The sequence below is a fragment of the Streptomyces sp. GL_140 genome, from assembly GCF_057834465.1.
Genome location: NZ_CM174404.1, coordinates 7,879,987 through 7,935,789, shown reverse-complemented (window position 1 = coordinate 7,935,789; position 55,803 = coordinate 7,879,987). Strand labels below are relative to the sequence as shown.

Below are 55,803 nucleotides of genomic sequence, written 5' to 3'. Positions count from 1 at the left end.
GAGGGCGGACCGCGCCGAACGCGGCGGACGGCGGGTGGACGCCGAGGTCACCGGTGTCATCCGGTGAGCCGGCCGGCCTGACGGAGCGAGTCCGCCAGTTCGCGCACGGCGGGGTCCTCCGTGCGGTCCGCCAGCCGCCCCGCGTGACCGGCGAGCAGGTCCAGGGAGACTGCGCCCGGCACCCGCTCCCAGCCGCCGTCGCGCTCGCGCAGCGCCGAGGCGAAGTAGGCCGCCACCGCCGTGATCTGCAGGCGCGGCGACGCCTGCGTCCACAGGTCGCCCCGTAGCGCCGTCTCCTCGACCCGGCCGGACTCCTCGTGCGGGGCCCGGGTGTTCGGGTCGAGCCAGCGCACCGTCGCCGTCGCCACGTGCCCGGTCGCGCCGGGGCGCAGCCGTACCGCGTACAGGGCGGTCACCGTGTGGCCGGGGCCGACTTCGCCGCCGTCCACCGCGTCGTTGCGGAAGTCCTTGTCTGCGACCTTGCGGTTGTCGTAGCCGATCAGCCGGAAGTTCTCGACGGTCTGCGGGTCGAAGGCGACCTGCGCCTTGGCGTCCCGGGCCCGCAGGTCGACCTGTGCGGGGAGTTCGTCGCAGAAGACCTTGCGCGCGCCTTCGGTGTCGGAGACGTAGGCGGTGTGGCCGTCGCCCCGGTCGGCGAGCTTTTCCATGAAGGCGTCGTTGTACTCGCTGCCCACGCCCACGCCGAACAGGGTGATCCCGTGCTCGGTACGGGCGCCGGAGATCCGCTTGAGGATGGCCTCGGCGGTGGTGGCGCCGGTGTTGGCGAGCCCGTCGGAGAGCAGGACGACCCGGTTGGTGGCGCCGGGCCGAAGCGTCCTGACCGCCTCGTCGTATCCGCGGGTGATGCCCGCCTCGACGTTGGTGGAGTCGTCGGTGCGCAGCCCGTCGACGACCTCGTGGATCTGGTCGCGGTGGCCGGCGACGGGGGTCATCGCGAGCCGGGTTCGGGCCTTGCCACTGAAGGTGACGACGGCGACCGAGTCGTCGTCGCGCAGTTTGTCGGTCATCAGGTTCATGGAGGTGCGCACGAGGTCGAGACGGCCTCGCTCCGCCATGGAGCCGGAGACGTCCACGACGAAGGTCAGGGCGGCGGGCGCGCGGCGCTCCCCGCCCTGTCCCGCGGCGCGGGTGGCGAGCCCGACGCGGAGCAGGGACCAGTCCCCGTCGGTGGTCCGGGCGCCGTCCACGGTGACCGAGAAGCCGTCGCCGTCGGGCTCCGGGTAGTCCTGCCGGAAGCTGTTGACGAACTCTTCGGGGCGGATGGTCGCGGGGTCGGGCAGGTGGCCGTCGGCGAGGGTGCGGCGGGCGTACCCGTAGCTGGCGGTGTCCACGTCGAGCCCGAAGGTGGAGAGGTAGTCGGCGGGCGGACCGGTGGGGCGCCGTCCGTCGGACTCCCCCTCGGCGCTGCCGCCGGGGGAGGGAGCCACGGGCCCGGGTCTCGCGTCGGAGCCGTTCCAGCCGCGATCGGCGGACCCGTTGGCGGACCCGTTGAAGTGGCCGCTGGAGCTGCAGCCGGTCAGCAGCAGGCCGGTGGCGGCGAGCGCGGCGATCAGCCGGCCGTGCCTTCCTCTCCGGGCTGGGCGGGGAATGCGAGGAGTGCGGTCCTGATGAGGCGTCACAGCTGCTCCCTCGAAGCGTCGTAGGTGTTGAATTGGACGCTTGGGAAGGGCTGTTGGAGCTGTCGAAGCGATTCCGAACACGTATCGAAGCGACAACGGCAGACGGAATGTCAAGGTCTGGTATCGGCTGAAAGCCGACCGCGCCCGGGGGCGCACGCGCGCAGGTGCGGACATCCCACATGCGCCCCCGGGGCCCGCTTCACGCCCCGTCCCGCCTCTGCTTGGCTGTCAAAGGGCCCACCGGAACGGGAATCCGAAGCGCCCCTCGCACCTCCCAGCAGGAGGAAATGTGGAAGACAGCAGCACGTCCACCACCTTCATACCGGTCCTGGAGCAGATGTCCCTCGACGATGCGACCGCGCGCATGGTCGACCTGCCCGACGGGACGCGCGCGTGGCTCGTCAGCGACTACGACGAGGTGCGCGCGGTCCTGACGGACCCGCGGTTCTCCGCCGACGACCAGCTGCCCGGATACCCCCGGATGCTCCCGACCCCGCCGACGGCCGGAGCCATGTCGTTCCTGCGGATGGACGCCCCGCGGCACGGCGCGGTGCGGCAGGTCCTGACCCCGTCGTTCACCATGCGGCGCATCGAGCGGATGCGCCCGGGCGTACGGGAGGCGACCCGCCGGCTCATCGAGGGCATGCGGGAGGCCGGCCCGCCCGCCGACCTCGTCGCCCGGCTGGCGCTTCCCCTGCCGTCGCTGGTGATCTGCCGGCTCCTCGGGGTGCCCTACGAGGACCACGAGGTGTTCCAGGAGAACAGCCGGGCGATGCTCAGCATCGACAGCACCCCCGAGCAGGCCACGGCCGCGCTCACGGCGCTCGGTGACTACATCCGCACCTTGGCCCTCAAACGCAGGACGGACCCCGCGGACGACCTCCTCAGCACCGCCGTCCAGCAGCAGGAGGCTGCCGGGATGACGGACGAGGAGGTCGTCGCGATGGCCCGGCTGCTCCTGATCGCCGGGCACGAGACGACGGCGAACATGCTCGGGCTCAGCGTGCTGACGCTCTTCGAGCACCCCGACCAGCTCCGCGCGCTGCGCGAGGATCCCGCTCTCGTGAAGTCCGCGGTCGAGGAACTCCTGCGCTACCACTCGATCGTACGGACCGCCCTGGCCCGGGTCGCCGTCGCCGACGTACCGCTGCCCGGCGGGCAGACGGTCCGGGCGGGTGAGGGCGTCGTCCTGGGGGTCAAGCGCGCCAACCGGGACGGCCGCTTCCTCACCTCACCCGGCGACCTCGACATCCGCCGCGAGGTCCGGGGCCACGTGGCGTTCGGCTACGGGATGCACCAGTGCATCGGCCAGACGCTGGCCCGCCTCGAACTCCAGGTCGCGCTCACCGAACTGCTCCGCGCCTTCCCCGGCCTTCGGCCCGCGTGCCCGCCGCAGGAGATCCGCGTACGCCACAACGCCGTGGTCCTGGGACTCGAATCGCTGCCCGTCGCCTGGTGAGTCCGCGGTCCGCGCCGGGACGGAACGCGCGCTGCGCACCGGGTCTACCCCCGCAGGGCCTTGCGGAGCAGTTCGCCGAACTCGGTGGGGTGCGTGGTCAGTCCGGTGTGTCCACCGGGGAAGTGCAGGATTTCCGTGCCGAGTTGTCCGGCCAGGGACTCGGCCGCGCGGTAGGGCAGTTCGCCGCGCGAGTCCTGGCCGCCAGCGAGCACGAGCCGGTCCGAAAGCGCCCGGAGCCGGTGGAGGTCCGGGGTGTGGGACATGAAGGCGGGCACGATGCGGCCGACGAAGTACGGCAGGCCTGCCATCGTCCGCTCGGCGCGCGCCGCGGCCCGGGGCGGAAGCCTCGGCCCGGGATGCGACTCGGGCTGGGGCTCGGGCTGCGACTCGGGCTGGGGTCCGCCGGTGTCGTCGGCCTTCTTCAGGCCGGCGGCGAACACGGCCAGGGCGGGCATCAGCCCCTGGGTGCGCAAGGTCTCCTGCACGTGCGCGAGGAACGCGCGGTGCAGGGCGGCGTCCGGGAGGACCTCCACCAGCGGCGGTTCGTGCGCCACGAGGCGTTCCACGCGTTCGGGACGGGTGGTGAGCAGGTGCACGGCGGCGATCGCGCCGGAGCTGGCGCCGAAGACCCGGGCCGGTTCGCCGGGCGACAGCAGGTCCAGCAGGCGCAGGGCGTCGTCGGCGTGCTCAGCCACCCGCTGCTCGGCCTCGGGGTCGTCCAGCGGGCTCCGGCCGAGGCCGCGCGGGTCGTAGGTCGCCACCGTGTACTCGTGGGCCAGGTCTTCGGCCACGCCCTCGAAGGCGGCCGCGCCGCCCGTCCCTCCGGGGATCAGCAGCAGGAGCGGACCCCGGCCCCGCACTTCGTAGTACAGGGTCGCCCCGTTCACGCGCAGGCTGCCGATGGTCGGGCTGGTCATGAGGAGACTCCTTCTCGGGACGGGGGCCAGTGCTCCAGGAGGGTGTGCAGGGCATCGAGGGCGCGGATCCAGGAGTCCTGGGGCGAGCGCTCGTGGGCGAACCCGCCGGCGGCCTCCAGGGCGACGAACCCGTGGAACGTGCTGCGCAGCAGCCGGACCGCGTCGGTCAGGTCGGGTTCGGCCAGTCCGTAGCCGCGCAGCATGCCGTAGGTCAGCTCGACCGCGCGCCGGGGCCCGGGCGCCCGTGCGGCCGGTTCGGGGTCGATGCGGATCGGGGCCTGCGTCGCCGCGTAGCGGCCGGGGTGCCGGTGCGCGTACTCCCGCCAGGCGTTGGCGAAGGCCAGGAGCGCGTCCTTGCCCGCCCGGCCGGCGGTGGCCTCCGCGATGAGGATGGTCTTCTCGTCCGCCGCCAGCAGCGCGATCCTGCCGCGCAGGTCCTCCAGGTTGCGCACGTGCGCGTAGAGGCTCGCGTCCTTCACGCCGAGCCGTCGCGCCACCTGCGACATGGTCACCCGGTCCAGGCCGACCTCGTCCGCCAGCTCGGCGCCCGCGATCGTCACCCGCTCCGCCGTCAGCCCTGCCCGCACCATGCGCCCCTCCACCTTTCCTAGGACTCCTAGTTTTAGCCTAGGAGCCCTAGCCAGGCAACTGCCCAAGGCTCAGGGCGATTCCTGGAGGTAGGCGGCGATCAGGGCCAGGTCGTTGGCGATGGACAGGATGCCGGCGGGGTTCGCGGTCGGTGTGGACGCCCCGTTGACCCCGGCGAAGAAGGTGTCGTAGCGGCCGCCGCCCTTGTCGAGGTAGCCCGCGATGGTGATGGCGCCGACGGCCAGCCGGTCGTTCAGGGAGTCCCCTCCGACGGCCGCGCCGGTCTTCGCGAACACCTTGCCGCGCGCCGGGCAGCTCCGGCAGTTGTCGGCCAGCAGCCCGTCGACCCCCAGGACGGGCAGGGCCTCCCGGAAGAGCCGCGCGTCCGGGGTGCTCTGCCAGTACGCCAGCATCTGCACCAGCGCCCGGGGCGTGGCCCGGTCGGCGGGGTTGCCGCCCCGGCCGTCCATGAGCTGCACCTGCTCGCGGTCGACGCCCACCCGGTCGAGGAAGGCGGCCAGCACCGGGAACCCGTCGGCGCACTGGTGGCTGCCGGTGGTGACGGCCATCAAGCAGATGCCGAGGTTGGCGCCCAGGTTGTGGCTGACCTTGAGGATCAGCTTGGCGTACTGCTCGTAGGGCGGTGAGGTGTACGCCGCCACCCGCGGGCGGCCCTCGTAGTCGCGCGGCAGCCGGTCGGCCCGGTTGGGTCCCGTCGCCGCGGCGGTGACCTCCACCCCGGCCCGGCCGAGCGCCTCGATGAGCGCGGTCCGGCCGAAGGCCGCCGGATCCGTGATCGGGGAGGTCCGCAGCAGCGGGGCGGCGTCCGCCGCGATGGTGCCGGACAGCTGGATCCGGGTGCCGCCCTCGGTGGCGGTCACCGTGACCGCGGCCGGTCTGCCGGCCGCGACGGTCGTCACGGTGGAGGTGACCCGGTACGGGGCGACCTTGGGCCGCCAGTCGACCCCGGCCTTCGCGCCCGGTCCGGCCCCGGGCCTGGTCAGCAGGTCGATGAGGTTGTCGTTGACGATCAGCGGTGTCGGGGTGGGGTCCAGGACCGGGTCGGGGGCGAAGAGCCGGCTGTCGACGAGCACGTCGCCCTCGACGCGGGTGATGCCCGAGTCGCGGACCTGCCGGGCCAGTTGGTCAATTCCGGCGAGCGGGTTCTGCGGGGTGAGCGTCGCCCCGGGGAAGTCGTTGGCGTAGGTGTGGTCGAGGTCGGTGTACGCGACCGTGCCGTCGGGCCGGGTCCGGCCGCCGAGGGTGAGGTCGCCCAGCGCGACGAGGTCGAGGTCTCCGGCCAGCGTGCTCCCGTCGCGCTCCCCGACCGCGTAGAGCGGGGTCACGAAGCGGTGGTCCGTGCCCAGGGTGCGCCACGTGCCGGAGACGGGGAACAGTTTGGCGGTGGATCCGGGTATGAAGAACTGCCCGGGGAACAGGCTGTGCTCGGTCCGCCCGCCGTCCGGTCCGTTCTGCAGGAGGCCCCACTGGGCATGGCGGTACTCCGGCTTGCCCATGATCTCCGTGATGCGCGGGTCGAGGCGGCCCGGCTCCCCCACCCCGGTCGGAAAGGGCGACGGGGAGGCCGAGGGCACCGGGGAGGGCGAGGGAGAGGACGAAGGCGACGGGGCCGCGCGGGCACCCGTACCCAGCGCGAGCGTCACCAGCAGCAGCGCGGCGCAGCCGGCGGCCGTTCGCCGCCACGGCGCCGCACCGCGGATCGGATTTCCCACAGCGCGCTCCGTTCGTCGCGGCTGTCGTCCCCCCGGACCCCGGGGCACCCGACCAGCGTGGCACGGCACGGTACGGCCCGCATGTCACCGGGTCCCGGCGCCGGGTCCCGCGGCCGATGGTGTACGAATTCCTTCGTGAACGAACAGATCCGTCCCTCCACCATCCGCGTCTTCATAGCGCTCGCCCCGCCCGACGACGCGAAGGAGGAGCTGGCCAGGGAGCTGCGGCCCGCCTACGAGACGTACCCGCACATGCGCTGGAACCGCATCGAGGACTGGCACATCACCCTGGCGTTCCTCGGCGAGCTCCCCGTCGCGGCGCCCGAGCTCCTGCGTCCGCCGCTCGCGCGCCTGGCGGCGGAGCGCCGGCCGCTGGAACTGGCCATGCGCGGCGGCGGGCACTTCGACGAACGGGTGCTGTGGACCGGGATCGACGGGGAGCTCGAAGGACTGCACCTCCTCGCCTCGGAGGTCCGCGACGTGGTCAGGTCCTGTGGCGTGCCCTTCGAGGAGCGGCCGCTGCGACCCCACCTCACCCTGGCGCGGTCCGGCCGCCGCGACCGGTCCAGCGTCACCGAAGCCGCCACCGGGCTCGCCGCGTTCACCGGACGCCGGTGGCCGGCCGCACGCCTGCACCTGGTCGGCAGCAACGTCGGCCGCGGCCCCGGGCCGATCCACTACCGCGACATCGAGGCATGGGACTTCGACGGAGGGAACGGGCTCCCGACGGGCACTAGTGTTCGTTCGTGAGCTTTCATCTCGTCATCGGATTCGGGCCCGCGGGCGCCGCAACGGCTCGGCTGCTGGCCGCGCAGGGCCATGCGGTACGGGTCGTCACCTCCTCGGGCCGGAGCCCGGAACCGGGGATCGAACACGTCGCGTTCGACGCGACGGACAGTGAGCGGCTGACCGGGGCCGCGCGGGGCGCGGCCGCGATCTACAGCTGCGCCGCGCCGCCCTACCCCCGCTGGGCGAGCGCCTGGCCGCCGCTCGCCGCGTCGCTCTGCGCCGCCGCGGAGGCGACCGGGGCCGTACTGGTCATGCTGGGCAACCTCTACGGCTACGGTCCCGTGGACGTCCCCATGACCGAGGACCTGCCGCTCGCGGCGACGGGTCCCAAGGGGCGGGTGCGCGCCGCCGTGTGGGAGCAGGCGCGGAAACTGCACGAGCAGGGCCGCATCCGGGCGGTCGAGGTGCGCGCCTCGGACTTCTTCGGACCCTCGGTGACCGACGGCGGCCACCTGGCGGCCCGGGTGATGCCGGGGCTGCTGCGCGGCAAGCCGGTCTCCGCGCTCGGCGACCCGGACGCCCCGCACAGCTGGACCTACGTTCCCGACGTGGCCGGCGCCCTGGTCGAGGTCGCCGCACAGGAGCGGGCCTGGGGCCGGCCCTGGCACGTCCCGACCGAACCGGCCCTGTCCGTAAAGGAGATGGCGGGTCTCCTTGCGGCCCGGGCGGGTTCGGGGCCGGTCACGGTGCGCCGGATCCCGCCGGCCGTGCTGGGCGTGGGTTCGCTGTTCTCCCCGATGATCCGCGAACTGAAGGAGATCCGGTATCAGTTCGACCGTCCCTTCGTCGTCGATTCGAGCGCCTACGAGGCCCGGTTCGCGCTGCGGGCCACCCCGGTCGGCGAACAGGTCGAGGCGACGGTGGACTGGTGGCGCGAACGGCAGGCCGCCGCCGGGCGGCCCCCGGTCCGGTGAACACCCCGTACCCCAGCCGCACCCGCACCCATACGTGACCCGTACGTGACCCGCCCGGCGCCGTCGGCGTTGTTGCCGGTATGGACGAGACCACCGAACTCCTCGACATCCTGCTCGACGGCGCCACCGAACAGCGACGGAAGCTGATCAGCGGGGACGAGGCCAGGGCCCTGATGGTTCTCCTGGGCTTCCTGGACGACGACGGCCAGCCCGAGGACGTGCGGCGCAACGCGGCCGAGATGCGGATGCGCCTCGCGTCCCGCCTGGCCTGAACCTCCGGCCCGGCCGGGGCGCCTTTCCGCGGTGTCGGCGCCACCCCGTACTCTCCCGCTGATCAGTAGGGCACACGGGGTGCACGACCAGGCGGGGGCAGTACATGACATACCGGCGCGCGGCGCTACCGGCCTTGGCCGGAGCGCTGCTCCTCACGGCGCTCCTGTGGTGGGCGGGGGCGAGTGCGGCCGCACTGCACCTGCCGGGCAGCAGCCGCGCCCTCGGCATCGACACCGCCTCCGAGCTCGAACACTGGCTCGCCCCCTGGTCGTACGATCCCCCCGGCGCGGACGGTACGGGCGACGCCAGCGGTTACGCGGCCGGGACCGGCGACTCGGCCCGCTACCTCTCGCTGTACCGGACCGCGGTCCAGATCCGGTTCGGTGCGGTCTTCGCCTTCTTCGTGCCCGGGGCGCTGCTCCTGGTCCGCAGGCTGCCGCCGCTGCGCGGCCGCATGTGGGCGTCACTGTCGGCCGTCTGGGCCTGGGGCCTGGTGACCGGGACGCTGGCGATGGCCGTCTCCGCGCCCTGGCTGATCGCCGGGCAGGGCCACGGGAGTTACCGCTTCCTCCCCCAGGTCGCGGGCGTGATCTCCTCCGGAGCCCAGGTCCTGGTGCCGGCCTCCCTGCTCGCGGCGGTGGTGACGGCGCTCCTGGCGCGGGTCACCGCCAAGGGCGCGGGCCCGCTGCCGCAGGCCGTCGTACCGGCGCGCGCGGCCCGGCTGGCCGCCACCGTCGGAACCGCGTCGATCGCCGTGTCGCTGGTGGCCCTGTCGTACCAGCCCGTCGCCGCCTCCATCCAGGAGGCCTCCACGGCCTCCGGGCTGCTCTCCGAACCCGGTGACCTCCTGCGGCTGTGGCTGCTGCTCGGCGGCTGGGCGGGTCCCGAGGGCGGGTCGATCGGCAGCTGGCTCCTGTACCGCGTCCCCGACGTGCTGATGCTCGTCGTGGTGTGGTGGGCCCTGCGCAGACTGCCGGGACTTCTGACCCGGGCCACTCTCCCGGCCGTGGCGGTGGGCGCGGTCTGCGCGACCGTCCTGGGTCTCCTGGCGAGGCAGTTGCTGCAGGTCCTGATGGAGGCGGCCGACTCGGGCGCGCGCTGGGGGGCGCCGCGCCTGTTCGCCGGCCTCGGCAGCGGCGTCCCGGCGGCCCTGACCTGGGGTCTGGTGGCGGGAGTCGCGGCTGCCGTGACCATGCGGGTGGTGACGGACCGCACGGCCCCGGCGGAAGGGGCCCGACCCGCGTGAGCCCCCGCGGGGTGGCGGGCCCGGCCCACTGGTACAAAGCGGTGGCTCTGGGCCCTGCCACGGAGTGGCTTCGTGTCCCGCCGGGCGTCTGCCCCTTGGCTGGTGATCACGGACCGACCGGGCCGAGGGCCATTACCCCTCGTCGCGGCCGGTACCCGTTCACCCTTCCCGGTACCTCGTGAAAGGCCTTTCCATGCGCGCCGTTTCCTCCGTGCTGACCGCCGTTGCCGCTCTCACCATCGTGCTGGGCGGTGCCTCGGCGGCCAGCGCCGATGTGAATGTGACCATCCCGGAGGGCAACTCCTACACCCTCGTCTTCGGCAACTGGACCCAGTTCGCCGCCGACGACATCTTCAACGCCGGCCTCAACAACACGGTCGGATCCAACAACTAGGGCTTCCCCTTCGGATCCCGTCGGGTCCGCGAGTGCCGGGCGATGCGCTGTTCGAGGCCCGCCCGGCACTGCGGCCGCTCCTCGGCGGTGATCGAGAAGACCGCGGCGTTCCAGAGCCTTCGCGTCACGTCGTGCGCATGTCCCCGCCCTGGATCCTCCCCCGGCCGCACGGCGGGGTGGCGGCGCCCTCCGTGCCCTCCGCGGCCTCGGCGCCACCGCGGGTCGTCGCGGCCGCCGCGGCCGCCGCGGTCAGCGCTTTCATCGCCGCGAGCCTTCGTACGCTGGAGCGCCGTTGTACGACGGACAGGCCCGCCACCGCCGCGCCGAGCGCGAGCCAGCCCGCCGGTCCGGCCGTCATCACCGCGCCCGTGAGCAGCAGCGGCCCGACGGACTTCTGCACGGACTGGGCCATGCCCGCCACTCCGAGGTAGGAGGCCCTCGCTTCCTCGGGCGCGAGGAGGACGGCCAGCTCCCAGGAGCTCACCGAACGCATCAGCTCCGCCACGGTGACCAGTACGGCCGCGGCCAGCAGGAGGGCCGAGGCAGTCCAGGAGCCGCCTCCCGTCGATGCGGCCATGAGCACGCAGCAGGCGAACACCGTGAGCCCGTAGACGAGGACCGCTCCCGTTGCCCGGCGCGGCCCTTCGACCCTGGCGGACACCCGGATCTGGAGCAGGACGACGAGCACGGTGTTGATCACGAGGAAGGCCGGGACCATGGCGTGCGGTGCATCGGTGTGCGCCACCAGCCACAGCGGCAGCCCGACGTCGAGGAGCGAGGAGTCCAGACTCATCGGAATGTCCAGCAGGACGAACCGGAGGTATCCGCGGTCCCGCCAGGGGCTCGGGGCGGGCGGGGCGGGCGGCCCGTCCCCGGCGGCGCCTTCACCGGTCCGCGCGGCCACGTACCCGTGGCCGCGCGGCTCGCTGGTGCGCCAGACCAGCGCCGCGGCCGCCAGGAACGACAGCGCGTTGCCCAGGATCAGCACCTGGTAGGCGCCCTCGGTCCCCACGGCGAGACCGATCGCGGCGATGCCCGCGCCGATCCCGTAGCCGGCGTTGGCCGAACTGCGCGACAGTGCCTGGTAGGCGGAGCGCCGCTCGCCCGCCACCCGGGTGGCGAAGAGCATCTCCAGCGTCTTGGCCGCCCTGTCGCCCAGGGAGGTGACGGCGACCACGAGCAGCAGCAACTGGAAGCTGGTGACGAGGAGCAGTGCGCAGAGGGTCACCAGCCGCAGCAGGTGGCAGGCGATCAGCAGCGAGCGGACCGGGAAGCGCCCCGCCAGGTGGCCCGCGAGCGGTGAGCCCGCAATTCCGGCCACTCCGGCCGCGCCCAGCAGCAGACCCAGCTGCCGGGCGTCGAGTCCGGTCACGAAGGTGAAGAACAGGACCGAGGCCGCGGCCCACACGCCGGTGCCGGTCCGGTCCAGCAGCTGGGCGAACAGCATGATCCGGGCGTCCCGGCCCCCCGGTGGCCGCCGCAACTGCGCCAGCAGTCCGGCTCCGTCCCGCCGGTCCTTCCGGATCTCCGTGCCCCGCCGCATTCCAGTCCCCCGCATGCTCGGCCAATGTATCTCGATGTCGAGATACATTGGCGAAGCCTGCCCGAGCTCAATTTTGACGTCAAGACAGTTCGGCTCCGCCGCACTCCTCTCGCGACGCGCGGCGCCCGACCGGCACCCCCCGGGCCACCAGGGGTGCTACAACTGGTTCGTGACCGGTCCTTGCAACCCGTACCGGGGACGTCGGTGCGGTCACTGAGCAGAAACCGCCCGCGAAGCGTCGCCCGCCAGGTATTCGTCCTTCAGGTGGCGGTCGTGGTGCTGCTCGCCGCTGCCGCCGTACTGGCCCTGGTGCTCCAGTCGCGCCGCGACATCGACCGTGAGGCCCGCACCCGGTCCGTGGCGGTCGCGGAGAGCTTCGCCCACTCACCCGGGCTGCGGGAGACGCTCCGCTCCCCCGATCCCTCCACCGTCCTGCAGCCCATCACCGAGGCGACGCGCAAGGCCGCCGGGGTGGACTTCATCGTGGTGATGGACACCAACGGGATCCGCTACACCCATCCGCTGCCCGACCGCATCGGCAAGAGGTTCGTCGGCACGATCGGCCCCTCCCTGGCCGGCCGGGTGTACACCGAGAGCGTGCACGGCCCCCTGGGCAACGAGATCCAGGCCGTGGTGCCGGTCTTCGGGACGGACGGCCGGGTCGTGGGGCTGGTGTCGGCCGGCCTCACCGTGAAGAACGTCACCGGCGTGTTCGACCGGCAGCTCCCCGTCATCCTCGGCGCCAGCGCCGCGGGCCTCGCGCTGGCCACCGCCGGCTCGGCGCTGATCAGCCGTCGCCTGCGCAGGCAGACCCGCGGGCTCGGCCCGCAGGAGATGACACGGATGTACGAGCACCACGACGCGGTGCTGCACTCCGTGCGCGAGGGCGTGCTGATCATCGACGGCGCCAGGCGGCTGCTGCTCGCGAACGACGAGGCGAAGCGGCTGCTCAGGCTGGGACCCGGAGCCGAGGGGTCCTACGTGCGGGATCTGCCCGGCCTCGACCGGCAACTGGCCGACCTCCTGGTCTCCGGCCGGGAGGCCACCGACGAGGTGCACGATGCCGGGGAGCGGCTGCTGGTGATCAACCAGCGGCCGACCCGGCCCGGCGGCGGGCCCGAGGGCTCGGCCGTCACCATCCGCGACTCCACCGACATGCGCGTCCTCAGCACCCGGGCCGACGCGGCCCGCAGGCGGCTGAAGCTGCTGTACGACGCCGGCGTCGGAGTCGGCACCACCCTCGACGTGGAGCGGACGGCCCAGGAGCTGGCCGATGTCGCCGTACCGCGCTTCGCGGACTTCGTGACCGTCGACCTGGCGGAGCCCGTGGTCCAGGGGGACGAGCCCACCCCGACGGCGGAGCTGCTCCGCACCGCGGTCAGCGGCATCCGGGACGACTCGCCCCTCTATCCGCGCGGCAAATTGATCGGCTTCCTGCCCTCCACGCCCCAGGCCCGCGGCCTCAGCAGCGGCCGGGCCGAGGTGGTCGCCGACCTGGCCGAGGCGCACGGCTGGATCGCACAGGACCCTCCCAGGGCGCAGGAGATCATCGACTACGGGATCCACTCGCTGATCACCGCCCCGCTCAAGGCCCGCGGCGTGGTGCTCGGCGTGGCCAACTTCTGGCGCTCGCGCAAGCCGGCCCCCTTCGACGAGGAGGACCTGTCCCTGGCGGAGGAGCTCGTGGCCCGGGCCGGAATCACCATCGACAACGCCCGCCGCTACACCCGCGAGCACACCCTGGCCGTGACGCTCCAGCACAGCCTGCTGCCGCGCGACCTGCCCGAGCAGAGCGCCGTGGAGGTGGCGCACTACTACCTGCCCGCGCATTCCGGGGTCGGCGGCGACTGGTTCGACGTGATCCCGCTCCCCGGCAGCCGGGTCGCGCTCGTCGTCGGCGACGTCGTCGGCCACGGTCTGCACGCCGCGGCCACCATGGGCCGGCTGCGCACCGCCGTGCTCAACTTCTCCTCCCTGGACCTGCCCCCCGACGAACTCCTCGCCCGGCTCGACGACCTCGTCCAGTACATCGACCAGAGCGGGGAGGGCGGCGAGAGCGAGGACGGCCTGCTCGGAGCCACCTGCCTCTACGCCGTCTACGACGCGGTGACCCAGCGCTGCACGATGGCCCGCGCGGGGCACGTGCCGCCGTTCCTGGTGCGGCCGGACGGCACGGTGGAGATGCCGGACCTGCCCCCGGGCCCGCCCCTGGGGCTGGGCGGGTTCCCCTTCGAGTCGGCGGAGCTGGACCTGAGCGAGGGCACCCAGCTCGTGCTCTACACCGACGGGCTGATCGAGGACCCCGCCCGCGACATCGACGAGGGGCTCGGCCTGCTCCGTGCGGCCCTCACCCACGCCGACCGGGGACCGCAGGAGACCTGCCGGGCGATCCTCGAGGAGCTGCTGCCGGAACGGCCCCGGGACGACGTGGCGGTCCTGGTCGCGCGCACCCGGGCGCTGGAGGCGGAGCGCATCGCCGAGTGGGAGGTGCCGTTCGAACCGAGCGCCGTCGGGGCCAGCCGGGCCCGGGCCGTGGAGCAGCTGGAGGCATGGGGGCTGTCCGAGCTCGCCTTCGGCACGGAGCTCGTGCTCAGCGAACTCGTCACCAACGCCATCCGGCACGGCGGGGCGCCGGTCCGCGTCCGCCTGCTCCACGACCGGGTGCTGACCTGCGAGGTCTTCGACAGCAGCAGCACCACACCGCACCTGCGGTACGCCGCCACCACCGACGAGGGGGGCCGCGGGCTCTTCCTGGTGGCGCAGATCAGCCGCAGGTGGGGGGTCCGCTACACCCCCGAGGGGAAGATCATCTGGTCCGAGCAGCAGCTGCCGGAGGCCGGGGAGCTCTGAGCGGGGTTCACGGGGCGCTCGGGCTCGGGTAGATCCGGGACTGTTTCACGCTGCCGTACGCGAAGCTCGATTCGATCGAGGCGATTCCGGGAATGGCGTGGATCCGGTCGCGCACGAGGGCCTCGTACGCCTGGAGGCTTTCGATGACGACGCGGAGCAGGTAGTCGCTGCTTCCGGCCATCAGGTAGCAGTCCTGGATGTGCTCGATGACCGCCACGTGGTCCTCGAAGACCCTGACAGCCTCGCCCGTGTGGCGTTCCAGCCGTATCCGTACGAAGACGGTGATCGGGAGCCCGAAGCCGACCTGGTCGACCATGGCCGTGTAACCACGGATGAGACCGGCTTCCTCCAGGCGTCGTACCCGGCGCAGACAGGGCGACGGGGACAGCCGGACCCGGTCGGCGAGGTCCTGGTTGGACAGCCGTCCATCGGCCTGCAACTCGCGAATGATGTGCAGATCGACTGCGTCCATGGTCACTCCTTGGCAGATTCTGCCCCAAAGCTATGTCTGGGTGGCAGAACTCGCAATCGACTGCCCCGAGGAAAGGCCTAGCGTTGCCCCATGGCCGGATCCGGCCCCCTGAGGCTGGAGGAACCTCCTTGGTCACGACGAACGCCGGGCCCGCCACGGCGCCCCCGCACACCGGTGCCGCGGGCCGCGGGCCGCTCTCCCCGCAGGCGCGGGGCATGGTGGCGCTGCTGGTGACCGTGGCCATCTGGGCGGCCTTCGCGCTCAGCGCGCGGGCCCTGAGCGCCTCCTCCCTCCTGCCCGCCGACGCCGCGCTGCTGCGCTTCGGCGTCCCGGTGGTGGTGCTGGCGCCCGCGCTGTGGCGGCGCCGCCGCCGCATCATGGCGGTGCGCCCGGCCACCGCGGCCAAGATCGTCTGCGGGGCGGGCGTGCCGTTCTTCCTCGCGGCGATGTACGGGGGCTCCCTGACCTCGGCCGCCTTCGTCGGCTCGATCGTCCCCGGGATGGTCCCGCTCTTCGTCTGCGCGCTCATGGTGGCCGGCGGTCGCGGCGCACCCCGCGGGACGCAGGCGGCCGGGCTCGCGCTGATCGCGGCCGGTGTGGTCGCCCTGGTCTGGCGCTACGTCGTTCCACTGAACACCCAGGTGCTGACCGGCGCCGGGATCCTCCTCGTCGCCAGCGGGCTGTGGGCCCTGTACACGGTCGGGCTCAAGGAGGTGGACCTCGATCCCGTCGGTTCGATAGGCCTGCTGTGCCTGCCCTCCTTCGCGATCATCGCCCTGCTGGTGGTGACCGGGGTGCTGCCCAGCGGCATGGCGTCCGCGGCGGGCGGCGACATCGCCCTGTTCCTGGTGGTGCAGGGGCTCGGGGTCGGTCTGTGCGCCGGCCTGCTGTACGCGTTCGCCATCCGCCGGCTCGGCGCGGAGCGCAGCTCGGTCTTCGGGAGCCTGAGTCCCGTCGCGGTCGTCCTGCTCGCCGTGCCGCTGCTGGACGAGTCGCCGACCCTGACCGTGCTCATCGGCGTACCCCTGATCACCGCGGGCGTCGTGCTCGCCAACCGGCGCCCCCGGCCCGGTTCCCTCCCCGTGCCCCTGCCCGCCACCGTCCCCGTCCCCGTCCCCAGCTCCCAGGCCGACTCCAAGGGTCCCGTAGATGCTTGAGCTCCTCCTCCCGCCGCCCGTCGACCCGCTCTGGGACCTGACCGAGGCCTTCCACGCCGACGTACGGCCCGAGCGCCTGAATCTGGTCATCGGGGTCTACCGCGACCACACCGGGGCCACCCCGGTCATGGGGGCCGTGCGCGAGGCCGAGATACGCCTGGCGGAGCGCTCCGAGTCCAAGGAGTACCGCGGGCTCTCCGGCAACGGCGCCTTCAACCGGGCGATGCTGTCGATGGTGTTCGGGTCCGGTGCGGCGGCGGCCGAGCGGGCCGTGGCGGTCCAGACCGTCGCGGGCAGCGGCGCGCTGCGGCTCCTGGCCGACCTGATCTGCCGGACCCGGCCGGGGACCACGGTGTGGATCAGCGATCCCGCCTACGTCAACCACCGGCCCATCCTGGAGGCCGCCGGGCTGAGGGTGCGCACGTACCGCTGGGTGGACGCGCAGGGGCGCTCCGATGCCGCGGGCATGCTGGAGGACCTGGAGGGCGCCCGCCGCGACGACGTCGTCCTGCTCCAGGGGTGCTGCCACAACCCCACCGGGGTCGATCCGGAGACGGACACCTGGGAGGCGCTGGCGGCGCTCGCGGTCCGCAGCGGCTGGGTTCCGTTCGTCGATCTCGCGTACCACGGTCTCGGCGACGGCCTGGAAGCCGACCTGGCGGCGACCCGGATGCTCGCGGACCGGGTTCCGGAGATGCTCCTCGCCATCAGCTGCTCGAAGAACTTCGGCCTCTACAGCGACCGCACCGGCTGCGCCGTCGTGCTCGGCTCGTCCCGCCAGTCGCTGCGGCACGCGGAGACGGCTCTGCAGAACGCCGCCCGGACGCTCTACTCGATGCCGCCGGAGCACGGCGCGGCGATCGTCACGACGGTCCTCGGGGACGAGGGGCTGCGGGCCACCTGGCTGGCCGAACTGGACGGGATGCGGCGCCGGATCACCGTCAACAGGACGGAACTGACCACCCGGCTGACCGCGCTGGGCTGGGGCGCACAGGCGGACGTGCTCGCGCGGCAGAAGGGGATGTTCTCGATGCTGCCGCTCGACGCGGACGAGATGATCCGGCTGCGCAGCCGGTTCGCCGTCTACGGGACGACCTCGGGGCGGGTGAACATCGCGGGCATCCCGGCGGACCGGATCCCCTGCCTCGCGCAGGGGATAGCCGGGGTGCTCGACGAGACCCGGGGCTAGGTCGGGCGGCGGGGGCCGGATCCAGGGCGGCGGGCGGGCGGCGCGGCCCGGTTCCAGAGCGGCGGGGGCCGGGAGGGGCGTGCCTACAATGAGGGAATGATCTTCATTGTGGTGAAATTCCCCGTCAAGCCCGAATACGTCGCCCAATGGCCCGAACTGGTGGCGGAGTTCACCCACGCCACCCGGGCCGAGCCCGGCAACCTGTGGTTCGAGTGGTCCCGGAGCCTGGAGGAACCGGACACCTACGTCCTGGTCGAGGCGTTCCAGGACGACGCCGCGGAAGCTCACGTCACCTCCGAGCACTTCCGCGCCGCTCTGGAGACCATCCGGCCCCTGGTCACCCGTACGCCCGAGATCGTCAGCACCACCATCGAGGGCGCCACCGGCTGGAGCCGGATGGGCGAACTGCAGATCGACTGACCGCCGCCCGTCGGCCCCTCCCCCGCAACCGGACGTAACGGCTGCCCCAAGAGCCCCTTGTCTCCGGCTCCGGGCGGCCAAAATCATGTGCGATGCGTGCCGACGCGACGACACGGCGCGCGCATGACGGGCCCCCGACGCCGCTGGCGGGGGGGCCCACATGGGGAGGAAGCATCACCATGAGCATGGACGCGACGACGATCAGACCCGCGGCCTTACACCGATTCGGGCTGCGCCGAATCGGCCTGCCCCGCCACGTCACGACCTGGGCGGCTGCCACGGTGCTCGCCGCGGGCACCCTGACCGCGGCGGCCGGTTCGGCGCAGGGCGCCGCGCCCGCGCACCCGACCGTCTACGTCGCCAACAACGACGCCGACAGCGTCACGGCGATCGACACCGTCACCGGTGCGACCCTCGCCACGATCCCCGTCGGCGACGGCCCCACCCAGGCCGCGACCACCCCGGACGGCTCCCGGGTGTACGTGTCGAACTCCGCCGCCGCCACCCTGACCGCGATCGACACCGCCACCAACACCGCGACGGCCACGTTCCCCTTCGGGCAGGCCCCCGCCCAGATCGCCTTCACCCCGGACGGCAAGCGCGGTTACGTGGCCGACAGGTCGGCCCAGTCGGTGAACGTCCTGAACCCCGACACCAACACCCTCACCACCAACATCCCCGTCGCCGGTGACCCGTCGTACGTGGTGGTGAACCCGGCCGGCACCCGCGTCTACGTGACCCGCACCGCGGACTCCCGCGTCGACGTGATCGACACCGCCACGAACACCGTCACCGCGAGCATTCCCGTGGCTGGCGATCCCCGACGACTCGCGTTCAACCCGGCCGGCACCCGCCTCTACGTCACCGGGAACTCCAGCAACACCGTCTCCGTGATCGACACCGCCGGCAATACCGTCGTCGGCACCCTCGACACCGGGGGTCTCTACCCGCAGGCCGTGGCCGTCTCCTCCAACGGCGCCCGCCTGTACGCCGTCAACGTGCTCTCCTCCACCGTCTCCGTCATCGACGCGGCCGCCGGCACGATCCTGGCGACCGTCCCCGTCGGATCCTCGCCCGTGGACATCGCCCTCGCTCCCGACGGCAAGCACCTGTACGTCGCCAACTACCGCGGCGACAGCCTGTCCGTGATCGACACCGCCACCAACACCCTCTCCGGGACGCTCGCCACCGGCTACGCACCCGTCGCCCTCACCATCACCCCCGTACTGGCCGCCGACCTCGCGGTCGCCCTCACGGCCACCCCCGTGCCCGGCCTGCTCAACGGGCACATCGACTACACGCTGACCATCACCAACAACGGGCCTTCGACGGCCGCCACGGGCACCGTCACCGCACGCCTGCCCGCCCCCATGAGCGCCACCAGCCCCAACTGCACCGCCGGTTCGGGCGCCGTCACCTGCACCGTGACGAACCTCGCCGCGGGCGCGAGCACCACCCGGCGCTTCACCGCACCCGTCGGGCTCCTCAGTCTCGGTACCGCCTACACCGTCACCGCCACCCGTACGGCCAGTAGTCCGGCCGACCCGAACGCGGCCAACGACAGCGGCAGCCGCACCTGCACCGCGCTCACCTCGCTCATCATCAACTGCACCTGACCGGTCGGTCCGCCCGCAGGACCGGCGGATCGCCGGCCTGCGGGTATCCGGGCAACCGGGGCCGCTAGTCCCTGAGTTCGAAGGAGATGTGCGGGGACAGCGCGCGGAGGAAGTCCGGCGCGTCGAAGAGCTCGCCCGCGGAGGCGACGCCGACCGTCGTGGTGCGTCCCGTGAGGATGCGGGAGACCGCTTCCACCACGAGGGGCGCCGTGACGGCGTAGATGTCCTGACCCCGGGCCACGGCTCGCCGTTCGGCGCCGCCGGAGCGCACGAGGACGTCGACGAGGAAGGTCTGCGCGGACCGGCCGCTGTCGTCGACCGGGGTCGGGGCCGGGGTGTCGGCGGCCGACAGGTCCGTGGCCGCCTCCGTCGTCATGTAGCTGCTCACCTCGCGGATGGGCAGGTGGCGGGGGATGGTGACCGCATCGGCCATCGTGAACTCCCCGACGACGGACCGGGTGCCCATCGGGTCGGGGAAGGTCCACTCCAGGGTGGGCGGCGCGTCGTCGCGGTACTCCAGCTGCCCGTTGGCGTACCGGACGCGCCGGCCGCCGCGGCGCTCGCGGGAGACCTTGCCCGCGAGGCGCGTGCCCTCCGTGGGGTGCCAGCTGTTCAGCCCGTACGCGACGTGCGCCTCGTCGGCCCCGGTCCAGTCCCCCATCGCCGCGGTGGCCAGCAGGTCGCCGAGGCCTCCGTAGAAGGCCATCGCGGGGAGGACCACCGCTCCTTCGGCCCGGGCCCGGTCCGTGAACCGCGCGAACGTGTCGACGTTGGCCTCGATCTCGGCCGCCACGTCCACGTACGGGATCCCGGCGCGCAGCGCCGCCTCGATCACCGGGGCGGCGGTCGTGGCGAAGGGGCCGGCGCAGTTGATCACGGCCGCCGCACCGGCCAGCGCCCGGTCGAGCGAAGCCGGATCGTCCACCGTGGCGGGCCGGACGTCGAGGCCCGGGTGGGACCCCGCCAGTTCCTTCAGCTTGCCGGGGTCGCGGCCGGAGAGCACCGGGAGGAACCCGCGCTCCAGGAGTTCCGCCACCACGAACCGCCCGGTGTGCCCGTACGCCCCGAACACCGTCACCGTCTGCGCCGTTCCCATTGGGTTCTCCCCCGTCCGTGCCCGAATGATCCGCTGCGGCAATCCTGACAGCGGTGGGCATCCGGCACGAGTGTCTGGAACGACATGACGCGTACACTTTCGGACATGACCACTGTCGCGCTGGCCGTCACCGAAGGGATGCTGCACTTCGAACTGTCCGTGGCGTACGAGATCTTCGGCTCACCACCCGCGGCCCCGGCCTCCCCCGGCCTCCCGGCCGGCGTGGTCGACCCCTGGTACGAGGTCTCCGTCTGCGGAACGGGCGCAGTGCGGGTCGGGCCGTACCGGCTCGAGCCCGGCCACGGGCTCGACCGGCTGCGGCGCGCCGACACGGTGATCGTCCCCGCCTGGGCCGATGTGGACGTGGAGCCGCCCGGCGACCTCGTCGACGCGGTGCGCGCGGCCCACGAGGCCGGGGCCCGGGTGGCCTCGCTGTGCACGGGCGCGTTCGTGCTGGCCGCCGCCGGTCTGCTGGACGGGAAGCGTGCGACCACCCACTGGGCGCACACCGAGACCCTGGCCGACCGCTATCCGCGGGTCGAGGTGGACCCGGACGTGCTCTACGTGGACAACGGCAGCGTGCTCACCTCCGCCGGCAAGGCCGCCGCGCTGGACCTGTGCCTGCACCTCGTGCGCCTCGACCACGGCTCCTCCGTCGCCAACGCGGCCGCCCGCAGGCTTGTCGTACCACCGCTCCGGGCCGGCGGTCAGGCTCAGTTCGTCACCAGCCCCGTCCCCGCCCAGGAGGACCACCACGCGCTGTCGGAGTTGTTGCCCTGGGTGATCGAACGTCTCGACCAGCCGCTGACCGTGGAGGACCTGGCCCGCCGGGCCCGGATGAGCTCGCGCCACCTGGGCCGCCACTTCAAGGCGGCGACCGGGACCACTCCTCTGCAATGGCTGCTCGTCCAACGGATCCGTCTCGCACAGGAGTTGCTGGAGAACTCCGACAGCAGTGTCGATGCGATCGCGGCGGCCACCGGCATGGGCACGGCGACGACGCTGCGCCGGCACTTCAACCGGACGGTCGGCGTGCCCCCGGACACCTACCGCCGGACGTTTCGAGCCGAGTCCTCGCGGTAGAGGAACCGCCCGGACGGATCAGCGAACCGGTCGATCGGCGGATGACGGGGAAGAGGGGGAAGGCCCGCTCCTTTCCACTCTCAACATATAGCGCACAGGGGGGCTTGCGGCAAGATCCCCTTCCTGTCGCAGAATCCTCCGACCAGGCCGAAATCTAAGGAAGTTGGAGTCGCACATGCGGGTGTTGCTGGTGGCATACGGGTCTCGCGGAGACATCGAACCGATGGCGGGATTCGCCCTGCGATTGCGGGCACTGGGCGCGGAGGTGCGGATGTGCGCGCCGCCGGACTTCGCGGAGCTGTTGGACGGTGTCGGCCTCCCGTTGGTGCCGCTCGGCCAGTCGATCCGCGAGATGGCGACGGAGGCGGTGACGGAGACGAAGCCGAAGGTGGCGCTGACCCTGCCCGAGCGCGCGGCCAGGATCGCCGCCTCGACGTACGCATCGCTCGCCGCGGTGGCCGAGGGGTGCGACGCGGTCGTGGCGACCGGTCTGATGCCCGCCGCGGCCGCCGCGCGGTCGGTCGCCGACAAGCTGGGCATCCCGTACGTGTTCGTGTCCTACTTCCCGACCTACCTGCCCTCCGCGCATCACCCTCCGCTCGTGTGGCCCGGCCGGCAGGCCCCGCCGGAGGTGACCGACAACCAGGTGCTGTGGGACCTGAACGCCGAGACCATGAACGAGTTGTTCGGCGGGGGCATCAACGGCCTGCGGGCCTCGATCGGCCTGCCCGCGGTGGACGACGTACGCGACCACGTCTTCACCGACCGCCCGTGGCTGGCCGCGGACCCGGTCCTCGGCCCGTGGCCGGAGCCGGCGCCGGAGCCCTCGGGCCGCGGCGTGTCGCAGACCGGCGCGTGGATCAAGCCGGACGAACGGCCGCTCCCGGCCGATGTGGAGGCGTTCCTGGAGGCCGGCGCTCCGCCGGTGTACGTGGGCTTCGGCAGCATGCCGCTGCGCGAAGCGCAGGAGGTGGCCCGGGTGGCCGTGGCCGCCGTCCGCGCTCAGGGCAGGCGCGTGCTGATCTCCCGCGGCTGGGCGGACCTCGCCCTGACCGACGACCAGGACGACTGCTTCGCCCTCGGCGAGGTCAACCAGCAGGAGCTGTTCGGCCGGGTGGCCGCCGTCGTGCACCACGGCGGCGCGGGTACGACGACGACGGCCGCCCGGGCCGGCGCGCCGCAGGTGATCGTCCCCCAGCTGGCTGACCAGCCGTACTGGGCCGACCGGGTGGCGGAGCTGGGCATCGGCGCGGCCCACGAGGGGCCGAACCCGACCTTCGAGTCCCTGTCGACCGCGCTCAAGGCCGTCCTGACCGCCGAGGTCCGCGCCCGAGCGGCCGGCGTGGCCGGCACGATCCGCACCGACGGGACGGCGGTGGCGGCGAAGCTGCTGCTCGACGCGATGGGACGGGACCAGGTCGTCTAGGTCGCCCGGGTCGTCCGGGTCGTCATAGGACCTTGGAGAGGAAGGCGCGGGTTCGGGCGTGCTGCGGCTTGTCCAGGACGGCGGCGGGTGGGCCCTGTTCCACGACGACTCCGCCGTCCATGAACACGACGGTGTCGGCCACCTCGCGGGCGAATCCCGTCTCGTGCGTCACGACGACCATGGTGGTTCCGGCGCGGGCCAGGTCCTTGATGACGTCCAGGACCTCCCCGACCAGCTCCGGATCGAGCGCCGAGGTGGGCTCGTCGAAGAGCAGCACCTTTGGTTCCAGGGCGAGGGCGCGGGCGACGGCGACCCGTTGCTGCTGGCCTCCGGACAGCTGCCGCGGGTAGGCGTCGGCCTTCTCGGAAAGGCCCACGCGCTCCAGTAGCCGCAGGGCCGTCCGCCGTGCCTCGCCCCGGTCCCGGCGCAGCGCCGAGACCGGGGCCTCGACGAGGTTCTCCAGCACGGTGAGGTGCGGGAAGAGGTTGAAGTTCTGGAAGACGAACCCGATGCGGGTGCGCTGTCTCAGTACCTCCTTCTCCTTCAGCTCGTACAGCTTTCCGCCGGAGCGGCGGTAGCCGATGAGCTCCCCTTCGATGCCGACCCAGCCCCGGTCCACCTTCTCCAGATGGTTGATGGTGCGCAGGAGCGTGGACTTGCCCGAACCGGAGGGACCGAGGATCACGGTCACCTCGCCGGTGCGCACTTGGAGGTCGACTCCGCGCAGTACCTCCAGCGGCCCGAAGCTCTTGTGGACGCCGCGGACTTCGACCATGACCTCGGGGGCCTGGTCCGGGTGGGTGCTCACTGGTGCTCGGCGGGGTTGGTCTGCGAGGTCTCGATCGCGGAGGCGTCCGTACCCCACTTCTTCAGGATCCGCGCGTAAGTACCGTTCTTGATCAGCTCGTTGACGGCGGCCTGGAAGGCGGGGGTGAGCGGGGATCCCTTCTTGAAGGCGAATCCGACGTCGAGGCGGTGGTACTCGCCGAGGAAGGTGGTCTGCGCCGCGGGCTGGGCCGCCTGGTGGCGCAGCCCGTTGATGGTCGACATGACCACGTCGATCCGGCCCTGCTGGAGGGCGGTGGTGACGGCGCCCGGCTCGGCGAAGACCTTCACCTCGTACGGCTTCTTCCCAGCCGCGGCGCACACGCCCTGCTGGGCGGTGAGGGTCTTCTCGAAGGTCGTGCCCGCGCCCGTGCCGATGGTCAGTCCGCACAGCTGGGTGAGGTCGGAGACCTTGCCGGTCAGCGTGGTGTTGCCGGTCTTGACCGCGAAGCCCTGGCCGTCGTTGATGTACGTGACGAAGTCGATGGTCTTCAGCCGTTCGGCGGTGACGCCGAAGTTGCCGGTGCCGAAGTCGTACTTGCCGCTGCCGAGGGCGGGCAGGATCGTCTCGAAGGAGGCGTCCTGCCGCTCCAGCTTCAGGCCGAGGACCCTGGCCGCGGCGTCGGCGATGTCGATGTCCTGGCCGGCGGGCTTCTTGTTCTGCCCGTTCGGGTAGTACACCGAGGGCGGCGAGCCCACGGAGCTCCCGACCCGGAGCGTGCCCGCCTTGCGTACGTCGTCGGGGAGCAGGGCGGCCGCGGAATCCACCGTCACCACGGCCGCGACCGGGTCCTCGGAGGTCGAGGGCGACGCCTGGGCGCCCGGCGCGGACGGGGTGGCGCCATCGGCGGAGCCGCAGCCCGCCAGGGCCAGGAGGGGCAGGATCGCGAGGGCGGCGGCAGCGGTGCGCAGGCGGGTACGGGTCCCGTGCGCGGGGAGGTTTACGGCGGAGAGGCCTTTCGACGGGCGGGTGTGGTGAGGCGGAGGCGGAGGCGGGGGCGGAGGCGGAGTCGTCGCGCAGGGGCCGGGTGCGGGCGCCGCGGAGGTCATCCGCGCACCACGGCGAGCGCCTGCTGCGGGTGCAGCGCGGCGCGGGCTTCGTCGCGCCCGGAACCGCCTCGATCGACAGCGCCTCGGTCGACGCCGCCGCGCTCGGCGTCGCGCTTGGCGACTTCCTCGCGGACGAGCGGGATCACGTACCGGCCGAAGTCGATGGCGTCGCCCAGGAGGTCGTAGCCGCGGGCGGAGAGGATGTCGACGCCGAGGTCGTAGTAGTCCAGCAGGGCCTGGGCCACGGTCTCCGGGGTGCCGACCAGTGCGTTGGAGTTGCCCGCGCCGCCCGTGGCGGCCGCGGTCGGGGTCCACAGCGCCCGGTCGTAGCGCTCCCCCGCCTCGGCGATGGCGAGCAGCCGCTGCGAGCCGGCGTTCTGCGGGGCCGCGGTCGGCGAGATGCCCTCGCTGTGGCGCCGCGGGAGCCCCGCACCGCGCCGCTCCTTGATGGCGCCCACGGTGCGGTGCGCCTTCTCCCAGGCCAGTTCCTCGGTCGGGGCGATGATCGGCCGGAACGCCACCTGGATGCGCGGCACATCGGTGCGGCCGGCAGCCCGCGCGGCGGCCTTTACGGAGTCGATCTGCTCGGCGGTCCGCTCCAGCGGCTCGCCCCACAGGCAGTAGACGTCGGCCTCGGCGCCTCCGGCGGCGTACGCGGCGGGCGAGGAACCTCCGAACGAGACGTTGGGGCGCGGCTGTTGGTATGGGGTGACATCGCTGACGAAGTCGTGGAAGCGGTAGTGCTCGCCCTCGTGGTCGAAGGGCTCCCGGGCGGTCCAGGCCTTCTTGACGATCTGGATGTACTCGCGGGTGCGGGCGTAGCGCTCGTCCTTGGTGAGGGTGTCTCCCTCGCGGGCCTGTTCGTGGTCGTTGCCGCCGGTGATGAAGTGGACGGCGAGGCGCCCCTCGCTGATCTGGTCGAGGGTCGCGAAGGTCTTGGCGGCGAAGGTGGGGTACGAGACGTTGGGCCGGTGGGCGAGCAGGAGCTGAAGGCGGTCCAGCTTGCCGGCTATGTAGGCGGCGGCCGGTGCGGGATCCGGGGATCCGGAGCCGTACGCGAAGAGCACCCGGTCCCAGCCGTGGTCCTCGTGGGCGCGGGCGAGCCGGAGCGTGTACTCCTTGTCGAAGACGGCGCCGGAGCGCGCGGTGGTTTCGGAGGCGTCGTTGGTGGCGGCGATGCCGAGGAATTCCACGGGCATGTGGATGGCCTTTCGCAAGGGCGGTGGATCGCGTGCGGAGGTGGCGGATCGCACGCGGGCATGGGTGAGAGCGCACGGGCTCGGGTCGGCGAGCCCCGGGCATGGGCGAACGGACGCCCCAGGAAATGCACATGAGGTGTCGTCAGGAACGTGGATGCGGGACGGCACGGGCGTGACGACGCGGAGCGTCGGGGGATTCGAGGGCGCGGCAGCGCACACATCGGGGCTCAAAACACCGTGTCCGCAGGCGGGTTGCTGCCACGAGCAGAGGCGGTGCGCAGGCATGGTCCGGCCCACGACGGGATCACCGAGGGAGGGAAGGGCCGGTCAGACAGCCCGCTGCCGAGTCAGGCGCAACACGCCGCGGACCACACCCGACCGAAGTCGATGTAGTCGCGCGAAACCAAGCGCTGCTGGGCATTCATGCGACTACTTGAGCAGTACAAGCTGCTCTTCGTCAAGCAACGACCCGGATCGTGGACCGCTGCTCACGGGCTGCGCGGCGCCGTGGACGCCCCGGGCACACGTGGTTGACACCGTCACGCTTCACCCGCATACGATCGGCGCAGGACGGGGCCCTAGGGCCCCTCCGCCGCGTTGAGGGACGCGGCGGGCGTGACGACACGAATTCCCGCACACCGCAGCCGACACGGGGACCCCAGCCGGGTTTCCGCGCATGGCGCCGGGCGGCCACCCCTGCCCGCGATCCCTCTCCTGGAGAGCCTTCCGATGGCCACCTCTTCCCATGTCTCCGCCCTGTCCAAAACGCCCGCCGATCCCCCCGGCACCCTCGGATCTCCCGACGGCCTTCGCCACGAGGACGAGTTGCCCCGCATCGTGCCGCGCCGGCACCTCGGCCGCGGGGTGGCCGCCTGCGCCGCGCTGCTGGTCTTCGCGATGGCGCTGGTCTCTGTCGTCCGCAACGAGGCCTTCCAATGGGGTGTGGTCGGGCGGTACTTCACTACCGCCGCCGTGCTCGACGGGCTGCTGCTGACGCTGTGGCTGACCGCCGTGGTGATGGTGCTCGGCTTTCTCCTCGGCACGGTGCTGGCGGTGATGCGGCTCTCCGACAACCCGGTCCTGCAGACCCTGAGCTGGGGCTACGTCTGGATCTTCCGGTCCACTCCGCTGCTGGTGCAGCTGCTGTTCTGGTTCAACATCGGCGCCCTGTACCTCACGCTCGGCCTCGGCATCCCCTACGGCCCCGAGTTCTTCACCGTGAAGACGGTCAACCTGCTCGGCCCGACCCTGACCGCCGTCATCGGTCTGACCCTGCACGAGACGGCGTACGCCGCCGAGGTGGTGCGCGGCGGCATCCTCTCGGTGGACCCGGGCCAGGTCGAGGCCGCGCAGGCGCTCGGCCTGAGCAGGTGGCGCACCCTGCGCCGGATCGTCGTCCCGCAGGCGATGACCTCGATCGTGCCGACCGCCGGGAACATGCTGATCGGCACGCTCAAGGGGACCAGCATCGTGAGCGTGCTGGCCGTGCACGACCTGCTGTACTCGACGCAGCTGATCTACAACCAGACCTACCAGGTCATCCCGCTGCTGATGGTCGCCACCCTCTGGTACATCGCCGTCACCACCGTACTGAGCGCAGGCCAGTACTACATCGAGCGGCACTACGCGCGCGGAGCTTCGCGCGCCGTGCCGCCGGCGCCGTGGCGGCGGTGGCTGTCGCGGCCCGGCCGCCGGATACAGAGAATTCACGAACGGGCCTGATATGTACGGCGTATGAAATCGGCATTCAATCCCCCGCTCCCGATATGGAATTCATTGACACTCCAAATCGGGGGTGCCAGGTTTACGCCGCAGATAAGGACGTCAGCGGATAACCCGCCGAACCGCCGGAGTCTCTGTGACCGAATCCGTTGTGACCGCCCGCCCCGCCCCACCCGATTACCCGACCCCGAAACCCCGAGGATCCGCCCGCCCACCGGCCCGCCGCGGTGGCGCCGACCGGGTGCTGCCGGTCCGCCGCCCCTGGCGGTGGGTGGCCACGGCCGTCGTACTCGTACTGCTCGCCCAGGCCGTCCACGGACTGCTGACGAACTCGTTCTACCAATGGGACCGGTTCGGCTACTGGTTCACCCGTCCCGTGATCGTCGACGGGCTCCTCGTCACCCTCCAAGTGACCGCGTACAGCGCGGTACTGGGGCTGCTCGGAGGTGTGGTGCTCGCCCTCGGCCGGCTCTCCTCCAACCCCGTGATGCGGGCGGTGAGCTGGGCGTACATCTGGCTGTTCCGCTCGGTGCCACTGATCGTGGTGCTGCTCTTCCTGTACAACTTCAGTGCGCTGTACGCCACGTTGAGCGTCGGCGTACCGTTCGGCCCGGCGTTCTTCACCTTCGACGAGTCGAAGGTGGCGTCCGACATCGTGGTCGCGGTGGTCGGCCTCTCCCTGTGCGAGGCGGCGTACGCGGCCGAGGTCGTACGGGCCGGGATCCTCTCCGTCGACCAGGGCCAGCACGAGGCGGCGTCCGCACTGGGCCTGCCCCGCCGCTACCAGTTCGCTCGGATCGTCTTCCCGCAGGCGCTGCGCTCCATCGTCCCCTCGTACGTGAACCAGCTGATCGGGCTCCTGAAGGCCACCTCACTGGTCTTCTACGTGTCCTTGCTCGACCTGTTCGGCTCCGTACAGAGCATGGGCGCCACCTACCCGGGCGACGTGGTGCCGCTGCTGCTCGTCGCCACCGTCTGGTACGTGATCCTGACCAGCGTCGTCTCCGTCGTGCAGTTCTACGTGGAGCGGTACTACGCGCGCGGTGCGCTGCGCACCCTGCCCCCCACTCCCCTGCAGAAGGCCCGCGCCGGGCTGAGCGCCCTGCGCGAGCGGCTGCGGACGGAGGCGGCGATATGACCACGGCCGCCGTCGAAGTGCGCGGCGTACACAAGTGGTACGGCGCCCAACAGGTCCTGGATGGCGTGGACCTCACCGTCCGGCCGGGCACCGTCACTGCCGTCCTCGGCCGGTCCGGCTCCGGCAAGTCCACGCTGCTCCGGGTGATCAATCACCTGGAGAAGCCCGAGTCCGGCCACGTCAGCGTGGGCGGCGAGCTGATCGGGGTCCGGCGGCACGGCGACCGCCTCAAGGAGCTGACCGAGAAGGCGATCCTGGCCCAGCGGGGCCGGATCGGATTCGTCTTCCAGAACTTCAACCTCTTCCCGCACCTGACCGTGCTCGACAACGTGGCCGCCGCCCCCGTCGCGACGGGACGGCTGCCCAGGGCGGAGGCCCGGCGACTGGCGGACGAGCTGCTCGCCCGGGTCGGCCTGGCCGACAAGGCCACTGCCTATCCACGGCAGTTGTCCGGCGGACAGCAGCAGCGGGTGGCCATCGCCCGCGCCCTCGCGCTGCGGCCGGAGGTCATCCTCTTCGACGAACCGACCTCGGCGCTGGACCCGGAGCTGGTGGGGGAGGTGCTCGCCGTCATCAAGGACCTGGCGGACAGCGGCACCACGCTGATCATCGTCACGCACGAGATCGCCTTCGCGCGTGAGGTGGCGGACGAGGTCGTCTTCCTCGACGGCGGTCGGATCGTCGAACAAGGTCCCCCCGCGCAGGTGTTGGACCATCCAGCGCACCCCCGCACCCGGGAGTTCCTGAGCAAGGTGCTCTGACCCGCCGCGCACACCGCGCACGCACGCCGCGTACGCATTCCGCCCACCCCGTTCCACCCACCCATTCGTCCCACCCGTCCCACCCCGAACCACGAAGGACTGCCATGCGATCCCCGCTCCTTGCCCCGCGCTCCAGATTCACCCGCGGCCTGCTCGCCACCACCTCCGCCGCCGTACTCTCCTTCGGGCTCGCCGCCTGCGGTGGCGAGAGCGCCGCGTCCGCTCCGGGCGGGGCGGGATCCGGCAGCCCGGCGGCAGCCGGCGCGATCACCGTCGGCGCCCTCTCCAACGGGGCAGCCAAGCAGGCCGAGTTGAAGGTGTCGACGGTCGAGGCCATCCGCGCCCGGCTGCCCGAGGCCGTACGGAGCCGGGGCGAGCTGGTCATCGGCGTCGGCGCGCTCCCCGCGGGCGCGCCGCCGATCTCGTACGTGGGCACCGACCAGAAGACCCTGACCGGCTCGGAGCCCGACCTGGGACGTCTGGTCGCCGCCGTGCTCGGCCTCAAGCCCACAGTGCGGAACTCGACTTGGGAGAACCTCTTCGTCGGAATCGACAGCGGCAAGGTCGACGTCGCCTTCAACAACGTCACGGTCACCGAGGAGCGCAAGAAGAAGTACGAGTTCGCCTCCTACCGCAAGGACAACCTCGCCTTCGAGGTCAACAAGGAGGACTCCTGGAACTTCTCCGGCGACTACCGCAATCTGGCGGGCAAGACGGTCGCCGTGAGCCGCGGCACCAATCAGGAGAAGATCCTGCTGGAGTGGCAGACCAAGCTGCGGACCGAGGGCAAGGACTTCGAGGTCAAGTACTTCCCCGACGTCAACAGCACCTACCTGGCCCTGAGCGGCAAGAAGATCGACGTGAGCTTCGGCCCCAACCCGGCCGTCGCCTACCACGTCACCCAGACCGCGCAGAGCTCCTCCCCCACCCGCGAGGCGGGCCAGTTCTCCGGCGCCGGCGAATCGCTCCAGGGCCTGATCGCCGCGACCGCCAAGAAGGACAGCGGCCTGGCGGAGCCGGTCGCGGAAGCGATCAACCACCTGATCAAGGGAGGGCAGTACGGGCAGCTCCTGGCCGCCTGGAACCTGACCCCCGAGGCCGTCACCGTCTCCGAGGTCAACCCGCCCGGCCTGCCGCTGAGCAATTCCTGAACGGGAAGCCCACATGACGCGATCCACTCCCCGTCTCCTCGACGGGCATGCGCTCGCCCCCCGTGGCGTCGGCGAGCACGTCCTCGACAACCCCGTGTGGTCCGCGCTGAACGGCCCGCACGCCCGCTTCGCCGTCACCGGCACGGGCCGGGCCCCGGACCTGGGACCGGATCAGGCCCCGGGCCGCGGCCCGGGCTCCGTCGCCCGGGCCGCGCGCTACCCCTCGGACGTGGCCCCCTTCGCCGCCCTCGCCGACCCGGCCGATCCGCGCTCCTGGGCGGATCTGGCCGCGTTGGCGGGGCCGGGTGCCGTCATCGGGGTCTCGGGGGTCTTCGCGGCCCCCGAGGGGTGGGAGACCGTGTGGTCCGTCCCCGGGGTCCAGCTGGTCGACACCTCGCTGCGCGCCGAAGCCGATCCGGAGGCGGTCCGGCTCGGGCCGGCGGACGTTCCCGAGATGCTCGACCTGATCGAGCTGGCCCGGCCGGGGCCGTTCCTGCGCCGGACGGTCGAGCTGGGCACGTACCTCGGCATCCGGCGCGGGGGACGCCTCGTGGCGATGGCCGGGGAGCGGCTGCGGCCGCCCGGATGGACGGAGATCAGCGCCGTGTGCACGGACCCGGACCACCGGGGCGGCGGGCTGGCCACCCGGCTCGTGCGCGCGGTGGCCGCCGGCATCCGGGACCGCGGGGACGTCCCCTTCCTGCACACGGCTGCGGCCAACACCAACGCCATCCGCCTCTACGAATCGCTCGGCTTCACCCTGCGCCGCCGGCCCTCCTTCATGGCGGTGCGGGTACCGGAAAGCGAGGTCCTGTGAAGTTCCTGGCCATCACCCTCATCGCCAACCCGCCCGACCCGGCGACCGGGCGCACCAAACCGGCCCGGGACCGGTTCCGCGAGGTGGTCGACGGTGCGGTGCTCGCTGAGCAGCTGGGGTTCGACGGGTTCGGGGTGGGAGAGCGGCACGAGCTGCCGTTCCTGTCGTCCGCGCCGCCGGTGATCCTCGCCCACATCGCCGCGCTGACCCGCAGGATCCGACTGTTCACCGCCGTCACGACGCTGAGCCTGCTCGATCCGGTCCGCGCGTACGAGGACTACGCGACGCTGGACCACCTCTCCGACGGGCGTCTGGAACTGATCATCGGCAAGGGGAACGGCTCCGCGCAGCGGGAGCTGTTCCAGGTGAGCGCCGAGGACCAGTGGGAGCGCAACGCGGAGGGCTACGAGCTGTTCCGCCGGTTCTGGCGGGAGGACAAGGTGACGGCGAGCCCGCGCCACCGCCCGGCGCTGTCCGCCGCCGAGGTGCTCCCCCGCCCCCTCGGTGGACCCGTACGCATCTGGCACGGCAGCGCGACCAGCCGGGAGTCGGTCGAGCTGGCCGCCCGCTACGGGGATCCGCTGTTCTCGGCGAACGTCACCCATCCGGTGGAGCCGTACGCCGAGCTGGTGCGGTATTACCGGGAGCGCTGGGAGCACCACGGCCACGACCCGGCGCTGGCGGCCGTGGGCGCGGGAACCGCCGGCTACCACGCGGCGCGCACCTCGCAGGAGGCGGTCAAGGCCTTCGAGTCGGCCTTCCAGGGGTACCTCGCCGCACAGCGGAGCCTGGGCGTCGAGCCGGTCTTCCCCACGCTGGAGGACTTCGTGGAACGCAGCTCGGCCCTGATCGGCAGTCCGCAGCAGGTGATCGAGAAGGTGCACCGCTACCACGAGCGGCTCGGACACACCCTGCTCCACCTCCAGGCCGACGCGGGCTTCCTGGACCCCGGGCGGCACCGGGCTTCCCTCGAACTCTTCCAGTCCGAGATCGCCCCGGTCCTGCGCCGCGAGATCCCGGACCCGCCGGTCCCGGCCGTCGTGCGCGACCCGGTGCGGGGACCGAGCATGGGGCCATGGCCACCACCGAAGACGCCCCCGACGAGGTCACGGTCGGCGACGGCACGAAGAGGCAGTTCATCTCCTGGGTGACCCTCGCCCTGATGACGACCGCCTCCGTCGCCAGCCTGCGGCCCTCGCCGTCCATGGCGATCTACGGTCTCGCCGCGATCTTCCTCTACCTGCTCCCGGCCCTCGTCTTCCTCCTGCCCACCGCGCTGGTGGGCGCCGAGCTGGCCTCGGGCTGGTCCGGCGGCATCTACCGGTGGGTGAGCGAGGGCCTGGGCAAGCCGCTCGGGTTCCTCGCCGTGTGGTGCCAGTTCGCCATGACGATCGCGTACTACCCGAGCCTGCTGGCGTACGTGGCGAGCACCTTCGCCTACGTCGTCAACCCGAGGCTCGCCGAGAACGGCCCGTACGTCGCGATCGTCATCGTCGTCGTCTACTGGACGGGGGTCTGGATCTCCTCACGGGGTACGAAGACGGTCGCGGGCCTCTCCTCCGCGGGGCTCGTCATCGGCACGCTCGTCCCGGGCGTGCTGCTGGTGGCCCTCGGCCTCGTCTTCCTCGGCCAGGGCAACCCGTCCGCGCAGCCCATGACCGCGTCGCACGCGCTGCCGCCGTGGACCGGGCTCGCCAGCCTGGTCCTGATCGTCAACAACTTCCTCTCCTACGCCGGCATGGAGATGAACGGCGTACACGTCTCCTCGCTGCGGCGGCCGAGGAGCGAGTACCCGAAGTCGATGTTCCTGGCGACCGGCCTGGTCCTGCTGATCTTCATCCTTCCGGCCCTGGCCATCTCCTGGGTGATGCCGGCCTCGGAGCTGAGCCTCACCGCCGGCCTGATGCAGGCCTTCCAGGCGTTCTTCGACCACTTCCACATCGGCTGGATGACCAGGGTCGTCGGGGTGATGCTGGTGACGGCCGCGCTCGGCGGCATGCTCACCTGGCTGTCGGGGCCGGCGAAGGGCCTGGTCCTGCTGTCCCGCCAGGAGGGCTATCTGCCTCCGGTCTTCCAACGGTTCAACAAGTACGGCACCCCGCAGAACATCATGGTCGCGCAGGGCGTGATCACCACGCTGATCGGCATCCTGTACGCGTTCAGCGACGACGTCTCCAGCGCGTACTGGATGTTCTCGGTGATCACCGTGCAGATCTACCTGATCGCCTACCTGCTGATGTTCGCGGCGGTGGTCAGGCTCCGCAGGAGCCGGCCCGAGGTCGAGCGCGGCTTCCGGGTCCCGGCGGTGAACTGGGTGGCCGGGGTCGGATCCGTGGCCTCCGTCGCCGCGCTGTTCATCGGCTTCGTACCGCCGGACCAGTTCGGCGGCCAGCCCTTGTGGCGCTACCTGCTGATCGTCGGAGGCGGGCTGCTGGCCCTGGGCGTCCTGGCGCCGCTCTGCTTCCTGAGGTTCCGCAAGCCGAGCTGGGTCCACCCCGACCACCGGGAGCCGTGAGGAACGCCGCTCAGCTGGCGGAGCCGGCCGCCGAGCCGGTGGCGAGGTCGGCGCCCCAGCGCTCGATCGCGGCCTGCAGGTCGAGGGCTCCCGGGCGCAGGTCGGCGTCCGCGGCGGGCCAGTCCTCTCGCGGGACGCGCCACATCAGCTCGAACTCGTTGCCGTCGGGGTCCTTCGCGTAGAAGGACTTCGAGACCAGGTGGTCCGACGCACCGACCAGCGCGCCGCGCTCGGTGAGCGTGCGGCCCAGCTCCGCGAGCTCGCCGAGCGTGCCGACCTCCCAGGCGAGGTGGTAGAGGCCGACCCGGCCCTGCTCGGGGCCGGGCGCGTCGGCGCCGAGCGCGAAGAGCCCGAGGTCGTGGTCGTTGAGGCTGCCCGGGGCGCTGAGGAAGGCGGCGCGGCCCGGTATGAGGTGGTCGACCTGGAAACCGAAGACGTCGGTGTAGAACTCGACGGAACGGTCGACCTCACGGATCCAGAGGACGGCGTGGTTCAGGCGGCGGACGGACATGCGAGGTGCTCCCGCTGACTCGAGGGGAATGGCCCGGGCGGGCTGCCTCCACCATACCGTTCAAATTCGAACTACTCGAGTCCGGGGAGGCTCCGGGGAGCAGGATCCGCGGGTGCGGGACTCGACCTCGATCCGGATCCCGACCCGGATCCCGACGCCGGGCGGTAGCGCAGCAGGTTGCTGTGCACCTGGTCGAGGTAGGGCTGGATGCGCCGCAGTCCGGGGTCCTGCTGTCGCACGGTCCAGGTGGCGGTGCGGTAGGCGGCGGCGAGGTTGAGGGCCGGGTCGCCGGGGACCCCTTCGAGCTCCGGAGCGATGGCGCAGAGCATCCTGCCCAGCGCGGGGATGGAGTCCTCGGGGGTCAGGGGCGGGACGGGGACCGCACCCTGCCGGTCGGGCGGCAGGTAGTAGCGCAGCACGCGGGGTGTCCAGCGGGCGATGCCGTACTCGTCCTTGTCCGGGTCGCTCAGTTCGGGGTCGAAGCCGCTCTCGGCCTGGAGCATGGCCGCGATCAGGGCGGGGGTGATCTGGGGGACGCCGCACAGGGTGCCGGCCTGGACGATCAGGCTCCGGTAGCGCTTCGGGATGTCGGTGTCGGTGCGCAACCACCGGGCGTCGCCCTGGAGTCGTGGGCCCGCCACGGCGAAGGCGGCCTCCTGAGGCCGGTCCGTACCGGACCCGGACACCGGCGCGGGCGCGTCCCCGTGCACCAGCGCCGCGAAGGCCAGCACGACGGCCATGACGGCCGTGAGCCCGGTGGACCGGTGCGGGGCCGCCGCCCTCCGCGTCCTCCCGCGGACCGCGCTCGACACCGCCGGGGACGGATCCGGGGGCGCGGCCGGGTCCTGGTCCGGGGCCAGGGCCGGATCCACTGCCGGGTCCAGGGCCGGGTCCGGGTCCGATGGCCGGCCCGTGACGAGTTCGTGGGTCCGGACCCGGCGCCGTTCCCAGTCGTCCGGGTCGCCGCCGCAGGCACGTACGAAGGCCGCGAGCACGGCGGGCCCCGGCAGCCGGTGTCCGGCGGCGGCCGCGGCCAGGGTCGAAGCCGAGTAGTGGGTCCGGGCGGCGAGCTCCCGGTAGGGCGGGCTGCCCGCCCGGCGCCGCAGTTCCCGTAGGTCGCAGGCGAACCGGGCCAGGGGACCCTGCCCGGGATCGAGCGGCTGTTCGAACCCCAAGGAGATGACGTATGAACGGCTTTGCCGTGCGACGGACACGCTTACCCGTCGCCATCCTGCTGGCCGCGGTGGCCGTGACCACCCTCGGTGGTCCGGCGCGGGCACAGGGCCCGCGGGACGTGCCCGGTCCGCTGGGTACCCCGCTTCGGCCGAGGCGTACTGCGACATCTCCGCGGACCGGGACATCGCGGTGACCCGCAAGGTCTACGAGGTGGGCCAGCGCATGAACGTGTCCGAGAAGGTGATGCTCGCCGGGTTCGAGACGGGCTGGGTCGAGTCCCGCATGAACAACCTGGCCTGCGGGGACCGCGATTCGCTCGGCGTCTTCCAGCAGCGGCCCTCGCAGGGCTGGGGCTCACCCGAGCAGGTGCTCGACGTCGACTACGCGGCGGGCAAGTTCTTCGAGGTGGCTCTGCAGATGGAGCCTGGCATGCCGGGCGCGAGCTCCGGCGAGCTGGCCCAGGCCGTTCAGCGGTCCGGCTATCCGGAGCGCTACCCCCAGGCGGAGGGCGTGGCCCGGACCCTGCGGGACGAGGCGATGCGGCCGTACGGCACGATCGGGGCCAAGTACGAGGCCCTCGGCGGGCAGGGCGGCATACTCGGCCGGCCGCTCCGCGCCGAGGAGAACTCCTCGCTGGGCGGCCGGTTCCAGCTGTTCCAGGGCGGGATCGTCCTCTGGCACCCCGACGCCGCGTACGCCGTCCACGGGGACATCCTCACCAGGTTCTGGGCCACGGACGCGGAGCGGAGCTGGGGCTTCCCCACCATGGACGAGGCCGACGCCTCCAAGGCCCCCGACGGAACCCGTGGGCGGTACCAGTTCTTCGAACGCGGCCTGTTCCTCTGGTCCCCGTAGACCGGCACCCACATCGTCCACGGCGCCATCTACGACGCCTTCCACGCGGCCGGACACGAGAGCGCCCTCGGCTACCCCCGCACCGACGAATTCGACGAACCCAGCGGCAGGGCCCAGCAGTTCCAGAAGGCCACCATCCACTGGAACCCGTCCAAGGGCACCTGGATCACCACCAACTGAGCCCGGCCGTCCGCCCCGCCGCTCCGGCGTCGTTCAGCACGCGCAGGAGATGCCAGAGCGCGGGGCGGTCAGGTCGTCGATGCGGCGCTGGTCGACGCCCTCGGCGGTCTCGAAGGCGAAGCCCTCGCGGACCCAGTACTCGAAGCCGCCGATCATTTCCTTCACCTGGTAGCCGAGGCGGGCGAAGGCGAGGGCCGCGCGGGTGGCGCCGTTGCAGCCGGGGCCCCAGCAGTAGGTGACCACGGTGGCGCCGGGGTCGATCAGCGTCGGCGCCAGCTCGGCGATCCGCGCCGTCGGGATGTGCAGGGCGCCGGGGATGTGGCCCTGGTCCCAGGCCACGTCGCTGCGGGAGTCGACCACGACCACTCCGGAGACCCCGGCGAGCAGGTCGGCCCGTACGTCGGAGACGTCGGCCTCGAAGGCGAGCCGGGCGGCGTAGTGGGCGGCCGCGTGGACCGGGTCGGCGGCCGGGACGGAGAGGACGGCGCTGGGGACCTGGGCGGTGAGGGTGGCGGACATCTGGAACTCCTCGTGCGGGGTTGTGCGGGGCGGGATCGGGCGCCGTCCGGGTGGTTTCCCTTGCGGCGATGACCCAATCCTCTGCCGTGCGGGCCCGCCGATCGAGTGGCGTGAACGCCTCCGTTCGTCAAGATCCCGCCAGCTCCCGGCAGGGCCCGGAAGGCCCCGGCAGGCCCCGGAAAGGGCCCGTCACCCGCGTGTCACATGCGTACGGCGACCCTCACGAAGGCCTTGCGGTAGGCCGTCGGCGTGGTCCGCATCTGCCGGGTGAAGTGGTGCCGGTAGGTCGCCGTGGAATCGAAGCCGACCGCGGCGGCCACCTCGTCGACCGTGCCCTCCCCCGACTCCAGCAGGGGCAGGCTCGCGGAGACCCGCTGCGAGATGACCCACCGGATCGGGCTCACGCCGTTGCGGCGGGTGAAGTGGCGCAGGAAGGACCGCTCCGACATCCGGGCCTCGCGGGCCAGAGTGGAGACCGAGAGCGGAGTGTGCAGTCGCTGCAGGGCCCAGGTCATGCTCTGGCTGATGCCGTCGTCGGCCGCGTCGGGGCCGATCTCGCCGACCGCCGCCTGGATGAACTGGGCCTGTCCGCCCTCGCGGTGGGGCGGGACGACGAAGCGGCGGGCCACCGTGTTGGCGACGGACGCGCCGTGGTCCGCGCGGACCAGGTAGAGGCAGAGGTCGATGCCGGCGGCGCTGCCCGCGCTGGTCAGCACGTCCCCGTTGTCGACGTAGAGGACGTCCGGGTCGACCTCGATCCCGGGATGGCGCTCGGCGAGGGTCCGGGCGTAGCGCCAGTGGGTGGTGGCGCGGCGGCCGTCGAGGAGGCCGGTCGCGGCGAGCGCAAAGGCCCCCGAGCAGATCGAGACCAGGCGTGCGCCCCGGGCGTGCGCCGCACGCAGGGCGTCGACCAGCGGCTGGGCTATCGGGCCGCCCGCCTGTGAGACCCCGGGGATGATCAGGGTGTCGGCGGCCGCGAGGGCGTCGAGGCCGTGCTCGGCGCGGAGGGTGAACCCGCCGACCACGCGGAGGTCCCGGCCGGGCTCGGCCGAGCAGACCTGGAGCTCGTACCAGGGGATGTCGCCCAGCTCGGGCCGGGAGAGACCGAAGACCTCGACCACCACGGCCAGCTCGAAGGGGGCCATCCCGTCGAAGGCGAGGACCGCCACCTTGTGGGCCGGGGACGGCTTCTTGATCTCGATGTCCACGGCGGTCGAGGTGCGCGGGGCGGCGGCGGAAGTCATGGCCGTACCTTAGCCAGGCCGTACGGGGGCGAGAGGGGCACGATCGGCGGGGCCGGGGCCCGGGGCCCGGGGCCGGGGCCCGGGGCCCGGGGGTCGCCGTCCACCTCGGTCAGTGGACGGCGGCCCCGGCCCCGGCGGCCTGGAGCCCCGCTTCGGCCTAGCCCAGCGCGCCGAACGCCTTGGTGAAGGCCAGCGGCTGCTGGAGGATCGAGCTGCACGTCGGGTCCGCGTAGTTCACGGCTCCGGCCGGGCACTGCTTGTCACGGGCCGCGGACCACATCGCCAGCCGGCCGATCCCCTTCGCCTTCGCGAATTCGACCAGCCTGGTCGCGTCGGACACCGTGAAGATCTCGCTCGCGACGTCGTTGACACCGATCATCGGGGTGACGGCCACCGCCTTCCAGGCGGCCGCGTCGGAGAGTCCGAGTACCGCCTTGATCTGGGCCTGCGTGGCCGTCGCGGCCTGGATGGCGTACTGCCCCATGTTCCCGCCGTAGGCGGGGCCGTAGTCCATCGCCATGATGTTCACCCCGTCGATGCGGACGCCCGCCTTCTTCGCGTCGGCCAACAAGGCCACGCCCGGCTGCGTGAGGCCTTCCGGCATCACGGGCAGTGTGAAGGCCACGTCCAGGCCCGGGTGGGACTTCTGCAGCTGGGCGACGGCCTGCGCCCGGCGGGTGTTGGCCGCGGTGTCGGGCAGGGCCGCGCCCTCGATGTCGAAGTCGACCTTGGTCAGCCGGTACTGGTCGATGACCTTGCCGTACGCGGCGGCCAGCTCGCCCGGGGTCGAGCAGTTCAGCGCCAGCTCGCGTCCGGCAGCTCCGCCGAAGGAGACCCGCACGTCGCCGCCCTTGGCCCGCAGGGCGCCGATCTGTGCGGCGACCTTGTCGCTCGCGAGGTCGGTGACTCCGCCCCAGAGCGGGGTGCAGCCGCCGGAGGAGGTGACGAAGGCGAGGTGGAACTCCTTCACGCCGGTCTTCGCCGCGGTGTCGACCAGGTCGTAGGCCGGGTACAGGGAGGTGTCCACGTACGGGGCGAAGCGCGCTCCCCCGGCCGGAGTTCCGGTCGTCGGGGGCGGCGTGGCGCTCGCGGAGGGCGACGCGGTGCGGGTCGGCTGCACGGAGGGCGCGGCGGAGACGGGCGCGCTCGGGCTCGCGCCCGTGCTCGGGGCGGCCGTCGGGGTGCCGGTGGGGCGGCCTCCCGGCGGGGGCGTCGTCCCCTGGTCGGCCGAGCACTTCGCCCCGTTGATGCGGCAGGCCGTGGGATTGCCGGGGGTGGCGGTCCCACTGGCCACGAAGCCGATCGTGACGGAGGCACCGGGTGCCAGTTCCCTGTTCCAGTCGGCCGGCTTCACGATGACGTGGCGCCCGTCGACCGAGTGGGTGCCGTTCCACAGAGAGTCGATCTTCGTCCCCGCGGGCAGGTCGAACTCCAGGGTCCACCCCTGCTGCGCCTGCCCCTTGCCGTTGGTGATCACGTACTGGGCGGTGTAACCGCCGCTCCAGGAGCTGGACTTCGTGTAGACCGCTCCGACGGCGGCGGCCTGCGCCGTGCCCGTGAACGCGAAGGCGGCGCCACCGATCAGCACCGCCACCGCGATGCCGCCCACCGCCTTCGCCTTCTTGCTCGCCGTGCGCCGGTGACCGGTCGTGGTGCCCATCGCTTGCCTGCCTCTGTAGTGCCGGGGGTCCCGGGGGGGGTGCCGGGGGGTCGGGTACGGAGGAACGCTAGCCGCCCCGAACCGGACACTTGCCCGATTACGGACGAACTGCATGAGCCTTAGGTTCCGCTTAAGGAAGCGATCGGGGGGCGTTAAGCCGGGCGGAAGGCGGAGCGGAGGGCGGAGCGGAGCGCCGGACGAACAGCGGACGAAGAGCGGGCGCAGCGCCGGACGAACAGTGGACGAAGAGCGGGCGCAGCGCCGGACGCAGCGCCGGACCCGCCAAGTCCGTTCCGTGAACAGTCGGTTGATCTTCGGGGTGGGCAGACTCAAAGGCGCATATGCTCCCCCAAGTCCGAACGCCGCGCGAGCCGTAAGGGGACCGCCCCGTGAGTGTCCGCATTCAACCCTCTTCCCAGGTCGACGAGTCGGCCGAACTCGGGGACGGGACCACGATCTGGGATCTGGCACAGGTCCGGGAGGACGCGCGGCTGGGCCGCGACTGCATCGTCGGGCGGGGGGCCTACGTCGGACCCGGCGTGCGGATCGGCAACAACGTGAAGCTGCAGAACTACGCGCTCGTATACGAGCCCGCCGAGCTGGGCGACGGGGTGTTCATCGGCCCGGCCGTCGTCCTGACCAACGATTTCTACCCGCGGGCGGTCGACCCCGACGGCCGCCAGAAGCGCGGCGGCGACTGGGAGGCCGCCGGGGTGGTGGTGGCCGAAGGCGCCTCGCTCGGGGCCCGTTCGGTGTGCGTGGCAGGGGTCCGCGTGGGGCGCTGGGCCCTGGTCGCGGCCGGCGCGGTGGTGTCCCGGGACGTGCCCGATTTCGCACTGGTCGCAGGAGTACCGGCCCGCCGCATCGGCTGGGTGGGGAAGGCCGGCGTCCGCCTGGTGGAGGTAGAGGGCGAACCGGGCGTCTGGGAGTGCCCGCGGACCGGTGAGCTGCACGAAGAGGCCAACGGGACCCTGACGGAGCGAACCTGACGCAACGTCGGCAATTTGGGTCATCGGCATTTCCTCAAAACCACAATCAATGAACATCCTTGGGCATACCTTGTCCCTGTACACGTGATCTGAACCGGCAACGGGCCGCGTTCAGTGGGGGGTTGTACACGACGCGGACATCGCGGACAAAGCGAGGGCAGGCGCGCGAACCGCGTCCGTCCGATGCTGCCGTCCGCGCGTGTCCGGTCCGGGGCATCGCTGGGGGGATCCAGTGGGCGGTCCCGGACGGCTCGTGCCATCGGGGGGAATCACCACGCCGCCGGCACGTGCGCCGTCCTGCGCAATCCCCTTCTGCCGCACGACGACCGAACAGGTCCGTCCGAGGAGCGAAAAGTCAGAGGGGGTAGGTGTGTTGGAGCAGTACGGCTCGGGCATACGGGGTGTGCACGGCACACGGGGAGCCGGGGTGGGGACCCGATGACCACGGCACGATTAGCAGCACTCGCCCACGAGGACCCGTCGCTGCACTCGCTCGCCGAGCGGCTGCTCGCGCTGGCGGAGGCGGGGCTGCCCAGCATGTACCTGCCTGGCGCGGAGACCTTCGTGTTCACCCGGGTGGGGACCACCACCTCCGGCGGCGCCCGCCACGTGGAAAGCCGGGGGACCAGTACCCGGTACGCGGCGATCACCGTGCTGGGGGCCCGGTACCTGCCCGAGGAGCGGCAGCGTCCGCTGTTCGGCGGACACACCGCCGCCGAGTTCACGGGGCTTCTCGTGGAGCGGCTGCCCTCGGTGACCAACCTCGGTGACGCGGCGCTCATCGCCTGGGCCGCCGCCGAGACCGAGCACCCCAAGCTGGCGGACGCCCTCGCGCGGGTGTCCGCCCTGGACCTCCCCGGACGGCCGCAGTACACCGTGGAAGCGGCCTGGGTGCTCTCCGCCCTCACCGCCGCCCGCGGGACGGTGGACGTGGAGGACCGCCTGGCGGCCGCCCGCGACCGCCTGCTGGCGGCCCGGGTCGGGGACGTTCCGCTGTTCCCGCACGCCACCGGGCCGGGGCTGGTCCCCGGATACCGCTCCCACGTGGCCTGTTTCGCCGACCAGACGTATCCGCTCCAGGCACTGGCCCGGCTGCACGCGAGCGGCTCGGACGCCCGGGCCCTGGAGGCCGCCGACGCGTGCGCCGCCAGGATCTGCGCCCTCCAGGGGGACGGCGGCCAGTGGTGGTGGCACTACGACGCCCGCACGGGCGGCGTGGTGGAGGGCTACCCGGTCTACAGCGTGCACCAGCACGCCATGGCCCCGACCGCCCTCTTCGACCTGGCGGACGCCGGCGGCACCGACTTCGGTCCCGCGATCCGGCGCGGACTGCGCTGGATGACGGACGTACCCGAGATCAGCGGGCCCGACGGCACCCCGCGCGAGCCCATGATCCGCGAGGAGTACGGGGTCACCTGGCGCAAGGTCTACCGCGGCGACCCCGCCAAGGCCGTCCGCGCGGCCCGCGGGCTCACCACCCGGGTACTGCCGAAGTCCCGGCTCGCCCCGCTCGACCGGGTCTTCCGCCCCCTGTCGGTGGACCGCGAGTGCAGGCCCTACGAGTTCGGCTGGCTGCTCCACGCCTGGCTCGGGGGGCTCGGGAGATGAACCACAGACAGTCCCTCTTCGGAGTCCCTCTCGACGCCCTGACCATGGACGAGACCGTGCAGCGCTGCCTGGAAGCGGCGCGGCGCGGCGAACAGATAGAGATCGGCATGGTCAACGCCGCCAAGCTGGTCAACATGCGGCGCGACCCCCGCCTCGCCGCAGCGGTGGCCGGCTGCGACCTCGTCCTGGCCGACGGCCAGGCCGTGGTGTGGGCCGGCCGGGTCCTGGGGGTCCGGCTGCCCGAACGGGTCGCGGGAATCGACCTGTTCATGCGGCTGCTGGCCGCGGCGGAGACCGCGGAGGTCCCCGTATACCTGCTCGGCGCCCGTCAGGACGTGCTCGACCTGATGCTCGGCCGGATCGCCGAGCGGTTCCCGGCGCTGCGCGTGGCCGGCAGCCGCAACGGCTACTTCGAGGACTCCGAGCAGGGCGCGATCGCCGATGCCGTCGCGCAGAGCGGGGCCAAACTGCTGTTCCTCGGCATGACCTCGCCCAAGAAGGAGATCTTCACCGCCGGCTACGGCAAGCGCACGGGCGCCGACGTGGTGCACGGGGTCGGCGGGTCCTTCGACATCCTCGCCGGCATCACCAAGCGGGCCCCCCTGCTGTGGCAGCGGATGGGGCTCGAATGGTTCTACCGCACCCTCCAGGAACCGCGCCGCCTCGGAAAGCGCTACCTCACCACCAATGCCGCCTTCCTCCTCATGACGGTCCGGGAACTCATCCGCCGTACACCGTCTGCCCCTTCCGCGAACAGGAGTCACTGATGCGCGTAGTCGTCGTGGGACAGGGATACGTCGGCCTTCCGCTGGCCATCAGGGCCGCCGAGGTCGGACACCAAGTGGTCGGGTACGACGTGGACTCGCGGCGGGTCAAGAGCCTCGCCGCCGGCGAGTCGTACGTGGAGGACGTCTCCTCCGCACGGCTGGCCCGGGCGCTGGAGGCGGGCACCTACCAGGCCAGCGAACTCGCCCGCGACTGCGGCGGTTTCGACGTGGCGGTCGTCACCGTGCCGACCCCGCTGAGGGACGGCGCCCCCGACCTCAGCTACATCGAGGAGTCCGCGCACACGCTCGCCCGCTTCCTGCGGCCGGGCGCGACCGTCGTGCTGGAGTCCACCACCTATCCGGGCACCACCGAGGAGATGTTCGGCCCGATCCTGGAGGACGGCTCCGGTCTCACCGCCGGCGTCGACTTCCACCTCGGCTACAGTCCCGAGCGCATCGACCCCGGCAACGCGGTGTGGGGCTTCCAGCAGACGCCCAAGGTCGTCTCGGGTGTGGACGAGGCCTCCCTCAAGGCCGTGGAGAGCTTCTACGCGGGTCTCGTCGACAAGACGGTCCCGGTGCGCTCGCCCAAGGAGGCGGAGCTGGCGAAGCTGCTGGAGAACACCTTCCGGCACGTGAACATCGCCCTGGTCAACGAGATAGCCATGTTCGCCCGTCACCTCGACATCGACGTGTGGCAGACCATCGAGGCCGCCGCCAGCAAGCCGTTCGGCTTCATGAAGTTCACCCCGGGCCCCGGGGTCGGCGGCCACTGCCTGCCGATCGACCCCTCGTACCTGTCCTGGCGGGTGCAGCGGGAACTCGGCCAGAACTTCCGCTTCGTCGAGCTGGCCAACGACATCAACAGCCACATGCCCGAGTACGTCGCCCGCCGCGTCATGGACGCGCTCAACGCGAAGCGCCGTTCGGTCAACGGGTCCCGGATCCTGCTCCTGGGACTGGCGTACAAGAAGAACACCGGCGACGCCCGGGAGTCCCCGGCGGTACGGGTCTCCCAGCTGCTCCTCGACATGGGTGCCAAGGTCCGCGCGGCCGACCCCCACGTGGTGGAGAACATCAAGGTCGACGCCCGCCTCTCGCGGGTGGAGCCGACCCGCAAGGAGCTGGCCGCCGCCGACGTGGTCGTCCTGCTGACGGACCACGACTCCTTCGACTACCGGATGATCACCGAGCACGCCTCGCTGATCCTCGACTGCCGCAACCGGCTGTCCGGGCCCACCGTGGAGGTGCTCTGACCCGATGGCGAGGATCATCTGCGTGGCCGGCGCCCGGCCCAACTACATGAAGATCAAACCGGTGATGGACGCGTTGGAGGGCCGCGGCGCCGAGGTCGTCCTGGTCCACACCGGCCAGCACTACGACGAGTCCATGAACGACGTGTTCTTCCGCGACCTCGGCATCCGTCCCCCCGACCGGTACCTGGGGGCCGGCTCGGGCAGCCACGCCCAGCAGACCGGCCGGGTGATGGCGGCCTTCGAGCCGCTGGTCGAGGAGCTGGCCCCGGACGCCGTCGTGGTGGTCGGTGACATCAACTCCACGCTCGCCTGCGCCCTGGTCACCGCGAAGGCCGGTCCGCTGCTGGCCCACGTGGAGGCCGGCCTGCGCAGCCGTGACTGGAGCATGCCCGAGGAGGTCAACCGGGTCGCCACCGACCGGGTCAGCGACTACCTGCTGGCCCCCTCCCCCGACGCCGCCGCGAACCTGCGGGCGGAGGGGTACCGGGAGGACCAGATCCACGTCGTCGGCAATGTCATGATCGACACCCTGCTCGCCAACCTGGAGCGGGCCAGGCGCTCCGACGTCCTGGACCGCTACGGGCTCACCCGCGGCGGATACGGCCTGGTCACCCTGCACCGGCCGGCCAACGTGGACGATCCCGCCGCCCTGCGCGGCCTCCTGAAGGCCCTGGGCGAGATCGCCGGACGCTGTCCACTGCTCCTGCCCGTGCACCCGCGGGCCGCCGAGCGGCTGGCCGAGATCGGCGTACCCGACGGCATCCGGCTGGTGCCGGCCGCCGGATACCTCGACTTCATCGCGCTGCAGGACTCCGCCCGCGTGGTGCTCACCGACTCCGGGGGCATCCAGGAGGAGACCACCGCGCTGGGCGTCCCCTGCGTGACCCTCCGGGAGAACACCGAGCGGCCCATCACGGTCGAGGAGGGCACCAACGTCCTGGCGGGCACCGACCCGGCCCGCATCACGGCCACGGTCCACCGGGTGCTCGACGATCCGCCCGCCCCGCGCTGTCCCGAGCTCTGGGACGGCCGCGCGAGCGAGCGCATCGCCTCGGTGCTGCTGGACGGAGCGACCGGGTCGACCCGGCCGCGGCCCACCGATCTGGTCCCGGCCGGGGTGCCGGGAACGCCGTAGAGCACGGCGACTCAACACCGCGACAACCGTATTCACCGCAAATGAAAGAGCGGCGGCGCGTGCAGGACACGACGCCGCCGCGAGGGGGACAGACCATGGATCTCGCGGAGATCTGGCGGGTCATGCGACGGCGCTGGTACGTACTGCTGCCCGGACTGCTGGTCACGGCCGCGCTGATCGCCGGGGTGTACCTGCTGGTCCCGGTGAACTACCGGTCCCAGAGCACGGTGACTCTCCTGAACTCGAAGAAGGCCACGGTGGCCTTCGACGGCAACCCCTTCCTGAGCACCCAGGCCTCGCTCACCGGCATGGCCGACGGTCTGGCCCGCAACCTGAACTCCGACGACTCCCGGGCGGACCTCAAGTCCCAGGGCGTCACCGGGGAGTACGAGGCGAAGATCGCCGACAACGCCCTGGGCCCCTTCATGTGGCTGAGCGTGACCGGGACCGATCCGGCCGCCGTGCTGAAGTCGGACCAGCTCTTCACCGCGTACGCCGAGAAGCGGCTGCAGGAGTTCCAGGCGCAGCAGTCGGTGACTCCGGAGGCCATGATCCGCATGGCGACGCTCGTCCCGCCCCAGGAGCCGGAGGCGCAGACCAAGACCCGGCTCCAGTACCTGGTGATGGCGGGGGCGCTGGGCTTCGTACTCAGCCTGGTGGCCACCTTCTTCGTGGAGGCCCGCAAGCGGCCCAAGGGACCGGGCCGGCACCGGCCCGCCCTCGGCGAGGGCTCCGGAACGGGCGAAGGACCCGGCGGAGGCGGGGACGGCGGCGGCGGGGACAGCGGCGGCGGGGACAGCGGTGACGGGCCCGGACAGGGGCCCGGCCGGGTGGACCCGCCGGCCGCCAAGGACACCCGCGACCCCTCGGAGACCCTGCAGATGAAGGTTCACCGTCCGGCGGCCACCGGCACGGCCGGGCCGAAGTGAGCGGCGCCACGACGGACGGCACGACGGACGAGCAGACCACCCCCGCGGCGCCGTCGCTGGGGCGCAAGGTCGGCTCCGCCGCCCGGTGGAGCCTGGTCAACACCGTGGTCATGCGCCTGGGCAACTTCGTCACCGGCATCATCCTGGCCCGCTTCTTCCTCGGGCCCGAGGCCTGGGGCGTGTACGGGATCGCCCAGACGGTGTTGCTGGTCCTGCTCTCCGCGAACGAGCTCGGCGTGTCCCTGGCCATCGTGCGCTGGGAGGGCGACCCGCGCCGGTTCGCCCCGACCGTGCTCACCCTGTCCACCGCGACCAGCTGCCTGCTCTACGCCGCGCTGTTCACGGCGGCCCCCACGGTGGCCCGGGTGCTCGGCTCGCCGGAGGCCTCCGGGATCCTGCGGGTGATGTGCCTGTGCGTGGTGATCGACGGGGTGGCCCAGGTACCCGGCGGCTTCCTCACCCGCGAGTTCGCCCAGGGCAAGCGGATGCTCATCGACGGACTCAACTTCGTGGTCAGCACCGCGCTGACGCTGCTGCTGGCCTTCGAGGGCCTGGGCGCGATGAGCTTCGCCTGGGGAGCCGTGGCGGGCAACGTCGTCACGCTGATCGGCTGCCGACTGGCGGCGCCGGGCACCCTGAAGTTCGGCTGGGACTCCGGGCAGGCCCGGGCCCTGCTCGGGTTCGGGCTCCCGCTGGCAGGTGCGAGCATGCTGGCCCTCGCCGTGGTCAACGTCGACACCATGGTGGTGGGCGCGACGCTGGGCAACCTGTCCCTGGGCTTCTACGTGCTCGCCTTCAACATCTCCGGCTGGCCCGTGCGGATCATCTCCGAGGCCGCCCGCCGGGTCTCCTTCGCCGGATTCTCCCGCCTGGCCGACTCCCCGAAGGCCCTCGCCGAGGGCTTCAGCCGCGCCCTGGGCGTGGTGGTGACCGGCACGGTACCGCTGTGCGTGCTCCTGGCGGGCCTCGCCGGGCCCGTGATCGAGCTGATCTACGGCAGCCAGTGGGCCCCCGCCGCCGCGGCGCTGCCCTGGCTGATGGCCCTCGGACTGATCCGCATCGGCTCCGAACTCGCCTTCGACTGCCTGGTGGCGATCGGGCAGCGGCGCTCCCTGTTCCTGGTGCAGGGCCTGTGGCTGGTGGCCCTGATCCCGGTCCTCTTCTTCGCGGCCCGCCTGAACGGCATCGTCGGAGTCTCCCAGGCCCATGTCCTGGTCGCCGGCGGCATGGTGGTGCCGGTGTTCCTCTTCGCGCTCAGCCGCGGGGGCATCGGCGTCGGGCGGATCGTCAGGGCCTGTGCCTGGCCCTTCCTCGGCGGGGCCGTGATGGCCGTGATCATCTTCGGGCTGGAGCGCAGGCTGGGCGACGGCCGGCTCGCCCTCCTCGCCATCGGCACAATCGCCCTGGCCGCGTACGCGGTGTGCGTACTGCCCAGCCGCGGCTTCCTGCGCGGTGTCCCCCGCGCCGGACGGCCCCGCCACGGCCGGACCGGTCCCGCGCACCGGTCCGGCCAACCCGACAGGACATGAGGTGAGCCGGATGTCACGGCGTCTGAGCCCGAGGCTGCTCGCAGGTCTGCTGATCGCGGCCCTGCTGGCGGTCATGGGCGTGGCCTGCACGAAATCGGACGGGCCGAAGTTACCGGACTGCCGGGACGAGGCGCGGACCTGCCCCGCGACCGGGTCCCCGGCATCCCCGAGCCCCGGTGAGCCGACCGCGTCCGCCGGGACCACCGGTCCGCCCGCCACGGCCTCCGGCTCTCCGTCCCCGACAGGGAAGCCCACTCCGACGGCCGGCCCGAGCAGTGGCTCCGCCTCGCCCAAGGACCCGGCCTCCTGCACCTCGCCCGGAGCCTGCGGATTCCCCGACGCCGGTTCGACCGGTCCGCGGATCCCGCTCACTCCCCACAAGACCGGGTACATGGCGGTCCGTACCGATGGGATGGTCATCCGGGGCTGGGACATCACCGGCTCGCTCGACATCTACGCGAACGACGTCACCGTCATCGACAGCAAGATCACCTCCGACAGCTGGTGGGGCGTCAACCTGCGCCCCGGCTTCAGCGGTCTGCGGGTCCTGCACTCCACCATCACCGCCGTCCCCGGCAAGGGGCCGGACAACGGCGGTGTGGACTACGCGGTGTCGAACATGGGCGGCAGCTCCGTCGAAGTCGGCTGGTGCGACGTCTCGGTGTTCGGCGACGCCCTGTCCATGGGACAGGGGAACCTGCACGACAACTACGTGCACGACATCGTTCCGTTCGTCAACCTGGGCGGCGAATGGCAGCACACCAACGCCGTCATCAGCGGCGGCGGCAACACCGGCCACCTGATCATCCGCCACAACACCCTGCTGAACCCGACCGGCCTCAAGGAAGGGGCCTCGGGGAGCATCGGCCTGTTCGCGGACACCGGGGTGGTCCGCAACGTCACCGTGGACAACAACTGGATCGCCGGCGGCGCGTACGCCCTCTACGGCGGTGACACGGGCGCCACCGAGATCAAGATCACCGACAACATCTTCTCGACGCAGTACCACCCCGCCTCCGGCGGCTACGGCGTGGTCGCCCACTGGAACGCGGGCGGCGCCGGAAACGTGTGGCGGGGCAACCGGATGTCCGACGGCCGACCGGTCTTCCCCGAGCCGGCCCCGTGAGCGGGGCGACCTGCCGGGAGGCAAACACCATGATGCGTCGTATCGCGCGGGCCCCCTGGACGCTGCTCAAGGCCGCGTTCGGCTGGCTGGTGCTCTTCGAGACCAGGAACAAGATCCTCCTGGCCCCGTCCGCCATCGCGCTGCGCCGCATCGAGAACGCCGAGACCCGAAGGCTCGCCGCCGCTCTCCCGTCCGGGGCCGAGGCGCTCGTCGCCACGGTGATCGCCACCCACCGCCGCCCCGAGGCACTGCGCGCCGCGGTGCGCTCGGCGCTGGCACAGAGCGTGCGCGACCAGGTCGTCATCGTCGTGGACGACGGCGCAGGCCTGCCCGAACTGCCCCAGGACCCCAGGCTGTTCGCCGTGTCCCTGGCGGCCAACACCGGCACCGCCGGAGTGGTCCGCAACGTCGGGATCCGGCTGACGCGCTCCCGCTACGTCGCCTTCCTGGACGACGACAACCTGTGGGAGCCGGACCATCTCGCCCGCGCCCTGGAGGTACTGGAGTCCCCCGGCGGCCCCGACGGCATCTACACGGCACTGCGCCGCGTCCTGCCCGACGGAAGCGAGCAGGACGTCCTGTCGGTGCCCTACGACCGGCGCAGGGCCGCCCGGGAGGCCTTCCTGGACACCAACGCCTTCGTCGCCCGCCGCAATCGCTCCCTCCGCTTCAGCCGGCTGCGGCGGACACCGGAGGTCCTCCCCCGTGAGGACTGGGAGTTGATCCGCCGCTACGCCCGCAGGCACCGGGTGCTCCACGTGCCGCACCCCACGGTCCGGTACCTGATGAACCCGGCCAGCTTCTACACCCAGTGGCGGCAGGCCTGATGAAGTTTTCCGTTCCGAATCCTTTTACGAGTACAGGTGGTTGATCCCATGCCCCGATCACGCGCCCTCAGAAACAAGTTCGTCGACGCGCCCGGTTCGCTGGGCGAACGCCTGCGCATCGCCCGCTGGGAACGGTTCCAGCGCTGCTTCCCCGGCATCGAGAGCATGAGCGTCGTCGACCTGGGCGGGACCGCCGAGATGTGGCTGCGCGCGCCCGTGCGCGCCAAGCACGTGCACCTGATCAATCTCGAGGAGCACCCCGCCGAACTGCCCGACTGGATCACCGCCGAGATCGCGGACGTCACCGACCCGGATGTCGCCGCGGAACTGAGCGGCCAGGGTGGCTACGACCTGGTGTTCTCCAACTCGACCATCGAGCACGTGGGCGGCCACAGCCAGCGCCGGCGGTTCGTCGCCGCCGTCGAGTCGCTGGCGCCGCGCCACTGGATCCAGACGCCGTACCGCTACTTCCCGGTCGAGCCGCATTTCGTGGCCCCCGGCTTCCAGTTCCTGCCCCTGGCCGCCAGGGCCCGTCTCGTACGGCACTGGCCGCTCGTCCACAGCCGCCCCGACAGCCCGGATTCGGCGATGAACGCCGTGATCAACATCGAGCTGCTCACCCGCACCGAGATGCGCTACCTGTTCCCCCGATCGGTGCTGCTCAGCGAGCGGGTGCTCGGTGCGACGAAGTCGCTGACCGCCGTACGAACGGAGCCCGCATGCTGAACAACCTCATCAACAGACACGACGCGGACCGGCTGCTGCGCAAGGTGCGGCGCCTGGAGCTCGACCCGGTGCTGGCCAAGCTGCGGGTGCGCGGCGGAGCGCGAGTGGTGGAGCACTGGTCGCAGGTCGACCCGTCGCTGACCGAGTGGTGGGCGATCCCGGCGGTCGTCAAGCGGTGGAACCTGCTGATGGCCGGGGACGCGGACACCTCCTTCCCCCGGTACGTGGCCGCCGAGCACTTCGCGCCGCGCACCGATCTGCGCGGCCTGTCGCTGGGGTGCGGCACCGGCGGGAACGAACTGCTCTGGGCGAAGACCGGCGCGTTCGGCCTCCTGGAGGGCGTGGACGTGGCGCAGCAACGGATCGACTTCGCCACCCGCACCGCCGCCGAGGAGGGTCTGGCCGACGTCCTGCGTTTCCGGGTCACCGACGTCAACCGGATGACCAGCGACGGGGAACGCTTCGACGTGCTGCTGGGCCTGCAGTCGCTGCACCACTTCGACGACCTGGACGAGACCCTGCCCCGGTTGTCGCAACTCATCGAGCCCGACGGCATGTTCGTGATCGACGAGTTCGTCGGACCCACCCGGTTCCAGTGGACCGACGCCCAACTGGACGCCGCGAACGCGCTGCTGGCGCAGATCCCCGAGGAGCGGCGGCGGCTGGCCGACGGCCGGATCAAGCGGCGCGTCGTGCGGCCGAGCAGGCTGTCGATGGTGCTGGACGACCCCTCCGAGGCGGTCGACGCGGCGGCGCTGCTGCCGGGCCTGCGACGCCATTTCGAGGTGGTCGAGGAACGGCCCTACGGGGGTACGGTGCTGCACATCGCGTTCTCCGGGATCGCGCACAACTTCCGCGATCAGGAGCCGCAGACGCTGGAGCTCCTGGAACGGTGCTTCGCCGCCGAGGACGCGGCGCTGCCGGACGTGGGGCACGATTTCATCGCCATGGTCTGCCGCCCGCGGAGCGCGGGCTAGCCCGAGACGCCGGGCCGCGGCCGCGGCCCGGCGCACGTTCCCGCTCAGGGCCCCGGAACGGCCCGCAGGGCGCCCGGTCGTACGAGGGCGGCCGCGGCCGCCCGGCTGGCGGGCCGGCCGAGGACGGCGCGGGAGGTCTCCCGGAGCAGGACGGCGGCGCGGAACGCGGCCGTGGCGAGGGCGCCGTGCCGACGCCGGTAGAGGCGGACCCGGTTGAGGGTGAGCAGGGTCCACAGCCGGGGCGAGACCCTGGACTCTCCGCCGAGGTGCACGGCTTCGGCGGCCGGCTCCAGCCGGGTGCGAAATCCCAGATCGCGGGCGCGCAGGCAGTACTCGGTCTCCTCCGAGTAGAGGAAGAAGGACTCGTCCCAGGGTCCGCAGGCCGCCAGGCAGTCCGCGGACAGGGCCATCAGCGCTCCGGTCGCCCAGTCCGCGTAGGTGGGCCGCTCGTAGGCGGCGGGGTCGGTGACCAGTTCGCTCAGGCGGGGGAAGCGCCCGGCCCGCCGGTTGCCGATGACGGCCTCGCCCAGGGCGCGGGTCACGCTCGACTCCCTCCGGAGCGAGGGCAGCGGTGCCTCGCGGCCCTCTTCGTACAGGAGGGGGACGCTGATGCCCGTCCGGGTGTCGAGGGCGTCCACGAGGAGCTTGCCGCAGCCCTGGCGCATGCGGATGTCGGGGTTGCAGATCAGGACGGCCCGGTAGCCGTCCTCCCATCCGGCGGCCGCGCCCAGTGCCGCGTTGACGCCGCCCGCGTATCCGGCGTTGCGGCCGGTGTGGACGACCGTGGCCTCGGGTACGAGTTCGCCGAGGACGCGGACGGTGTCGTCGGCGGAGTCGTTGTCGGCGACGACGAGCCTCCAGTCGAGCCCCGCCATGCCCTCGGGGAGCGCGGCGAGGAAGCCCGGGAGCACGGCGGCACTGTTCCAGGTGACGATGAGCACGGCGACAGGCCTCTGGTGGGACATCATGACTCCACGAGTTGGGGAAGTGGCGGTCCGGCGGCCCCGCCCGGGGCGGTGCTCCCCCTGCTCCCGCCGGTCTCCTCGGCGGTGGCGGCGGCCGCCTCGCGGCGGACGAAGCCGAGGTAGCTGCCGCCCGCGCCGAGGACGAGGAAGAAGATTCCGGCGTACATGGGGAAGCTGAGCGCGTCGAAGGTGGCGCTGATGACCAGGGCGACCAGGGCCGAGGCCAGGAACGCCTGCCCGAGTTCACGGTCCGATTCGGTGCGGGCGAGCCGGCGTACGGCGCCGCCGGTGTGTATCCCGGTGACGAACAGGGCGATGAGCGCGACCAGCCCGAGGACGCCCATCTCGGCCAGGGTCAGCATGTACTGGTTGTCCGTGAAGAAGTACAGCTCGGGGATGAAGGTCCCGAACCCGCGCCCGAACCAGAGGTGTTCGTTCAGATAAGGGACGATGGCGCTGTACTTGACGGTACGCGCCTGGGTGCTGCTGTCGGAGTTGGACAGGAAGCTGGCGAACAGGTTGGTGATGGTCCCGATCAGCCCGGGAATGATCACCTTGAAGACGGCCACCGACCCGAGGATGATCGCCATCGCGGCCCAGCGCCGCTGCGGCTTCCAGCGGGGCACCAGGACCAGCACCGCGATGAACGCCCCGATGATGGAGGTCCGCGAGACGGTCAGCGGCAGGGCGCCGCCCATCAGGATCACCGGCGCCCAGCGGCGCCAGCCGCTCAGGTGTTTGCGGACCGGGTCGAAGGCCTGGTGCACGGCGAAGGGCACCAGGATGGCGAGCATCCCACCGAATTCCAGAGGGTGCGCGGTGGTGGCGCGCGGCCTGGTGAACGCCCCCCGGTCCATTGCGACGATCTGCGCCGAGCTCGACTGGAGCCCGGGGATGGTGATGTGCTCGGCGATGTTCGTCGCGGTGAAGAAGTCGTAGTAGCCGAAGGCGGCGACCACCGAGCCCATCACCACGGCCCGTCGCATCAGGACGTCGAGGCGGCTCCGGTCCTGGATGCCGGCGGAGACCAGCACCACGATGGAGACCCAGACGAGCAGCCCGATCAGGCCGCGGTCCGCCGCGAGGACCTCTTTGTGGGTGCTGCCCCGGGTGGCGTTGACGAGGTAGGAGGCCAGGACGGCGACGCTCAGCAGCCACATCACGACCCGGGTCAGCCGGGTGCCCGGGGCGGGCCGGATCCGGCCGGTCAGCCAGGTGGCCAGGTACCAGATCAGGCCGAGGAGCGCGAAGACGTTGGCCGGGGTGCCCACTCCGCCCATGCCAGGGAGCGTCAGGTTGGAGGGGATGAAGAAGGCCAGCGCCAGGTAGCCGGTGAGCAGTGCGGTGGCGTCCGGCTGGCGGCCCCGCAGCCGCCTGCTGAGCCGGCCCCTGGGCGCCGGCCTGCCGGCCGCGGCGGCGGCCTCGCGCCTGCGGCGGCGGACCACCAGCAGGGTCTCGGTCACGAAGGAGAGCCCGAAGCCGGCGACGACGCCCGCGACGACGACGCCCAGCACCTGCTGGTAGCGGGCCTTGAGCTGGGGCACGGGGGTCTGCGGGAGCACCACGGGGGCGGTCTGCACCATGTACGCGGGCTGCACCTTGGCCGCGGCCTGGAGTGCGTTGAGCTGCTCACCGGCGAAGTTGGTGAGCGTGGTGGTCTCCTTGAGCACCTTCTCACGGTCTATGCCCGTGACGGTTAAAGTGATGACCGGACCCGAGGTGTTCGCGGCGAACCCGACCGTGTAGGGGTCGGCCACGCCGAGGCCGTGCAGGTCGCGCGCCGCGTCGGCGCCCGACAGGGTGCGGATCAGCACGTCGGCGGTCACGACCAGCGAACCGCCCGCGTTCGAGATGGGGTTGCCGAAGGTGGGGGCCAGCTGGGCCACCGCCGCGGAGTCGAGCAGCGCCACCGAGCTCTGCGACTGGTACGCCACGGGCACCGACCGGTACAGGTTCAGCCCGGCGAGGAGCCCGAGCAGGGTCAGGGGCACCATCACGTACCAGCGGCGCCGCAGCACGGCGAATATCTCACTGATGCTCACGAACGCCCCTTCGCGCCTGCCGGAACCGATGGCGGGTCCACCCGCGTCCTGGGAAGATCGAACACGACGGAAGGAATCCTGTGTCGCCTGGTGAGTTGTTCCGCACGCTCCGCCGCCGCTGGTACGTTCTGCTCCTGGTGGCGGTGCTCGCGGGCGCCGGGACCCTGCAGGTGCTCCACCCCGACCGGACCTACGTGAGTTCCGCGATCGTCGTGCTCAAGCCTCCGGTGACCGGCAGCCAGCCGAACCAGCTCACCAATCTGCAGCCGCCGCTCGCCGCCGTGTCCTACGCGGCGATCCAGCAGCTGGAATCCCCCGCCGGGGCAGCCGAGTTGAGCGCCGCCGGGGTGGAGGGAACGTACCGGCTGATGCCGCGCAACAGCGGAACCAGCGTCACGCCCCGCTATCTGATCCCCTCGCTCCAGGTGCAGGCGGAGCACCCGGACCCCGGGACGGCGAACCTGGCCGTGACGAAGGTCGTCGAGGCCTATACGAAGCACATCACGGCCCTTCAGGCGGAGCAGCACATCCCGGAGACGGCGCGGATGAGTGTGACCCTCCTGGTCCCGCCGACCGCGGTGCCGCGGACCGGGATCAAGAGCCGGGGGCTGGCCGGGACGGTGCTGCTGGCGGGCGTCTGCGGCACGGCCGCCGCCCTGTGGACCGATCAGCTCCTGACGCGCCGAAGCCGGCGCCGGCGCGAAGGCGCCGACGCCGGTCCGGGTGACGACGTGGCCGGGATCCCGGTGCCCGCCGCCGCGGCGGCCCGCTGAGGAAGCGGACCGCCGGGCCACCGCCA

52 protein-coding genes are annotated in these 55,803 nt (G+C 72.1%); 34 read left to right on the top strand and 18 right to left on the bottom strand.

From position 1 onward, the window contains the following. Nucleotides 1–56: 56 nt before the first annotated feature. On the bottom strand, nucleotides 57–1,640 hold the full coding sequence (locus AC3IYJ_RS36825) for a vWA domain-containing protein (protein WP_489398860.1): 1,584 nt from the start codon (nucleotides 1,638–1,640) through the stop codon (nucleotides 57–59). A 289-nt stretch (nucleotides 1,641–1,929) separates the two neighbouring features. Here AC3IYJ_RS36825 and AC3IYJ_RS36820 point away from each other — a divergent pair, with 289 nt between their 5' ends. Then, nucleotides 1,930–3,099 carry a cytochrome P450 gene (locus tag AC3IYJ_RS36820; protein WP_489398859.1) on the top strand — a complete coding sequence of 390 codons (1,170 nt, stop codon included), beginning with the start codon at nucleotides 1,930–1,932 and terminating at the stop codon, nucleotides 3,097–3,099. 44 nt (nucleotides 3,100–3,143) lie between these two features. Here AC3IYJ_RS36820 and AC3IYJ_RS36815 read toward each other — a convergent pair whose 3' ends face one another. From AC3IYJ_RS36815 to dacB, 3 genes are all read right to left on the bottom strand, one after another. After that, nucleotides 3,144–4,016, bottom strand: coding sequence for an alpha/beta hydrolase (locus AC3IYJ_RS36815; protein WP_489398858.1), 873 nt, complete (start codon nucleotides 4,014–4,016; stop codon nucleotides 3,144–3,146). Then, on the bottom strand, nucleotides 4,013–4,606 hold the full coding sequence (locus AC3IYJ_RS36810) for a TetR/AcrR family transcriptional regulator (RefSeq protein ID WP_489398857.1): 594 nt from the start codon (nucleotides 4,604–4,606) through the stop codon (nucleotides 4,013–4,015). The genes AC3IYJ_RS36815 and AC3IYJ_RS36810 overlap by 4 nt, the downstream gene beginning before the upstream one ends. Before the next feature lie 69 nt (nucleotides 4,607–4,675). After that, a complete protein-coding gene (gene dacB / locus AC3IYJ_RS36805) occupies nucleotides 4,676–6,337 on the bottom strand; it encodes a D-alanyl-D-alanine carboxypeptidase/D-alanyl-D-alanine endopeptidase (protein ID WP_489398856.1) in 1,662 nt (553 codons plus the stop codon). A 135-nt stretch (nucleotides 6,338–6,472) separates the two neighbouring features. On the opposite strand from dacB, the gene thpR reads away from it, so the two are divergent. The 5 genes from thpR (at nucleotide 6,473) to AC3IYJ_RS36780 (ending at nucleotide 9,953) form a co-directional block, all read left to right on the top strand. Next, entirely contained in the window at nucleotides 6,473–7,087 is a 615-nt protein-coding gene (gene thpR, locus AC3IYJ_RS36800) for an RNA 2',3'-cyclic phosphodiesterase (RefSeq protein WP_489398855.1), read from the top strand. Beyond that, nucleotides 7,084–8,040 carry an NAD-dependent epimerase/dehydratase family protein gene (locus AC3IYJ_RS36795; RefSeq protein WP_489398854.1) on the top strand — a complete coding sequence of 319 codons (957 nt, stop codon included), beginning with the start codon at nucleotides 7,084–7,086 and terminating at the stop codon, nucleotides 8,038–8,040. Before thpR ends, AC3IYJ_RS36795 begins: the two co-directional genes overlap by 4 nt. A gap of 80 nt (nucleotides 8,041–8,120) precedes the next feature. Further along, nucleotides 8,121–8,312, top strand: coding sequence for a hypothetical protein (locus AC3IYJ_RS36790; protein WP_489398853.1), 192 nt, complete (start codon nucleotides 8,121–8,123; stop codon nucleotides 8,310–8,312). Between the two features lie 104 nt (nucleotides 8,313–8,416). Then, nucleotides 8,417–9,559, top strand: a complete 1,143-nt coding sequence (locus AC3IYJ_RS36785; RefSeq protein WP_489398852.1) for a hypothetical protein — start codon at nucleotides 8,417–8,419, stop codon at nucleotides 9,557–9,559. A gap of 193 nt (nucleotides 9,560–9,752) precedes the next feature. After that, on the top strand, nucleotides 9,753–9,953 hold the full coding sequence (locus tag AC3IYJ_RS36780; protein WP_489398851.1) for a chaplin: 201 nt from the start codon (nucleotides 9,753–9,755) through the stop codon (nucleotides 9,951–9,953). Here the strand turns inward: AC3IYJ_RS36780 and AC3IYJ_RS36775 are convergent. Together AC3IYJ_RS36775 and AC3IYJ_RS36770 are read right to left on the bottom strand one after the other, a co-directional pair. Next, on the bottom strand, nucleotides 9,950–10,081 hold the full coding sequence (locus AC3IYJ_RS36775; RefSeq protein ID WP_489398850.1) for a hypothetical protein: 132 nt from the start codon (nucleotides 10,079–10,081) through the stop codon (nucleotides 9,950–9,952). The genes AC3IYJ_RS36780 and AC3IYJ_RS36775 overlap by 4 nt on opposite strands. Continuing rightward, nucleotides 10,078–11,511 carry an MFS transporter gene (locus AC3IYJ_RS36770; RefSeq protein WP_489398849.1) on the bottom strand — a complete coding sequence of 478 codons (1,434 nt, stop codon included), beginning with the start codon at nucleotides 11,509–11,511 and terminating at the stop codon, nucleotides 10,078–10,080. Before AC3IYJ_RS36770 ends, AC3IYJ_RS36775 begins: the two co-directional genes overlap by 4 nt. A 249-nt stretch (nucleotides 11,512–11,760) precedes the next feature. Here AC3IYJ_RS36770 and AC3IYJ_RS36765 point away from each other — a divergent pair, with 249 nt between their 5' ends. Further along, entirely contained in the window at nucleotides 11,761–14,346 is a 2,586-nt protein-coding gene (locus tag AC3IYJ_RS36765; protein ID WP_489398848.1) for a SpoIIE family protein phosphatase, read from the top strand. A 7-nt stretch (nucleotides 14,347–14,353) separates the two neighbouring features. On the opposite strand, the gene AC3IYJ_RS36760 is transcribed toward AC3IYJ_RS36765, so the two are convergent. Next, nucleotides 14,354–14,818 (bottom strand): Lrp/AsnC family transcriptional regulator, encoded by a 465-nt coding sequence (locus tag AC3IYJ_RS36760; protein WP_489398847.1) that lies wholly within the window; start codon nucleotides 14,816–14,818, stop codon nucleotides 14,354–14,356. 128 nt (nucleotides 14,819–14,946) lie between these two features. On the opposite strand from AC3IYJ_RS36760, the gene AC3IYJ_RS36755 reads away from it, so the two are divergent. The 4 genes from AC3IYJ_RS36755 (at nucleotide 14,947) to AC3IYJ_RS36740 (ending at nucleotide 19,200) form a co-directional block, all read left to right on the top strand. Then, nucleotides 14,947–15,975: a DMT family transporter gene (locus tag AC3IYJ_RS36755; RefSeq protein ID WP_489398846.1), complete on the top strand. Its 1,029-nt coding sequence runs from the start codon at nucleotides 14,947–14,949 to the stop codon at nucleotides 15,973–15,975. Beyond that, nucleotides 15,968–17,164, top strand: a complete 1,197-nt coding sequence (locus tag AC3IYJ_RS36750; RefSeq protein WP_489398845.1) for an amino acid aminotransferase — start codon at nucleotides 15,968–15,970, stop codon at nucleotides 17,162–17,164. The genes AC3IYJ_RS36755 and AC3IYJ_RS36750 overlap by 8 nt, the downstream gene beginning before the upstream one ends. A gap of 96 nt (nucleotides 17,165–17,260) precedes the next feature. Then, nucleotides 17,261–17,584 carry a putative quinol monooxygenase gene (locus AC3IYJ_RS36745; RefSeq protein WP_489398844.1) on the top strand — a complete coding sequence of 108 codons (324 nt, stop codon included), beginning with the start codon at nucleotides 17,261–17,263 and terminating at the stop codon, nucleotides 17,582–17,584. Nucleotides 17,585–17,763: 179 nt separating this feature from the next. After that, entirely contained in the window at nucleotides 17,764–19,200 is a 1,437-nt protein-coding gene (locus AC3IYJ_RS36740; protein WP_489398843.1) for a beta-propeller fold lactonase family protein, read from the top strand. A 64-nt stretch (nucleotides 19,201–19,264) separates the two neighbouring features. On the opposite strand, the gene AC3IYJ_RS36735 is transcribed toward AC3IYJ_RS36740, so the two are convergent. Beyond that, nucleotides 19,265–20,296 (bottom strand): saccharopine dehydrogenase family protein, encoded by a 1,032-nt coding sequence (locus tag AC3IYJ_RS36735; protein WP_489398842.1) that lies wholly within the window; start codon nucleotides 20,294–20,296, stop codon nucleotides 19,265–19,267. A 105-nt stretch (nucleotides 20,297–20,401) separates the two neighbouring features. On the opposite strand from AC3IYJ_RS36735, the gene AC3IYJ_RS36730 reads away from it, so the two are divergent. Both AC3IYJ_RS36730 and AC3IYJ_RS36725 read left to right on the top strand, forming a co-directional pair. After that, nucleotides 20,402–21,379, top strand: coding sequence for a helix-turn-helix domain-containing protein (locus tag AC3IYJ_RS36730; RefSeq protein ID WP_489398841.1), 978 nt, complete (start codon nucleotides 20,402–20,404; stop codon nucleotides 21,377–21,379). 223 nt (nucleotides 21,380–21,602) lie between these two features. Then, nucleotides 21,603–22,805, top strand: coding sequence for a glycosyltransferase (locus AC3IYJ_RS36725; protein WP_489398840.1), 1,203 nt, complete (start codon nucleotides 21,603–21,605; stop codon nucleotides 22,803–22,805). 22 nt (nucleotides 22,806–22,827) lie between these two features. Here the strand turns inward: AC3IYJ_RS36725 and AC3IYJ_RS36720 are convergent, their stop codons facing one another. From AC3IYJ_RS36720 to AC3IYJ_RS36710, 3 genes are read right to left on the bottom strand one after another with little or no spacing between them, the layout of a single operon-like run. Next, nucleotides 22,828–23,580, bottom strand: a complete 753-nt coding sequence (locus tag AC3IYJ_RS36720) for an amino acid ABC transporter ATP-binding protein (protein WP_489403039.1) — start codon at nucleotides 23,578–23,580, stop codon at nucleotides 22,828–22,830. Between the two features lie 29 nt (nucleotides 23,581–23,609). Then, nucleotides 23,610–24,680, bottom strand: coding sequence for an ABC transporter substrate-binding protein (locus AC3IYJ_RS36715; RefSeq protein ID WP_489398839.1), 1,071 nt, complete (start codon nucleotides 24,678–24,680; stop codon nucleotides 23,610–23,612). Further along, complete coding sequence (locus AC3IYJ_RS36710) at nucleotides 24,677–25,879, bottom strand: LLM class flavin-dependent oxidoreductase (protein ID WP_489398838.1); 1,203 nt, start codon at nucleotides 25,877–25,879, stop codon at nucleotides 24,677–24,679. The genes AC3IYJ_RS36715 and AC3IYJ_RS36710 overlap by 4 nt, the downstream gene beginning before the upstream one ends. A gap of 729 nt (nucleotides 25,880–26,608) precedes the next feature. Here AC3IYJ_RS36710 and AC3IYJ_RS36705 point away from each other — a divergent pair. From AC3IYJ_RS36705 to gadC, 7 genes are all read left to right on the top strand, one after another. Then, the gene (locus tag AC3IYJ_RS36705) at nucleotides 26,609–27,601 is read left to right on the top strand and encodes an amino acid ABC transporter permease (protein WP_489398837.1); all 993 of its coding nucleotides are present in this window, start codon (nucleotides 26,609–26,611) and stop codon (nucleotides 27,599–27,601) included. A gap of 136 nt (nucleotides 27,602–27,737) precedes the next feature. Further along, nucleotides 27,738–28,739, top strand: coding sequence for an amino acid ABC transporter permease (locus tag AC3IYJ_RS36700; RefSeq protein ID WP_489398836.1), 1,002 nt, complete (start codon nucleotides 27,738–27,740; stop codon nucleotides 28,737–28,739). Next, nucleotides 28,736–29,500 (top strand): amino acid ABC transporter ATP-binding protein, encoded by a 765-nt coding sequence (locus AC3IYJ_RS36695; protein ID WP_489398835.1) that lies wholly within the window; start codon nucleotides 28,736–28,738, stop codon nucleotides 29,498–29,500. The genes AC3IYJ_RS36700 and AC3IYJ_RS36695 overlap by 4 nt, the downstream gene beginning before the upstream one ends. A 104-nt stretch (nucleotides 29,501–29,604) precedes the next feature. Further along, nucleotides 29,605–30,651, top strand: a complete 1,047-nt coding sequence (locus AC3IYJ_RS36690; protein WP_489398834.1) for a transporter substrate-binding domain-containing protein — start codon at nucleotides 29,605–29,607, stop codon at nucleotides 30,649–30,651. Between the two features lie 13 nt (nucleotides 30,652–30,664). After that, a complete protein-coding gene (locus AC3IYJ_RS36685; RefSeq protein WP_489398833.1) occupies nucleotides 30,665–31,468 on the top strand; it encodes a GNAT family N-acetyltransferase in 804 nt (267 codons plus the stop codon). Further along, the gene (locus AC3IYJ_RS36680; RefSeq protein WP_489398832.1) at nucleotides 31,465–32,619 is read left to right on the top strand and encodes an LLM class flavin-dependent oxidoreductase; all 1,155 of its coding nucleotides are present in this window, start codon (nucleotides 31,465–31,467) and stop codon (nucleotides 32,617–32,619) included. The genes AC3IYJ_RS36685 and AC3IYJ_RS36680 overlap by 4 nt, the downstream gene beginning before the upstream one ends. Next, a complete protein-coding gene (gene gadC, locus AC3IYJ_RS36675; RefSeq protein ID WP_489398831.1) occupies nucleotides 32,544–33,983 on the top strand; it encodes a glutamate/gamma-aminobutyrate antiporter GadC in 1,440 nt (479 codons plus the stop codon). Before AC3IYJ_RS36680 ends, gadC begins: the two co-directional genes overlap by 76 nt. Before the next feature lie 10 nt (nucleotides 33,984–33,993). On the opposite strand, the gene AC3IYJ_RS36670 is transcribed toward gadC, so the two are convergent. Together AC3IYJ_RS36670 and AC3IYJ_RS36665 are read right to left on the bottom strand one after the other, a co-directional pair. After that, nucleotides 33,994–34,494, bottom strand: a complete 501-nt coding sequence (locus tag AC3IYJ_RS36670) for a VOC family protein (RefSeq protein ID WP_489398830.1) — start codon at nucleotides 34,492–34,494, stop codon at nucleotides 33,994–33,996. A 71-nt stretch (nucleotides 34,495–34,565) separates the two neighbouring features. Continuing rightward, a complete protein-coding gene (locus AC3IYJ_RS36665) occupies nucleotides 34,566–35,669 on the bottom strand; it encodes a helix-turn-helix domain-containing protein (RefSeq protein WP_489398829.1) in 1,104 nt (367 codons plus the stop codon). Nucleotides 35,670–35,859: 190 nt separating this feature from the next. Here AC3IYJ_RS36665 and AC3IYJ_RS36660 point away from each other — a divergent pair, with 190 nt between their 5' ends. Both AC3IYJ_RS36660 and AC3IYJ_RS36655 read left to right on the top strand, forming a co-directional pair. Continuing rightward, a complete protein-coding gene (locus AC3IYJ_RS36660) occupies nucleotides 35,860–36,525 on the top strand; it encodes an LGFP repeat-containing protein (protein ID WP_489398828.1) in 666 nt (221 codons plus the stop codon). Nucleotides 36,526–36,537: 12 nt separating this feature from the next. Beyond that, nucleotides 36,538–36,705, top strand: coding sequence for an LGFP repeat-containing protein (locus AC3IYJ_RS36655; protein ID WP_489403038.1), 168 nt, complete (start codon nucleotides 36,538–36,540; stop codon nucleotides 36,703–36,705). A gap of 33 nt (nucleotides 36,706–36,738) precedes the next feature. Here the strand turns inward: AC3IYJ_RS36655 and AC3IYJ_RS36650 are convergent, their stop codons facing one another. The 3 genes from AC3IYJ_RS36650 to AC3IYJ_RS36640 all read right to left on the bottom strand — a co-directional run bounded on the left by AC3IYJ_RS36650 (nucleotide 36,739) and on the right by AC3IYJ_RS36640 (nucleotide 40,128). After that, nucleotides 36,739–37,224: a rhodanese-like domain-containing protein gene (locus tag AC3IYJ_RS36650; RefSeq protein WP_489398827.1), complete on the bottom strand. Its 486-nt coding sequence runs from the start codon at nucleotides 37,222–37,224 to the stop codon at nucleotides 36,739–36,741. A 200-nt stretch (nucleotides 37,225–37,424) separates the two neighbouring features. Further along, the gene (locus tag AC3IYJ_RS36645) at nucleotides 37,425–38,468 is read right to left on the bottom strand and encodes a DJ-1/PfpI family protein (protein WP_489398826.1); all 1,044 of its coding nucleotides are present in this window, start codon (nucleotides 38,466–38,468) and stop codon (nucleotides 37,425–37,427) included. Between the two features lie 157 nt (nucleotides 38,469–38,625). Beyond that, nucleotides 38,626–40,128: a cellulose binding domain-containing protein gene (locus AC3IYJ_RS36640; RefSeq protein WP_489398825.1), complete on the bottom strand. Its 1,503-nt coding sequence runs from the start codon at nucleotides 40,126–40,128 to the stop codon at nucleotides 38,626–38,628. A gap of 389 nt (nucleotides 40,129–40,517) precedes the next feature. On the opposite strand from AC3IYJ_RS36640, the gene AC3IYJ_RS36635 reads away from it, so the two are divergent. The 11 genes from AC3IYJ_RS36635 to AC3IYJ_RS36585 all read left to right on the top strand — a co-directional run bounded on the left by AC3IYJ_RS36635 (nucleotide 40,518) and on the right by AC3IYJ_RS36585 (nucleotide 51,997). Continuing rightward, the gene (locus AC3IYJ_RS36635) at nucleotides 40,518–41,117 is read left to right on the top strand and encodes an acyltransferase (RefSeq protein ID WP_489398824.1); all 600 of its coding nucleotides are present in this window, start codon (nucleotides 40,518–40,520) and stop codon (nucleotides 41,115–41,117) included. Nucleotides 41,118–41,555: 438 nt separating this feature from the next. Next, nucleotides 41,556–42,725: a hypothetical protein gene (locus tag AC3IYJ_RS36630; RefSeq protein WP_489398823.1), complete on the top strand. Its 1,170-nt coding sequence runs from the start codon at nucleotides 41,556–41,558 to the stop codon at nucleotides 42,723–42,725. After that, the gene (locus AC3IYJ_RS36625) at nucleotides 42,722–43,492 is read left to right on the top strand and encodes a WecB/TagA/CpsF family glycosyltransferase (protein WP_489398822.1); all 771 of its coding nucleotides are present in this window, start codon (nucleotides 42,722–42,724) and stop codon (nucleotides 43,490–43,492) included. Before AC3IYJ_RS36630 ends, AC3IYJ_RS36625 begins: the two co-directional genes overlap by 4 nt. Continuing rightward, nucleotides 43,492–44,748, top strand: coding sequence for a nucleotide sugar dehydrogenase (locus AC3IYJ_RS36620; protein WP_489398821.1), 1,257 nt, complete (start codon nucleotides 43,492–43,494; stop codon nucleotides 44,746–44,748). Before AC3IYJ_RS36625 ends, AC3IYJ_RS36620 begins: the two co-directional genes overlap by 1 nt. Nucleotides 44,749–44,752: 4 nt before the next feature. Further along, complete coding sequence (wecB, locus tag AC3IYJ_RS36615; RefSeq protein WP_489398820.1) at nucleotides 44,753–45,883, top strand: non-hydrolyzing UDP-N-acetylglucosamine 2-epimerase; 1,131 nt, start codon at nucleotides 44,753–44,755, stop codon at nucleotides 45,881–45,883. A gap of 95 nt (nucleotides 45,884–45,978) precedes the next feature. Then, nucleotides 45,979–46,812, top strand: coding sequence for a YveK family protein (locus AC3IYJ_RS36610; RefSeq protein WP_489398819.1), 834 nt, complete (start codon nucleotides 45,979–45,981; stop codon nucleotides 46,810–46,812). Continuing rightward, on the top strand, nucleotides 46,809–48,341 hold the full coding sequence (locus AC3IYJ_RS36605; protein WP_489398818.1) for an oligosaccharide flippase family protein: 1,533 nt from the start codon (nucleotides 46,809–46,811) through the stop codon (nucleotides 48,339–48,341). The genes AC3IYJ_RS36610 and AC3IYJ_RS36605 overlap by 4 nt, the downstream gene beginning before the upstream one ends. A gap of 10 nt (nucleotides 48,342–48,351) precedes the next feature. After that, the gene (locus tag AC3IYJ_RS36600; protein WP_489398817.1) at nucleotides 48,352–49,467 is read left to right on the top strand and encodes a right-handed parallel beta-helix repeat-containing protein; all 1,116 of its coding nucleotides are present in this window, start codon (nucleotides 48,352–48,354) and stop codon (nucleotides 49,465–49,467) included. Nucleotides 49,468–49,496: 29 nt separating this feature from the next. Continuing rightward, a complete protein-coding gene (locus AC3IYJ_RS36595; RefSeq protein ID WP_489398816.1) occupies nucleotides 49,497–50,294 on the top strand; it encodes a glycosyltransferase family 2 protein in 798 nt (265 codons plus the stop codon). 48 nt (nucleotides 50,295–50,342) lie between these two features. After that, on the top strand, nucleotides 50,343–51,020 hold the full coding sequence (locus AC3IYJ_RS36590; protein WP_489398815.1) for a class I SAM-dependent methyltransferase: 678 nt from the start codon (nucleotides 50,343–50,345) through the stop codon (nucleotides 51,018–51,020). After that, the gene (locus AC3IYJ_RS36585) at nucleotides 51,014–51,997 is read left to right on the top strand and encodes a class I SAM-dependent methyltransferase (RefSeq protein ID WP_489398814.1); all 984 of its coding nucleotides are present in this window, start codon (nucleotides 51,014–51,016) and stop codon (nucleotides 51,995–51,997) included. Before AC3IYJ_RS36590 ends, AC3IYJ_RS36585 begins: the two co-directional genes overlap by 7 nt. 44 nt (nucleotides 51,998–52,041) lie before the next feature. On the opposite strand, the gene AC3IYJ_RS36580 is transcribed toward AC3IYJ_RS36585, so the two are convergent. After that, a complete protein-coding gene (locus AC3IYJ_RS36580) occupies nucleotides 52,042–52,965 on the bottom strand; it encodes a glycosyltransferase family 2 protein (protein WP_489398813.1) in 924 nt (307 codons plus the stop codon). Beyond that, nucleotides 52,962–55,004, bottom strand: coding sequence for an O-antigen ligase family protein (locus tag AC3IYJ_RS36575; protein WP_489398812.1), 2,043 nt, complete (start codon nucleotides 55,002–55,004; stop codon nucleotides 52,962–52,964). Before AC3IYJ_RS36575 ends, AC3IYJ_RS36580 begins: the two co-directional genes overlap by 4 nt. A gap of 95 nt (nucleotides 55,005–55,099) precedes the next feature. Here AC3IYJ_RS36575 and AC3IYJ_RS36570 point away from each other — a divergent pair, with 95 nt between their 5' ends. Then, nucleotides 55,100–55,777 carry a hypothetical protein gene (locus AC3IYJ_RS36570; protein WP_489398811.1) on the top strand — a complete coding sequence of 226 codons (678 nt, stop codon included), beginning with the start codon at nucleotides 55,100–55,102 and terminating at the stop codon, nucleotides 55,775–55,777. Nucleotides 55,778–55,803: the final 26 nt, after the last annotated feature.

Coding starts and splice junctions, on each gene's coding strand:
- AC3IYJ_RS36815 (WP_489398858.1), bottom strand. CDS start 4,016: ATGACCAGCCCGACCATCGGCAGCCTGCGCGTGAACGGGGCGACCCTG.
- AC3IYJ_RS36810 (WP_489398857.1), bottom strand. CDS start 4,606: ATGGTGCGGGCAGGGCTGACGGCGGAGCGGGTGACGATCGCGGGCGCC.
- AC3IYJ_RS36790 (WP_489398853.1), top strand. CDS start 8,121: ATGGACGAGACCACCGAACTCCTCGACATCCTGCTCGACGGCGCCACC.
- AC3IYJ_RS36785 (WP_489398852.1), top strand. CDS start 8,417: ATGACATACCGGCGCGCGGCGCTACCGGCCTTGGCCGGAGCGCTGCTC.
- AC3IYJ_RS36780 (WP_489398851.1), top strand. CDS start 9,753: ATGCGCGCCGTTTCCTCCGTGCTGACCGCCGTTGCCGCTCTCACCATC.
- AC3IYJ_RS36770 (WP_489398849.1), bottom strand. CDS start 11,511: ATGCGGGGGACTGGAATGCGGCGGGGCACGGAGATCCGGAAGGACCGG.
- AC3IYJ_RS36760 (WP_489398847.1), bottom strand. CDS start 14,818: ATGGACGCAGTCGATCTGCACATCATTCGCGAGTTGCAGGCCGATGGA.
- AC3IYJ_RS36750 (WP_489398845.1), top strand. CDS start 15,968: ATGCTTGAGCTCCTCCTCCCGCCGCCCGTCGACCCGCTCTGGGACCTG.
- AC3IYJ_RS36745 (WP_489398844.1), top strand. CDS start 17,261: ATGATCTTCATTGTGGTGAAATTCCCCGTCAAGCCCGAATACGTCGCC.
- AC3IYJ_RS36740 (WP_489398843.1), top strand. CDS start 17,764: ATGAGCATGGACGCGACGACGATCAGACCCGCGGCCTTACACCGATTC.
- AC3IYJ_RS36735 (WP_489398842.1), bottom strand. CDS start 20,296: ATGGGAACGGCGCAGACGGTGACGGTGTTCGGGGCGTACGGGCACACC.
- AC3IYJ_RS36730 (WP_489398841.1), top strand. CDS start 20,402: ATGACCACTGTCGCGCTGGCCGTCACCGAAGGGATGCTGCACTTCGAA.
- AC3IYJ_RS36725 (WP_489398840.1), top strand. CDS start 21,603: ATGGCGGGATTCGCCCTGCGATTGCGGGCACTGGGCGCGGAGGTGCGG.
- AC3IYJ_RS36720 (WP_489403039.1), bottom strand. CDS start 23,580: ATGGTCGAAGTCCGCGGCGTCCACAAGAGCTTCGGGCCGCTGGAGGTA.
- AC3IYJ_RS36715 (WP_489398839.1), bottom strand. CDS start 24,680: ATGACCTCCGCGGCGCCCGCACCCGGCCCCTGCGCGACGACTCCGCCT.
- AC3IYJ_RS36710 (WP_489398838.1), bottom strand. CDS start 25,879: ATGCCCGTGGAATTCCTCGGCATCGCCGCCACCAACGACGCCTCCGAA.
- AC3IYJ_RS36705 (WP_489398837.1), top strand. CDS start 26,609: ATGGCCACCTCTTCCCATGTCTCCGCCCTGTCCAAAACGCCCGCCGAT.
- AC3IYJ_RS36695 (WP_489398835.1), top strand. CDS start 28,736: ATGACCACGGCCGCCGTCGAAGTGCGCGGCGTACACAAGTGGTACGGC.
- AC3IYJ_RS36690 (WP_489398834.1), top strand. CDS start 29,605: ATGCGATCCCCGCTCCTTGCCCCGCGCTCCAGATTCACCCGCGGCCTG.
- AC3IYJ_RS36685 (WP_489398833.1), top strand. CDS start 30,665: ATGACGCGATCCACTCCCCGTCTCCTCGACGGGCATGCGCTCGCCCCC.
- gadC (WP_489398831.1), top strand. CDS start 32,544: ATGGCCACCACCGAAGACGCCCCCGACGAGGTCACGGTCGGCGACGGC.
- AC3IYJ_RS36670 (WP_489398830.1), bottom strand. CDS start 34,494: ATGTCCGTCCGCCGCCTGAACCACGCCGTCCTCTGGATCCGTGAGGTC.
- AC3IYJ_RS36650 (WP_489398827.1), bottom strand. CDS start 37,224: ATGTCCGCCACCCTCACCGCCCAGGTCCCCAGCGCCGTCCTCTCCGTC.
- AC3IYJ_RS36645 (WP_489398826.1), bottom strand. CDS start 38,468: ATGACTTCCGCCGCCGCCCCGCGCACCTCGACCGCCGTGGACATCGAG.
- AC3IYJ_RS36640 (WP_489398825.1), bottom strand. CDS start 40,128: ATGGGCACCACGACCGGTCACCGGCGCACGGCGAGCAAGAAGGCGAAG.
- AC3IYJ_RS36630 (WP_489398823.1), top strand. CDS start 41,556: ATGACCACGGCACGATTAGCAGCACTCGCCCACGAGGACCCGTCGCTG.
- AC3IYJ_RS36625 (WP_489398822.1), top strand. CDS start 42,722: ATGAACCACAGACAGTCCCTCTTCGGAGTCCCTCTCGACGCCCTGACC.
- AC3IYJ_RS36620 (WP_489398821.1), top strand. CDS start 43,492: ATGCGCGTAGTCGTCGTGGGACAGGGATACGTCGGCCTTCCGCTGGCC.
- wecB (WP_489398820.1), top strand. CDS start 44,753: ATGGCGAGGATCATCTGCGTGGCCGGCGCCCGGCCCAACTACATGAAG.
- AC3IYJ_RS36610 (WP_489398819.1), top strand. CDS start 45,979: ATGGATCTCGCGGAGATCTGGCGGGTCATGCGACGGCGCTGGTACGTA.
- AC3IYJ_RS36600 (WP_489398817.1), top strand. CDS start 48,352: ATGTCACGGCGTCTGAGCCCGAGGCTGCTCGCAGGTCTGCTGATCGCG.
- AC3IYJ_RS36595 (WP_489398816.1), top strand. CDS start 49,497: ATGATGCGTCGTATCGCGCGGGCCCCCTGGACGCTGCTCAAGGCCGCG.
- AC3IYJ_RS36590 (WP_489398815.1), top strand. CDS start 50,343: ATGCCCCGATCACGCGCCCTCAGAAACAAGTTCGTCGACGCGCCCGGT.
- AC3IYJ_RS36585 (WP_489398814.1), top strand. CDS start 51,014: ATGCTGAACAACCTCATCAACAGACACGACGCGGACCGGCTGCTGCGC.
- AC3IYJ_RS36580 (WP_489398813.1), bottom strand. CDS start 52,965: ATGATGTCCCACCAGAGGCCTGTCGCCGTGCTCATCGTCACCTGGAAC.